At 36.0% G+C, this 57,671-nt stretch carries 50 protein-coding genes, 1 pseudogene and 1 riboswitch (1 of these 52 only partly in view); of the genes and pseudogenes, 31 read left to right on the forward strand and 20 right to left on the reverse strand.

Features of this window, described 5'->3' with window-relative positions:
* Positions 1 to 227, reverse strand: partial view of a RidA family protein gene (locus J3U56_RS08835; protein WP_267367393.1) — the 5' portion only. It extends 160 nt beyond the left edge of the window; the window shows 227 of its 387 coding nt (coding positions 1–227); the start codon lies at positions 225 to 227; the stop codon falls past the left edge of the window.
* 185 nt (positions 228 to 412) lie between these two features.
* Between J3U56_RS08835 and ffh the strand changes: the two genes are divergently transcribed.
* Positions 413 to 1,780 carry a signal recognition particle protein gene (gene ffh, locus J3U56_RS08840; protein ID WP_267348883.1) on the forward strand — a complete coding sequence of 456 codons (1,368 nt, stop codon included), beginning with the start codon at positions 413 to 415 and terminating at the stop codon, positions 1,778 to 1,780.
* Between the two features lie 75 nt (positions 1,781 to 1,855).
* On the opposite strand, the gene J3U56_RS08845 is transcribed toward ffh, so the two are convergent.
* Both J3U56_RS08845 and ispB read right to left on the reverse strand, forming a co-directional pair.
* Entirely contained in the window at positions 1,856 to 2,752 is an 897-nt protein-coding gene (locus J3U56_RS08845; RefSeq protein ID WP_267334148.1) for an EamA family transporter, read from the reverse strand.
* 108 nt (positions 2,753 to 2,860) lie between these two features.
* On the reverse strand, positions 2,861 to 3,847 hold the full coding sequence (gene ispB, locus J3U56_RS08850) for an octaprenyl diphosphate synthase (protein WP_267334147.1): 987 nt from the start codon (positions 3,845 to 3,847) through the stop codon (positions 2,861 to 2,863).
* A 155-nt stretch (positions 3,848 to 4,002) separates the two neighbouring features.
* On the opposite strand from ispB, the gene J3U56_RS08855 reads away from it, so the two are divergent.
* Positions 4,003 to 4,827, forward strand: coding sequence for a TonB family protein (locus J3U56_RS08855; RefSeq protein ID WP_267334146.1), 825 nt, complete (start codon positions 4,003 to 4,005; stop codon positions 4,825 to 4,827).
* Positions 4,828 to 4,915: 88 nt separating this feature from the next.
* On the opposite strand, the gene pepP is transcribed toward J3U56_RS08855, so the two are convergent.
* Both pepP and J3U56_RS08865 read right to left on the reverse strand, forming a co-directional pair.
* Entirely contained in the window at positions 4,916 to 6,241 is a 1,326-nt protein-coding gene (gene pepP / locus J3U56_RS08860; protein ID WP_267367395.1) for a Xaa-Pro aminopeptidase, read from the reverse strand.
* 33 nt (positions 6,242 to 6,274) lie between these two features.
* Positions 6,275 to 6,817 (reverse strand): UPF0149 family protein, encoded by a 543-nt coding sequence (locus tag J3U56_RS08865; RefSeq protein WP_267334144.1) that lies wholly within the window; start codon positions 6,815 to 6,817, stop codon positions 6,275 to 6,277.
* Between the two features lie 122 nt (positions 6,818 to 6,939).
* On the opposite strand from J3U56_RS08865, the gene J3U56_RS08870 reads away from it, so the two are divergent.
* The 4 genes from J3U56_RS08870 (at position 6,940) to crr (ending at position 9,974) form a co-directional block, all read left to right on the forward strand.
* A complete protein-coding gene (locus tag J3U56_RS08870) occupies positions 6,940 to 7,284 on the forward strand; it encodes a hypothetical protein (protein ID WP_267334143.1) in 345 nt (114 codons plus the stop codon).
* A 139-nt stretch (positions 7,285 to 7,423) separates the two neighbouring features.
* Complete coding sequence (gene ptsH / locus J3U56_RS08875; RefSeq protein WP_065634096.1) at positions 7,424 to 7,681, forward strand: phosphocarrier protein Hpr; 258 nt, start codon at positions 7,424 to 7,426, stop codon at positions 7,679 to 7,681.
* Between the two features lie 52 nt (positions 7,682 to 7,733).
* Complete coding sequence (ptsI, locus tag J3U56_RS08880) at positions 7,734 to 9,461, forward strand: phosphoenolpyruvate-protein phosphotransferase PtsI (protein ID WP_267334142.1); 1,728 nt, start codon at positions 7,734 to 7,736, stop codon at positions 9,459 to 9,461.
* A 9-nt stretch (positions 9,462 to 9,470) separates the two neighbouring features.
* A complete protein-coding gene (gene crr / locus J3U56_RS08885; protein ID WP_065634094.1) occupies positions 9,471 to 9,974 on the forward strand; it encodes a PTS glucose transporter subunit IIA in 504 nt (167 codons plus the stop codon).
* A gap of 90 nt (positions 9,975 to 10,064) precedes the next feature.
* Here the strand turns inward: crr and pgi are convergent, their stop codons facing one another.
* From pgi to rne, 7 genes are all read right to left on the reverse strand, one after another.
* Complete coding sequence (gene pgi, locus J3U56_RS08890; protein WP_267334141.1) at positions 10,065 to 11,714, reverse strand: glucose-6-phosphate isomerase; 1,650 nt, start codon at positions 11,712 to 11,714, stop codon at positions 10,065 to 10,067.
* A gap of 704 nt (positions 11,715 to 12,418) precedes the next feature.
* Entirely contained in the window at positions 12,419 to 13,351 is a 933-nt protein-coding gene (gene metA, locus J3U56_RS08895; protein ID WP_267334139.1) for a homoserine O-acetyltransferase MetA, read from the reverse strand.
* Between the two features lie 221 nt (positions 13,352 to 13,572).
* A complete protein-coding gene (locus J3U56_RS08900) occupies positions 13,573 to 14,388 on the reverse strand; it encodes an ATP-binding cassette domain-containing protein (protein WP_267334191.1) in 816 nt (271 codons plus the stop codon).
* Positions 14,389 to 14,407: 19 nt separating this feature from the next.
* A complete protein-coding gene (locus tag J3U56_RS08905; RefSeq protein ID WP_267334138.1) occupies positions 14,408 to 15,397 on the reverse strand; it encodes an oligopeptide/dipeptide ABC transporter ATP-binding protein in 990 nt (329 codons plus the stop codon).
* A gap of 2 nt (positions 15,398 to 15,399) precedes the next feature.
* Positions 15,400 to 16,260, reverse strand: coding sequence for an ABC transporter permease subunit (locus J3U56_RS08910; RefSeq protein ID WP_267334137.1), 861 nt, complete (start codon positions 16,258 to 16,260; stop codon positions 15,400 to 15,402).
* On the reverse strand, positions 16,253 to 17,188 hold the full coding sequence (locus J3U56_RS08915; RefSeq protein WP_267334136.1) for an ABC transporter permease subunit: 936 nt from the start codon (positions 17,186 to 17,188) through the stop codon (positions 16,253 to 16,255). The genes J3U56_RS08910 and J3U56_RS08915 overlap by 8 nt, the downstream gene beginning before the upstream one ends.
* Positions 17,189 to 17,258: 70 nt before the next feature.
* Positions 17,259 to 19,976 (reverse strand): ribonuclease E, encoded by a 2,718-nt coding sequence (gene rne, locus J3U56_RS08920; RefSeq protein ID WP_267344538.1) that lies wholly within the window; start codon positions 19,974 to 19,976, stop codon positions 17,259 to 17,261.
* A 742-nt stretch (positions 19,977 to 20,718) separates the two neighbouring features.
* On the opposite strand from rne, the gene syd reads away from it, so the two are divergent.
* The 7 genes from syd (at position 20,719) to J3U56_RS08955 (ending at position 26,989) form a co-directional block, all read left to right on the forward strand.
* On the forward strand, positions 20,719 to 21,252 hold the full coding sequence (gene syd / locus J3U56_RS08925) for a SecY-interacting protein (RefSeq protein ID WP_267367397.1): 534 nt from the start codon (positions 20,719 to 20,721) through the stop codon (positions 21,250 to 21,252).
* A 129-nt stretch (positions 21,253 to 21,381) separates the two neighbouring features.
* Entirely contained in the window at positions 21,382 to 22,557 is a 1,176-nt protein-coding gene (locus J3U56_RS08930) for an aromatic amino acid transaminase (RefSeq protein ID WP_267344534.1), read from the forward strand.
* 335 nt (positions 22,558 to 22,892) lie between these two features.
* Positions 22,893 to 24,254, forward strand: coding sequence for an adenylosuccinate lyase (gene purB / locus J3U56_RS08935; RefSeq protein WP_267367399.1), 1,362 nt, complete (start codon positions 22,893 to 22,895; stop codon positions 24,252 to 24,254).
* Positions 24,251 to 24,769 (forward strand): GNAT family N-acetyltransferase, encoded by a 519-nt coding sequence (locus tag J3U56_RS08940; RefSeq protein ID WP_267344532.1) that lies wholly within the window; start codon positions 24,251 to 24,253, stop codon positions 24,767 to 24,769. Before purB ends, J3U56_RS08940 begins: the two co-directional genes overlap by 4 nt.
* Positions 24,770 to 24,771: 2 nt before the next feature.
* A complete protein-coding gene (locus J3U56_RS08945; protein WP_267367402.1) occupies positions 24,772 to 25,557 on the forward strand; it encodes an amino acid ABC transporter substrate-binding protein in 786 nt (261 codons plus the stop codon).
* Positions 25,554 to 26,225 carry an amino acid ABC transporter permease gene (locus J3U56_RS08950; protein ID WP_267334129.1) on the forward strand — a complete coding sequence of 224 codons (672 nt, stop codon included), beginning with the start codon at positions 25,554 to 25,556 and terminating at the stop codon, positions 26,223 to 26,225. Before J3U56_RS08945 ends, J3U56_RS08950 begins: the two co-directional genes overlap by 4 nt.
* Before the next feature lie 11 nt (positions 26,226 to 26,236).
* Positions 26,237 to 26,989 carry an amino acid ABC transporter ATP-binding protein gene (locus J3U56_RS08955; protein ID WP_267334128.1) on the forward strand — a complete coding sequence of 251 codons (753 nt, stop codon included), beginning with the start codon at positions 26,237 to 26,239 and terminating at the stop codon, positions 26,987 to 26,989.
* A 53-nt stretch (positions 26,990 to 27,042) separates the two neighbouring features.
* On the opposite strand, the gene J3U56_RS08960 is transcribed toward J3U56_RS08955, so the two are convergent.
* Positions 27,043 to 28,422: an MmgE/PrpD family protein gene (locus tag J3U56_RS08960; protein ID WP_267344531.1), complete on the reverse strand. Its 1,380-nt coding sequence runs from the start codon at positions 28,420 to 28,422 to the stop codon at positions 27,043 to 27,045.
* Between the two features lie 206 nt (positions 28,423 to 28,628).
* Between J3U56_RS08960 and folK the strand changes: the two genes are divergently transcribed.
* The 3 genes from folK to gluQRS all read left to right on the forward strand — a co-directional run bounded on the left by folK (position 28,629) and on the right by gluQRS (position 30,634).
* Positions 28,629 to 29,114, forward strand: coding sequence for a 2-amino-4-hydroxy-6-hydroxymethyldihydropteridine diphosphokinase (gene folK / locus J3U56_RS08965; protein ID WP_267334126.1), 486 nt, complete (start codon positions 28,629 to 28,631; stop codon positions 29,112 to 29,114).
* 135 nt (positions 29,115 to 29,249) lie between these two features.
* Entirely contained in the window at positions 29,250 to 29,705 is a 456-nt protein-coding gene (gene dksA / locus J3U56_RS08970; protein WP_065634076.1) for an RNA polymerase-binding protein DksA, read from the forward strand.
* A gap of 32 nt (positions 29,706 to 29,737) precedes the next feature.
* Positions 29,738 to 30,634: a tRNA glutamyl-Q(34) synthetase GluQRS gene (gene gluQRS / locus J3U56_RS08975; protein WP_267334125.1), complete on the forward strand. Its 897-nt coding sequence runs from the start codon at positions 29,738 to 29,740 to the stop codon at positions 30,632 to 30,634.
* Here gluQRS and moaA read toward each other — a convergent pair.
* Positions 30,614 to 31,588, reverse strand: a complete 975-nt coding sequence (gene moaA / locus J3U56_RS08980; protein ID WP_267334124.1) for a GTP 3',8-cyclase MoaA — start codon at positions 31,586 to 31,588, stop codon at positions 30,614 to 30,616. The two genes, gluQRS and moaA, sit on opposite strands and share 21 nt — an antisense overlap.
* Positions 31,584 to 31,708, reverse strand: a riboswitch (molybdenum cofactor riboswitch). (Overlaps the previous gene by 5 nt.)
* A gap of 473 nt (positions 31,709 to 32,181) precedes the next feature.
* Here moaA and ppnN point away from each other — a divergent pair.
* On the forward strand, positions 32,182 to 33,558 hold the full coding sequence (ppnN, locus tag J3U56_RS08985; RefSeq protein ID WP_065634073.1) for a nucleotide 5'-monophosphate nucleosidase PpnN: 1,377 nt from the start codon (positions 32,182 to 32,184) through the stop codon (positions 33,556 to 33,558).
* Positions 33,559 to 33,768: 210 nt separating this feature from the next.
* Here the strand turns inward: ppnN and radA are convergent, their stop codons facing one another.
* The 3 genes from radA to J3U56_RS09000 all read right to left on the reverse strand — a co-directional run bounded on the left by radA (position 33,769) and on the right by J3U56_RS09000 (position 36,679).
* The gene (radA, locus tag J3U56_RS08990) at positions 33,769 to 35,145 is read right to left on the reverse strand and encodes a DNA repair protein RadA (protein WP_267344523.1); all 1,377 of its coding nucleotides are present in this window, start codon (positions 35,143 to 35,145) and stop codon (positions 33,769 to 33,771) included.
* A gap of 9 nt (positions 35,146 to 35,154) precedes the next feature.
* Positions 35,155 to 36,129 (reverse strand): phosphoserine phosphatase, encoded by a 975-nt coding sequence (serB, locus tag J3U56_RS08995; RefSeq protein WP_267334121.1) that lies wholly within the window; start codon positions 36,127 to 36,129, stop codon positions 35,155 to 35,157.
* 208 nt (positions 36,130 to 36,337) lie between these two features.
* The gene (locus J3U56_RS09000; RefSeq protein WP_065799233.1) at positions 36,338 to 36,679 is read right to left on the reverse strand and encodes a winged helix-turn-helix transcriptional regulator; all 342 of its coding nucleotides are present in this window, start codon (positions 36,677 to 36,679) and stop codon (positions 36,338 to 36,340) included.
* A 123-nt stretch (positions 36,680 to 36,802) separates the two neighbouring features.
* Here J3U56_RS09000 and J3U56_RS09005 point away from each other — a divergent pair, with 123 nt between their 5' ends.
* Both J3U56_RS09005 and J3U56_RS09010 read left to right on the forward strand, forming a co-directional pair.
* The gene (locus J3U56_RS09005; protein ID WP_267334120.1) at positions 36,803 to 37,339 is read left to right on the forward strand and encodes an NAD(P)H-dependent oxidoreductase; all 537 of its coding nucleotides are present in this window, start codon (positions 36,803 to 36,805) and stop codon (positions 37,337 to 37,339) included.
* 483 nt (positions 37,340 to 37,822) lie between these two features.
* Positions 37,823 to 38,032 carry a hypothetical protein gene (locus tag J3U56_RS09010; RefSeq protein WP_267367404.1) on the forward strand — a complete coding sequence of 70 codons (210 nt, stop codon included), beginning with the start codon at positions 37,823 to 37,825 and terminating at the stop codon, positions 38,030 to 38,032.
* Positions 38,033 to 38,144: 112 nt separating this feature from the next.
* Here the strand turns inward: J3U56_RS09010 and rsmB are convergent, their stop codons facing one another.
* Positions 38,145 to 39,434: a 16S rRNA (cytosine(967)-C(5))-methyltransferase RsmB gene (gene rsmB / locus J3U56_RS09015; RefSeq protein WP_267367407.1), complete on the reverse strand. Its 1,290-nt coding sequence runs from the start codon at positions 39,432 to 39,434 to the stop codon at positions 38,145 to 38,147.
* A gap of 37 nt (positions 39,435 to 39,471) precedes the next feature.
* Positions 39,472 to 40,815 carry a Na+/H+ antiporter family protein gene (locus J3U56_RS09020; RefSeq protein ID WP_267334117.1) on the reverse strand — a complete coding sequence of 448 codons (1,344 nt, stop codon included), beginning with the start codon at positions 40,813 to 40,815 and terminating at the stop codon, positions 39,472 to 39,474.
* 607 nt (positions 40,816 to 41,422) lie between these two features.
* Here J3U56_RS09020 and J3U56_RS09025 point away from each other — a divergent pair.
* The 12 genes from J3U56_RS09025 to J3U56_RS09080 all read left to right on the forward strand — a co-directional run bounded on the left by J3U56_RS09025 (position 41,423) and on the right by J3U56_RS09080 (position 56,829).
* Positions 41,423 to 42,295: a shikimate dehydrogenase gene (locus tag J3U56_RS09025; RefSeq protein WP_267334116.1), complete on the forward strand. Its 873-nt coding sequence runs from the start codon at positions 41,423 to 41,425 to the stop codon at positions 42,293 to 42,295.
* A gap of 174 nt (positions 42,296 to 42,469) precedes the next feature.
* Entirely contained in the window at positions 42,470 to 43,234 is a 765-nt protein-coding gene (gene aroD, locus J3U56_RS09030) for a type I 3-dehydroquinate dehydratase (protein ID WP_267367409.1), read from the forward strand.
* A 400-nt stretch (positions 43,235 to 43,634) separates the two neighbouring features.
* Positions 43,635 to 46,064 carry a glycerol-3-phosphate 1-O-acyltransferase PlsB gene (gene plsB / locus J3U56_RS09035; protein ID WP_267367412.1) on the forward strand — a complete coding sequence of 810 codons (2,430 nt, stop codon included), beginning with the start codon at positions 43,635 to 43,637 and terminating at the stop codon, positions 46,062 to 46,064.
* A 291-nt stretch (positions 46,065 to 46,355) separates the two neighbouring features.
* The gene (gene fdnG, locus J3U56_RS09040; RefSeq protein ID WP_267344519.1) at positions 46,356 to 49,424 is read left to right on the forward strand and encodes a formate dehydrogenase-N subunit alpha; all 3,069 of its coding nucleotides are present in this window, start codon (positions 46,356 to 46,358) and stop codon (positions 49,422 to 49,424) included.
* A 14-nt stretch (positions 49,425 to 49,438) separates the two neighbouring features.
* Positions 49,439 to 50,413 carry a formate dehydrogenase subunit beta gene (fdxH, locus tag J3U56_RS09045; RefSeq protein ID WP_323849464.1) on the forward strand — a complete coding sequence of 325 codons (975 nt, stop codon included), beginning with the start codon at positions 49,439 to 49,441 and terminating at the stop codon, positions 50,411 to 50,413.
* A complete protein-coding gene (locus J3U56_RS09050; protein ID WP_267334112.1) occupies positions 50,406 to 51,101 on the forward strand; it encodes a formate dehydrogenase subunit gamma in 696 nt (231 codons plus the stop codon). Before fdxH ends, J3U56_RS09050 begins: the two co-directional genes overlap by 8 nt.
* Positions 51,102 to 51,205: 104 nt before the next feature.
* A complete protein-coding gene (gene fdhE / locus J3U56_RS09055) occupies positions 51,206 to 52,114 on the forward strand; it encodes a formate dehydrogenase accessory protein FdhE (RefSeq protein ID WP_267344517.1) in 909 nt (302 codons plus the stop codon).
* Positions 52,115 to 52,264: 150 nt separating this feature from the next.
* Positions 52,265 to 53,224, forward strand: a complete 960-nt coding sequence (locus tag J3U56_RS09060) for an ABC transporter substrate-binding protein (protein WP_267334110.1) — start codon at positions 52,265 to 52,267, stop codon at positions 53,222 to 53,224.
* 278 nt (positions 53,225 to 53,502) lie between these two features.
* Positions 53,503 to 54,480 (forward strand): ABC transporter substrate-binding protein, encoded by a 978-nt coding sequence (locus J3U56_RS09065; protein ID WP_267334109.1) that lies wholly within the window; start codon positions 53,503 to 53,505, stop codon positions 54,478 to 54,480.
* A gap of 61 nt (positions 54,481 to 54,541) precedes the next feature.
* Positions 54,542 to 55,495, forward strand: a complete 954-nt coding sequence (locus J3U56_RS09070; RefSeq protein ID WP_267367415.1) for an ABC transporter permease — start codon at positions 54,542 to 54,544, stop codon at positions 55,493 to 55,495.
* Complete coding sequence (locus J3U56_RS09075) at positions 55,488 to 56,282, forward strand: ABC transporter ATP-binding protein (protein WP_267334107.1); 795 nt, start codon at positions 55,488 to 55,490, stop codon at positions 56,280 to 56,282. Before J3U56_RS09070 ends, J3U56_RS09075 begins: the two co-directional genes overlap by 8 nt.
* Positions 56,283 to 56,469: 187 nt before the next feature.
* Positions 56,470 to 56,829 (forward strand): hypothetical protein, encoded by a 360-nt coding sequence (locus tag J3U56_RS09080; RefSeq protein ID WP_267367418.1) that lies wholly within the window; start codon positions 56,470 to 56,472, stop codon positions 56,827 to 56,829.
* Between the two features lie 40 nt (positions 56,830 to 56,869).
* Here the strand turns inward: J3U56_RS09080 and J3U56_RS09085 are convergent.
* Positions 56,870 to 57,430 (reverse strand): annotated as a pseudogene (locus tag J3U56_RS09085) (NADAR family protein).
* Between the last annotated feature and the right edge of the window lie 241 nt (positions 57,431 to 57,671).

Consider the following 57,671-nt stretch of genomic DNA (forward strand, 5'->3'; position numbering starts at 1 on the left):
GTTGTCTTGACAATATTATTGATCTGATAACCCGCAACTGTCACAATTGCTTTAACATTAGCTAAACTTTGTTTGGTTTGTTCCTCAATAGACGTTGCCATTTGACCAGTAACAGGATCGAGTGGAATTTGCCCAGATGCAAATAACATATTACCTAAATCAACCCCTTGAACATATGGACCAATTGCAGCAGGCGCTTTATCGGTACTAATCACTTTTTTTACCATGTTTGATTTCCTCCTTTTTCATCTTGTCTGGTTAATCATTCATCTCAATACATTCATTTATATTGTCTATTGCCATTTCAACAGTAACCTAATTTACTGTCAAGTTTGTACTTGATTATGATCGTGGGACTTCTGACAAATTTCTGCTATGATAAACATAATTTTTTTATTTATTGAGAGTTAACATGTTTGAGAATTTAACCGACCGTTTATCACAGACATTTCGCAATATCAGTGGGCGTGGGCGTCTGTCTGAAGATAATATTAAAGAAGCACTACGTGATGTGCGCATGGCATTACTTGAGGCCGATGTTGCTTTGCCTGTTGTTCGTGAGTTTATAAATCAAGTTAAACAAAAAGCTGTCGGCTTAGATGTTAGTAAAAGTCTAACACCAGGCCAAGAGTTTATCAAAATAGTCCAAGATGAACTCACTAGTGCCATGGGTGAAGTCAATAGCTCACTGAATTTGGCAACCCAACCCCCAGCTGTGATTTTAATGGCGGGTTTACAAGGTGCAGGTAAAACGACCAGCGTCGCGAAATTAGCGAAGTTTTTAAAAGAAAAACAGAAAAAGAAAGTACTCGTCGTTTCTGCCGATGTCTATCGTCCTGCTGCGATTAAACAATTAGAAACCTTAGCTAAAGCGATTGATGTTGAATTTTTTCCTTCCGATATTAACGAAAAACCAGTCAATATTGTTAATAAAGCAATTAACCATGCTAAATTACAATTCTTTGATGTGCTGATTGTCGATACCGCAGGCCGTTTACATGTCGATAATGACATGATGGACGAAATCAAAGCACTACATCAAGCAATTAATCCAATTGAAACCCTATTTGTGGTTGATGCGATGACGGGTCAAGATGCCGCTAATACAGCTAAAGCTTTTGATGAGGCTCTGCCGTTAACCGGTGTTATTTTAACCAAAGTCGATGGTGACGCACGTGGCGGTGCTGCGTTATCAATTCGGCATATTACAGGTAAACCAATTAAATTCTTAGGCATGGGTGAAAAAACTGATGCTTTAGAACCATTTTATCCTGACCGTATTGCCTCTCGAATTTTAGGCATGGGCGATGTGATTTCTCTGATTGAAGAGTTACAAAGCAATGTCGATCGAGAAAAAGCAGAAAAAATTGCTAAAAAACTCAAAAAGGGGGACAAATTCGATTTTAACGACTTCCAAGATCAACTCAAGCAGATGCGTAATATGGGTGGAATGGGCGCCATGTTGGCTAAACTACCGGGTGTTGGTCAATTACCAGACCATATCAAAGCTCAAATGGATGACAAAATTACAATTAAAATGGAAGCCATTATTGGATCGATGACACTAAAAGAACGCGCCAATCCTGAAATTATTAAAGGATCGCGTAAACGTCGTATTGCTAATGGTTCGGGTACGCAAGTGCAAGATGTTAACAAACTATTAAAACAGTTTGAAGATATGCAAAAAATGATGAAGAAGATGAAAGGCGGCGGCATGATGAAAATGATGCGCCAAATGAAAGGACTTATGGGCGGGGGAATGGGCTTACCAAGACGCTAATGCGCAATTATTGCAATATATAATTGCGTCTAACCTATTCAATTTTCTAATCTAAACAACACATCGCACCCAATATTAGTTTTGCGATGTGTTTTCTGAGTTAATGACTGGCTTGATCGATTTAATCTTAGCCGGTCGATTCATCGCCAATACGGTTCCTATTGATGAGATAATAATTAACCCAATAGCAAACCATTGATAATGAGTTAATTGCTCATGCAACACTATCAAACCTGAAAATGCTGCAAATACTGGCGATAAACTCATTAGCGTACTAAATGTTTGAGCCGGTAACCTTGGTAGTGCAACCATATCTAAGGCATAAGGTATAGCCGACGCTAATAAAGAAACGACAAAAACTAACGGTAATAAGTCTATCGAAAACATAGCACTGCCACTTTGCCACACACCAATTGGAAATAGTAAAAATGACGCAATAATAGATCCAATTGCAACACTTGATGAACCGTGAATAGCACCTGATTGACGCCCAAAGAGTATATAACATGCCCAACATGCACCGGCGGATAATGCCAACAAAATACCCATCGGATCTAAATCATTGGATGCTTGATGAATCGGTAATAACATCGCTAACCCGACAACCGCAATGGCTAACCAGACAAAATCAGTCAAACGACGGCCAGAAAACATCGCTACCATAATAGGACCGGTTAATTCAATGGCAACAGCAATACCTAACGGAATACGAGCAATAGCATTATAAAAGCTCAAATTCATACAGCCCATTGCAACACCATAGCAAAAAATATATTTGAAAGCTTGTTTGGTTATTGGTTTACGCCAAGGCTTGAAGATAATCGATAACATAACTGATGAAAAAGTCAGTCGCCAAGCGGTCATCCCTTCTGGACCAAGTACAGGGAACAAGTATTTCGCCATAGATGCACTACCTTGAACCGAAATCATCGAAATAAATATTAAAAAAACAGGCCAAGTACGGTTAAACATAAAGTATTACTCTGACAAAATTTGACAATGATTATTCAAATAGTGAATATCAAACAGTTTAAAGAAAACGATGCTGCTCAGCATCAAACACAAACATGCTCAGTCAGCTTAGTTTTCTCTTTTAACAGATAGCAAAGCAAGATCTTGCAGCGCTTTTTTGTAAGGTGAATCAGGTAAAATTGCAATAACATCAAAGGCTTTTTGGGCCTCCTGCTGTGCAGTTTGTAACGTAAATTCGAGAGATCCACAGTCTTGCATAATCTGTAAAATACGATCTAACAAATGTCGCCCATTACCTTGTAAAATAGCTTGACGAATTAATTCAGCATCATCACTGTTGCCAGCATTATGCATAGCATGTAACAACGGTAATGTTGGTTTACCTTCATTAAGATCATCACCTAAATTTTTACCCAATTTTTGATTACTATCAGCACTATAGTCCAATAGGTCATCAATAATTTGAAATGCGGTACCTAAAAATTTACCATACTCTTGCAAGGCTAATTCTTGCTGCTCATTAGCGCCAGCTAATACCGCAGCAGAATGGGAGGTGGCTTCAAATAAACGCGCGGTTTTGCGATAAATAACTTCCAAATATTGCTCTTTAGTAATGTTTGGATCATTACAATTAATTAACTGTTGCACTTCACCTTCAGCAATAACATTTGTTGCCGCTGACATGATAGTCAACACTTTAAACGATTCGGTGCGTACCATCATTTGAAATGATCGCGTATAGATATAATCGCCAACTAATACGCTAGCGGCATTACCAAAAAGTGCATTAGCGGTTGATTTTCCACGTCGTAAATCAGATTCATCAACCACATCGTCATGTAGCAATGTCGCTGTATGAATGAATTCAATAAAAGCAGCAGCAATAATGTGTTTATCGCCCTGATAATTAAGCGCCTTAGCAATTAATAATGCGATAACAGGGCGAATACGTTTGCCGCCGCTGCTAATAATATAATTACCTAATTGATTAATTAAAGCGACATCAGAGCTAAGCTCTGCCTGTATTGCTGCGTTAACTTTTACTAAGTCATCTTTTATAAGATCGAGAATTTGATTCATTGATGGATTATTCATCAGCCTAACCGCTAAAAACAATAGAAATTTATTGACTATTATCTGATAAATCTTTTTGTGCAACAAGTTATTGATATATCATCTTTAAAAAAAAACTACAAATGATAAGCATTTTCATTTAAAATGCCATCCTTAAGTAAAAAATGATAATTGTTATGAAGATTAACTTTGATATTGATATCAATACTGAAAAAGATCCGCAAATTGTTGCTCAGAAAAAGCCGAAAGGTACTTATTTATTTACCTCCCTTTCGGTCGCTTCACACTTATGCTTATTCGCCTTATTATTTAGCTCTGCACTATTTGCCAAAGATATCATTGTTGAAGAAGGAGACAACTCAATCAAAGCTGTGATGGTTGATTTATCACAATTAGCAGCGCCTGAACAATCTTTAGTTGAAGACAAACCTGAAATAAAAGGTGACAATAACAGTGATGTTATCGACAATAAACCTATTGAAGAAACACCAGTAGAACCAGTTGTTGAGCCAGAAGTTATTGAAGAAAAAAAACCAGAGCCAGAACCCGTTAAAATACCGGATAAACCAGTTATCACACCTGAAAAAGAGGTGGTAAAGCCACAACCCAAACCAAAGAAAAAACCACAACCGACACAAAAATCATCACAACAACAAGTTAGACAAGAAGTTGCAAGTGAAAATATGGCTAGCACTTCGGTCGCACCTAAAATATCGGATAATCGCCAATATTCGGCAAGCGCTTCTCCAATTAGTCGAAATCAACCAGAATACCCTAGACGAGCACTCGATATGCGTTTAGAAGGATATGTCATTGCTATGTTTGATGTTAATAGCGAAGGGCGTGTTGAAAATATCAGAATTATTGAAGCGCAACCCAATAATATTTTTAACCGATCGGTAATTAATGCCATGAAGACATGGAAATACAAACCTATTGCTGCACAAAATTTAAAAATCAAAATTGTATTTAATCGGGATAAATCAATTAATTTAGACTAATAATCAAACGCTAGACTATATACAATTCATTAACAATAATTAAACTAAAAGCCATAATCTTTTTAAACAATGATTATGGCACTTTTTATCACTCAATAACCGATGCTTTATTGGCCATCAGCTTTTCAATTTCACTAGGCTCTTTAGGTACAGCAGAAGTGAGCACTTCGTTACCCGATGAAGTAATTAAAATATTATCTTCAATACGAATCCCAATCCCTTTATATTGATCAGGTACATCGGTATTTTGGTTAATATATAATCCTGGTTCAACAGTCAACACCATACCTGGTTTTAAAAGATAAAGGCGATCACTTCCTACATCGTGAACATCAATGCCTAACCAATGCCCTAAACCATGCATATAAAATTCAGTATACGCCTTATCAGCGATCAATTTATCCACATCGCCTTGCATAATACCTAATTTTACCAATCCCTCGACCATAATTTTAATCACGGTCTGATTAACTTGGTTAATTGAGTTTCCGGGTTTTAAGAGCTTAATTGCGGCATATTGTGATGCCAGAACAATATCATAAATTTCACGTTGAGCCTGACTAAATTTACCGTTTATAGGGAATGTTCGCGTAATATCACCCGCATAATGCTGATACTCACATCCCGCATCAATGAGTACCAAATCACCCTCTTTCAATGGTGCACTATTATTTTCATAGTGTAAGATACAGCCATTATTACCGCTTCCAACAATAGTATTATAAGCAGGATATCGGGCACCATGACACGCGAATTCATATAAAATTTCTGCCTCTAAGTGATACTCATACAAGTTTGGCTTACATTTTTGCATAGCCCTTCGGTGAGCTTGAGCACTGATATCACAAGCCTGCCGTAAAATATTTATCTCAAAATCTGATTTAAACATTCGCATTTTATGCACAACAGGCCGCCAATCACTGATTGAAATTGGTTTTAAACCAGTGGATTTACCTTCTTTGATTAAAGCTCGTAATGCTTTTTTAATAATCTTATCCGCGTATTGATACTGCTCATCGGCATAATAAACGATATCTTTTCCCTTCAAGATTTTTGGTAAATTAGCATTAATGCTGTCAAAACAATAAGCCTCATCCACCCAAACTGTGTCTAAAGCAAGCGCTTGCCCTAAACGATAACCGGTCCATGTTTCAGCTAAAGGATCTTTTTTTCGATTAAATAAGACATAACGTGCCTGATTATCATGTTGTTTAATTACTACAAAAACCGCTTCTGGCTCATTAAAACAAGTAAAATACAAAAAATCACTATTTTGCCGATAAGGGTAATGCGTATCGTTACTTCGAACAACTTCTGGCGCTGCAAAGAAAAGTGCCACACTATTGGTTGCCATTTTAGCAAGTAATGTTTCACGACGATTACACAGTTCAGTTTTAATATCTGTATCTATCATTTTAATGATCCTAAAAAGAAATGATTATTCCAATTAATGAATAGTCGGTACAATATCTGATTCATTAAATTCATCGTAGCACAACATTGAGGTGATACGGACATACTCTTTAATTTCTTCAAAAGCAAAACCAAGTTCTTGCTGATCCTCATTTTCATCATAACCAAGCTTGACTATTTGACGTAAATCATAAATCGCTTCGCCAACATCACCTTTTAATCGGTTAATCGTTGGTTGAACTAAACCTATTCCCAGTAAAAAATGATTAACCCAACCAACTAATTCATCGATCTGCGAAAACAGATCATGCTCACTAAGTAATAACTCAAACTCAAAATTTTCATTAGAAAATTGCTGTTTGGTTAAATCATAAAGCTTTTTAATTTGTTGCTCTAATGGTTCTGCAATCGCCTCTCCATTATTTAACATATCCTTGACTAATGGACGCCAACTTTCATCATGATTACCACCCGCTAAAATCCCGGATATAAAACCATGTAATTCAGCAGCATTAATCCCAATGTTACATTCGATTAATTGACGATTTAATTCGTCATAGTTAATAGTATCAGTCATTACCCCACCCTGATCTTGTCACGTCAATAAAATGCACCCTGCACTTTCACTAATAATTAGTATATAATTCATACCTAGTTATAAATAATAAACAGGTTACCAAGCTTTATAAAGGAATTATTTTGAACATTGCAAGTTTATTCATCAAATTTCCCCTGCTATTTATCACGTTTGCTTTAACATTAACAGCCTGTAGTTCATGGTCATCAAACAAAGGTGTTATTATTCTCGATCTACGCGATAAAACCCATACCTATGTAAAAAGCCAAGATTTACCAAACCATTATAAATTAGGAACGAGTGAACAAGAACTGCAACGATTTGAAACATTCTGTGAGCAAGAAATTAAAATTTCAAAGCATGATGGTAGCGAAGAGGCCGTTTTTGAAAACATTAAACATGGTGTTCATGGGCAAGTTGAATTCAAAAAGTGTAGTGATAAGATCACTCGAATTTACCAATATTGATAAAATATGACTAATCTTGAGGTATTACTAAAAATAATATTAACTGTTTCAAAGTTATATTAAATCTTACTGGCGTTTCTGGCAGTTTTTATTTATATTGTTCGCGTAAATGATAATATTTTTGGGAGTAAAAATAACTATGTACAAGCAAGATGTCACAATTACTGCATCGAATGGTCTTCATACCCGTCCTGCTGCACAATTTGTCAAAGAAGCAAAAAACTTTAACTCTGAAATTACAGTTACATCCAATGGTAAGAGCGCAAGTGCTAAAAGTTTATTTAAATTACAAACTTTAGGATTAACACAAGGAACAACAATTACAATTTCTGCTGAAGGCGAAGATGAAAAAGAAGCAGTACATCATCTAGTAAAATTAATTCCAGAATTAGAATAATAACTCCCAATTAGCTATGAACAGTTTTAAAATTGAATAAGGATTAAATGTTATGGTATCAGGTATACTTGTTTCTCCCGGTATCGCTTTTGCAAAAGCGTTATTATTAAAAGAAGAGCCTATTGTTATTAATAATAAACAAATTCTTGATAACAAAATCGATGCAGAAATTGAACGTTTTAAAGAAGCTCGTCAAAAGTCTAGCGAGCAACTTAACGCTATCATGGAACGAGCTAAATCAACATTAGGTGAAGATAAAGCGGCTATCTTTGAAGGTCATATTATGCTTCTTGAAGATGAAGATCTTGAACAAGAAGTTATTTCACGAATCGAAAGTAAACACTCAAGCGCCGATGCGGCAGTACAATCTGTATTTGAAGCACAAGCAAAAGAGCTTGAAAATTTAGACGATGAATATCTAAAAGAACGTGCAGCAGACATTCGTGATATTGGTAAACGATTACTAAAAAATATTTTAGGCATCGAAATTGTCGATTTAAGTGCAATAAGCCAACCTTGTATTTTAGTAGCAACGGATCTTACACCCTCTGAAACCGCTCAATTAAATTTAGAAATGGTGTTAGGCTTCATCACTGATGCAGGTGGACGCACTTCACACACATCAATCATGGCTCGTTCATTAGAAATTCCAGCAATCGTGGGGACATCTAATGCAACACAAGAAATCAAACAAGGTGATTTTGTAATTTTAGATGCCATCAACAATGCAATTTACATCAATCCGGATCATTCAACTCAAGAAAAGCTAAAACAAGTTCAAGCAAAATATCTTGCCGACAAAGAAGAACTCGCTAAATTGAAAGATTTACCAGCTGTTACCCTTGATGGGCATCAAGTGGAAATTTGTGGCAATATTGGTACCGTACGCGATATCGCTGGTGCAGAACGTAATGGTTATGAAGGTGTTGGTCTTTATCGTACTGAATTTTTATTCATGGATCGTGAAAGTTATCCTGATGAAGAAGAACAATTTAAAGCGTATAAAGAAGTAGCACAAGCCACTAATGGTTTATCTGTCATCGTCCGTACTATGGATATTGGTGGTGATAAAGATGTTCCTTATATGCATCTTCCAAAAGAAGAGAATCCATTCCTAGGCTGGCGAGCGATTCGTATTTGCTTAGATAGAAAAGAAATACTTCATGCTCAGTTGCGCGCTATTTTACGTGCATCAGCATTTGGTAAACTTCGCATTATGTTCCCAATGATTATTTCTGTTGAAGAAATTCGTCTATTAAAATCAGAAATCAATATTCTAAAAGAACAATTAAATGCAGAAGGTAAAGCATTCGATAAAAATATCGAAATTGGTGTCATGATTGAAACGCCAGCTGCTGCGGTAATTGCACATCATTTAGCGAAAGAAGTTGATTTCTTTAGTATTGGTACTAATGATCTAACACAATATACATTAGCCGTTGATCGTGGTAATGAGCTTATTTCACACCTTTATAATCCACTTTCACCATCGGTATTAACTTTAATTAAGAAAGTTATCGATGCGTCTCATCAAGAAGGTAAATGGACAGGAATGTGTGGTGAGCTTGCTGGTGATGAAAGAGCCACTATCTTATTACTTGGTATGGGGCTTGATGAATTCAGTATGAGTGCGGTATCTATTCCGAAAATTAAAAAATTAATTCGTAATACTAATTACCAAGAAGCGAAAAAATTTGCAGATACAGCATTAGAAAAAGCAACAGCTAAAGAAATTCTTGATTTAATACAAACTTATACCGCTGAAAAGCAAATTTGTTAGGAGACAACGATGGGACTGTTCGATAAAATAAAGCAATTTGTGTCCGATGATAGTAAAAATAGCATCGAAATTATTGCGCCACTAAGTGGTGAAATTGTCAAAATCGAAGATGTACCTGATGTGGTTTTTGCTGAAAAAATTGTCGGTGATGGTGTTGCAATCAAACCTTCTGGGAATAAAATTGTTGCGCCATTAAGTGGTAAAATTGGCAAAATCTTCGAGACCAATCATGCTTTCGCCATCGAATCAGACGAAGGTATTGAGCTTTTTGTGCATTTTGGTATTGATACAGTAGAACTAAAAGGTGAAGGTTTTACACGTATAGCCGAAGAAGGTCAGCAAGTTAAAGTAGGTGATACAATTATAGAGATTGATTTACCATTACTGGAAAGTAAAGCAAAATCAGTCTTAACACCGGTTGTCATTTCCAACATGGAAACCATTGCCGAACTAACTAAATTATCGGGCACTGTCGAAGCAGGAAAAACACCAATAATGCGAGTTAAGAAGTAATTACTGATCTTGTTAGCTATAAAAAAAACCTTCAGTCCAAAAACTGAAGGTTTTTTATTGATTCAACTATATTGAATCAATAAAATCAGATTAACGCCACTTTTTATACTGATTAATTAAGTTATTGGTTGATTGATCGTGAGAACTTACCGGCTTATCATCAGCCAATTCAGGTAAAATTCGACCCGCTAACTGCTTGCCAAGTTCAACGCCCCATTGATCAAAACTAAATATATTAAGGATAACACCTTGTGTGAAGATTTTATGTTCATACATCGCAACTAATGCACCGAGAGTATAAGGCGTAATTTTTTTCACTAAAATTGAATTAGTCGGTTTGTTACCTTCAAATACTTTAAATGGCACAACGGATTTAACTTCATCTAAACGTTTACCTGCTGCAATAAACTCTTGTTCAACTTGCTGCGCTGTTTTACCAAAAGCCAATGCTTCTGTTTGAGCAAAAAAGTTAGATAACAATTTTGGATGATGGTCCCCAACCGGATTATGGCTGATAGCTGGTGCGATAAAATCACAAGGGATGAGCTTAGTACCTTGATGAATGAGTTGATAAAACGCATGTTGCCCATTGGTTCCTGGTTCACCCCAAATGATTGGACCAGTCGTATACGTTGTTTTATTACCATTACGATCAACACTTTTACCATTTGACTCCATATTTCCTTGTTGAAAATAAGCAGCAAAGCGATGCATATATTGATCATAAGGTAAAATAGCTTCGGTTTCAGCACCACAAAAATTATTGTACCAAAGCCCTATTAACGCGAGTAATGCAGGAATATTTTTATCAATTGGCGCACTTTGGAAATGTTTATCCATAGCATGACCGCCAGCTAAAAATTGTTTGAAATTATCAAATCCAATGGATAAAACAATCGATAACCCGATTGCTGACCACGATGAGTATCGCCCACCGACCCAGTCCCAAAATTCAAACATATTTGCCGTATCAATGCCGAATTTTTCAACTTCTTTGGCGTTAGTTGATAACGCGACAAAATGTAATGCAACCGCTTTATCATCTTTTGCAGCATCAAGTAACCATTTACGTGCAGTTTGCGCGTTGGTCATGGTCTCTTGGGTAGTAAACGTTTTAGATGCAACTAAAAATAAGGTTGTTTCAGGATTTAATCCTTTGAGCGCTTCAACAATATGCGTACCGTCAACATTCGATACAAAATGCATGGTTAAATGATTTTTATAAGGGCGTAAAGCTTCTGTAATCATATGTGGACCAAGATCCGAACCACCAATACCAATATTGACAACATCGGTAATTGCTTTACCGGTATAACCTTTCCACTCACCGCTAATCACTTTTTTACTGAATGACGCCATTTTTGCCAGTACGGCATTAACGTCATCCATGACATTTTTTCCATCGACATAGATCGGGTTATTTTCTACATTACGCAATGCTACATGTAAAACAGCACGGTTTTCAGTACGGTTAATTTTTTCACCACTATACATCGCTTTAATTGCGCTATTTAAATCACATTCTTGCGCCAATTTGTAGAGAATGTCCAATGTCTCTTGTGTCACACGATTTTTTGATAAATCGACCAAAAATTCATCTTCAAATGGAATACTGAGTTTTTCAACACGATTAGGTTCATCTTTTAAGATCTGTGCAATAGTTTTATTATGGTGTTTTTGGTAGCTTGTTTGCAGTGACTTCCAAGCGGAAGTAGTAGTTGGATCAATTGACTTTAACATAATAAATTCCTTAAATAATATAGCATTACTAACCATAATATAACTATGACTAACATGATGCAAGATAAGGATCTTTTATCTTTTATTTTTAAATTAATCACGCTAAAAATTTATCAAAAGCGCTATGTAATGGTCCTTTCAAACAATTTTTTTAATCTTCCTTCTGCAACATTGTCATCTGACTTGGCTTACCAAATATTCAGTTTTTGGGTTGCGAAGTTCGGGAAGTTCTTGTACTGAGTTTGACAGCGTTCTTAATGGGGATCAAATACCACAAAATCGGTGACACCACCGGCTACCTATCATCCCTTTGCCCCATGCGCCGACTTTTTGCAGTATTTTAATAAACTTACTTGCCTTCACTATAGGTATATACAAGATAACAAATTGACTCACGCCCATTAGTCAACGCGCCGGCGATGAAACCTGAGTGAGGTGTATGGAAATTTAGCGTTTTACCAATCGATTTATCATGGATAATTTCTGCATAGACCCGAGGTAAAAAAACGGAAATACCCAATTAATTAGGGTGCTATCCCATAAAAATCAAAGTTGTTTTCTACCCATCTCGTATCCCACCCAATGACAGAAAAATTCAATTTATAAAATAGACATCAAACGACATTACATAGATAGTGAATGATTAACACCAAACCAGTTAATTTATTACTATTTCTTTAAATGAAGACATGATTTATTTTCACTTAATCATCAATAGTTAAATTACGTGTGGTTAAATCATATGGTGTTAATTGATAAACGTAATAGTTCAGCCAATTACTAAATAATAAATAAGCATGGCTACGCCATGTCGCTTTAGGAGCTAACTCAGGATTATTGTCAGGAAAATAGTTATAAGGTATTTGTGGATTAATACCGGCTTTTAAATCACGAAAATATTCATTAGCTAACGTGAAAGAATCATATTCCGGATGGCCAGTCACAAACGCCATACGTTTATCGGCTGTTGCCATTAAATATGGTCCGGTTATCTCAGATTCTGCCAAAATGGTTAAATCAGTGTAATGTTTAATTTTATCAACAGGAAAATCAGCATAACGCGAATGAGGGGCTAAGAAAGTATCGTCAAAACCGCGTGTTAAAATGGCATTAGGCTGAGCGATTTGGTGCTGATAAACCCCAGATAGTTTTTGCGTGCGTGTAAATTTTGGCAAATCATATAAAACATTTAACGCTGCTTGTACCGCCCAACAAACAAATAAGGTGGAAGTCACATGATCTTTCGCCCATTTGATAATTTCAGTCAATTTAGGCCAATAAACAACATCTGAAAATGCAACTTTGCCTAATGGCGCACCGGTAATAATAAGCCCATCAAAATTCTGATCTTTTATATTATCAAAATCACAATAAAAACTATTTAAATGCTCAGCCGGTGTATTTTTTGATTCGCGTTGATCAATACGTAATAGCTGGATATTAACTTGTAAAGATGAGTTGGAAAGTAAGCGTAAAAATTGATTTTCAGTCTCGATTTTTTTAGGCATTAAATTAAGAAAAAGAAGCTTGAGTGGACGAATTTCTTGAGTATTGGCCCGAGATGAAGTCATAACAAATACATTTTCATTACGTAATACATCAACCGCAGGTAATGAGTCAGGAATACAAATTGGCATAACAAAAGCTCCTAAAAACAATGAGTTATTTTTAAACACCTAAAATAGACGTCTAGAAATCCATATAGCTAAATATAGAGTGTTTTATATTATTTGTCGAGATTTTTATTTAATCAATTAGCTAACATAATTCACAAAAAATCATGAGAATAGTTAACCGTTATTATAGGATAGATGAAAGCTTATCGAGCTAAAGATGATATAAGAAAAATCAATACACGTTAAAAAGCTCGGGTATCAGTTCGCCAGCTATCTGCGGTTAACGCTTCACCAAAATAACTATTAATTAATTTTTGGGTAATATCGCTTAACGGCGATGCTAACACTTCTGCTGTGTTACCATACTCAACAACATCCCCATTATGCATAACTAAAATTTCATCACTAATATGCTTCATCATACCAATATCTTGTGTGACATAAACATAAGAAATATTATGCTCGGCTTGTAGTGATAACATTAAGTTAACAATTTGAGAACGCATTGAAATATCTAACGCCGCCAAAGCTTCATCAAGAATAATGACTTTAGGTTTTAATATTAATGCCCTAGCTAATGCGACTCGCTGTTTTTGCCCCGCCGCCATAACCGAAGGATAATAAGCAGCATGCTCAGGTAATAACCCAACTTGTTTTAATACATCACTAATTAATCTTTCACGCTCATAAGCATTATATTTAGTATTATGTTTTAAAGGTATTTCTAACAATTGACCAATGCGTAATCTTGGATCAAACGAACTTTCAACATGTTGAAATATCATGCGAATAAGTTGACAGCGATAATGATAATCGCCATATTCAACCTTATTACCGTCAAGCCAAATATCGCCACTATCTGGTTTTATCATACCAACCAACATTTTAGCCAACGTCGATTTTCCCGATCCATTTTGCCCAATAATGGCTAACGTTTTTCCTTCATTTAACGAAAAAGATACCGGATTAACAGCATTAATTAGCAGCGTACCCAACAAGCCTTTAGGTATTTTAAAACGCTTCGATAAATTACGCACTTTCAGTATTGGATTCATGATCTGTTCCTATTTTATATAACTACTCATCCATATTTAACGGAAAATGACAAGCAACAGAATGATCTTTTATCGAGATAAGGTCAGGTGCTTGAATACATTTTTTTTGAGCATAAGGACATCGTGGACCTAAACGACAACCGATAGGTAAGTGTTCGAGTGATGGAATTACACCCGGAAGTGTATTTAATGGGCTTTTGTGTGGCATAGCTTTACCAAAATCAGGAATAGCATAAATTAAAGCTTGAGTATAAGGATGATAAGGCGATTTAATTAAATCTTCGCTGTCAGCAATTTCAACCGTTTGCCCACAATAAAGGACATTGATCCGGTCGGTCCATCTGGTGACCATCTGTAAATCATGACTAATAAGTAAAATCGTCGTACCAATATTTTGATTCATACTGGCAAGTAATCTAAATATCTGCGCTTCTGTGGTTGCTTCCATAGCATTAGTTGGTTCATCCGCAATTAATAGTTTAGGTTGATTGGCTAACGCAATAGCAATCATGACTTTTTGACACTCACCTTCTGTTAATTCAAACGGGTAAGATTTTAATATCTCTTTATGGTGTTTAATCCCTACTCGGTGCAGTAATTCAACTGCACGATTTTTGCGCCAAAATAGCCGCTGCCACCAATGTCCTTTAAACGTTCGCCTTGGAATTGCATCAACTAATTGCTGGCCAATTTTCATAGACGGATCTAAACAAGATTGTGGTTCTTGAAATATCATCGAAATATGTGCGCTAATGACCTTGCGACGTTGCTTTGTCGTTAGTTTAAGTAAATCAATATCATTAAAATAAAAACGATCGGCTGAAATCTTCCAATTATGATTCGTCACACCCAAAATAGCTTTAGCAATCAGACTTTTACCTGAACCCGATTCACCCACTAATCCACGAATTTCACCTTCTGATAATTTCAAATTAACACGATCTATCGCGCGTAATAGTCCATCTGGGGTGATAAATTCAATGGTTAAATTACGAATATCTAACAAAGCCATAATTAATGTCCTGCTCGACGGCCATATAAACCAAAATTGAATAGATAAACAAACGTAATTGTCGCAGACACCGCTAAACCTGGAGCTAGAAATGCTAAATAATTACTATCAATAATATCTTTCATTTTAAACATCATCATACCTAAATCTGGGCGTGAAAGATCGTTGGCAAAGCCTAAAAAAGTGATAGTCGTTATGGCTAAAATAATTGAACCAAATAGCGAGACAATCTCAGTCAAATATACAGGTAAAATATTAGGTAAAATATAATGATTTAAAATTGAAAATGGCGATAAGCCATCAAGACGATATGCCGTGATATAAGTTTTATTCCATTCATTAATCGCCCGTTGATGAATATTATAAATAAAACGTGGCGTATAGGATAAGCCAACGACAAATAACATATTGGTGATATCATCTTCCCATAATAAGCTAATGACAATCACACCTAATAGTGGTGGAACTACCATACAAAATCGAAAAATAAATATGACAAATGGGCGTATAAACGAAACAAAAAACATAAGGTAATTAATTAAACCACCAATTACTACCACATAAAATACCGCTTTTAGTGTCATTGATATTGTGGAACGATATCCAATAAGCAGATAATCAAAAATATCTTGCCCATTAGCATTGGTACCTAAAATATGATTCAAATCCCCATTTGCCCACCAAGCTGGCGGTAATAATGTTGGATAAATAGGATTTAAATTGGCATGAAAAAACCACTTCGTTGATAACGCCACAAAAGCGATAGCTAATATGCCATAAAATCCGACAATTGAATAAAGATTACTATGCAATCGATTAAAGCATAATTTTATGTTTTTAAATAATTGTGCAACCTTAGACATAGTGTTCCTTATGGCGCAAAGGATAGATAGCAATTGCCGTAATATCGCCTAATAAGGTGAGTAGGCTTATTACAGTACCACAAGCAAGAATCGCAATAGAAATAATAAAATAATTATGGTGATGATAAGCAATCATCACCCATTGCCCTAATCCCACTCGATTGAATAGAATTTCAATCACCATCGTTGAAAATAATAGTGTTGTTGTATTGTAAGTCAATTGTGGAATTGTCGCAGGAATGGAATTAGGTAACAAATGGCGACGTAAAATTTTAAAAGGTGATCGCTCCCGAATAATCGCCATTTTAATATAATTTTGTCGTGAAGTACTTTTAACATTTTGACTGACTAACTGAATCGTCATAATGCTCGGTTGAATGGCTAAAATAATGATAGGCAATAACAAATGATGCAACTGATCAAGCAGAGCGGGTAATTTGACTTTTTTAGATGAAATTAATATATCCAACAAAGAGGTACCAGTAATAGATGGTGATACATTAAAATTCATTGATACCGACCAAGTAGGCGATAACAAGTACATAATAATGATAACCAGCATAACGATTGGGCAAGAATATAGCAATAAACTCACTAAACGAATGGCGGTATTTAACCAGTTAATATTGCTTAAACCCAGAAAGATACCTAAAGGTAATCCAACAAACAAAGCGACCAATAAAGCCAAAATACAAAGTTCAAATGTTGCCAACAGTGTATGAAAAAACGGCACAGTTTCACCTGTTATCAATTTAAACTGCCCTTGAAGCAATTGCTTAAAAAAAGCACTGTAGGCATCAACAAAACTTAGACTATTGAAATTAAACATTGAATTAGGCGCAAAATAGACTAAACAGAAGCTAATCTGAGCCAATACGCAGATAATAAATAAAAACGTCACTATTTTTTTGAAAATATAGATAATCATTGTTTATCTTTATCGCTAGTATAAATAAAACACGGTAGTAGCTATTACCGTGTTTTATTTAGTTGATTGATTAATCAGGTATAACCGGTTTACTTGCTGCGGCATAAGCATGATCTTGCGCACTTAAACCGCCAGCATTACCTTTTCCTTGATATTGATAATCCGCTTCTTGACGTGATTTTATACCCGTTTCCGATATCACATAATCAGGTGCAGGGGCTTTTGTCATCACTGACGAAGAGTAGCCGGTTGAATGCGTAATTGTATTATCCAATTTACTCTCATTGGTATTTTGTTCGATATCATTAAAATCAAACTGCAAATTACCTTCAGGTTGATTCGATACTGACACCGTATCATTAACCACTGCACCATCACTTGCTACTTGATCTTCTTTAATAATAATCGGCAATAATAATGAAGGTATCACTGCCACAGCAGTATTAGGTTCATCCTGAGTCAATTGACTATAATCAATCGATACGCGTCCTAAAGCTAATTCTAATGATGCCGCAGCAAATGGCAACGGCATTGGTGACTGCTTAAGTTCAGTATTTTTAACTCGTCGCTTATTACGTTGACCGTTCATACGTAAATGCCTTGATGTACGTCGTTGGCGTTTAGGTTGTACATCAGCAATAACATTATTATCCGTTGGTTCAGCGGCAATAACTGGCAACAATAAAGTTGGAATAATGACTCTTTCATTTGTTGTTCCGCTTTCAATTTGATGTTGAGTAATTGTCTCAACATTTTTCACGCGAACGCTTTTGGTTAATGTGCGCTGTTGTCGTCTTGGTTTAACCTCTTTTGGCTTACTTGGTGCTGTTTCGTTCGCCACTTTATCTGCTTTCGTTGCATTAACAGTAGTTGCCGAATTTGCATGACTATTTTGTTTACTTCGACGATGATTAGTTTTATTACTCACTTCTTTTACTACAGCTTCAGAAGAAGATGGCGTTGTCACTAACTCATTATTGGCGTTATTGACGGTATTATTTTGACGATTATTACGTTGACGCCTGTTATTTGAACGCTGATTATCGCGTCGTTTGGCCGGTTGAGGTTTGACTTCTGGCTGTGGTTTTTCTTTTTCACCTGCAAATAATTGGCGTATCTTACCGAATAACCCACCGAAAAAGCTTCCTGAATTTTCAGCTTTTTTAGTTTCAACCTTAACTTTTGTAATGGTACTAGCTTCGACTTTAGGACCTGATAAGACCGCTTGTTCAACAACCACTTCCGTTGCCTGATCTTCTTCCTCTTCTTCAAGTTCACGGATCAATTTAGGCAGATTATAACTTAGTACATCAGTCTCTTCGCCACTTCGTTTACGAATCACTTTATAAAGTGGCGTTTCCATCTCTTCATCACCTGCTATGACAATTTTCACATCTGGGTGCATTCTTTCAATATTAGTGATGGCGCGACGTTTTTCATTAAGTAAATAACTGGCAATAGGAACGGGAACAATTACATCAATCTGAACAGTATTATCCTTCATTGCCTCTTCTTGGATTAATCGCAAGATAGAAAGTGATAATGAATTATTATCACGAACCGTACCCGTCCCTTGACAGCGAGGACAAATATGATGCGTGGCTTCTCGTAATGAAGGACTTAAACGTTGACGTGACATTTCAAGTAAACCAAAGCGCGAAATACGAGTGGTTTGAATCCTTGCACGGTCAGTTTTCATCGCTTCTTTTAAACGATTTTCAACTTCGCGTTGGTTACGAATTGGGGTCATATCAATAAAATCGATAACAATTAACCCACCTAAATCGCGCAAACGTAACTGACGGGCGATTTCCTCTGCGGCTTCAAGGTTAGTATTAAACGCGGTTTCTTCAATATCACTACCACGGATTGATTTGGCTGAGTTAATATCTATCGCGGTTAAAGCTTCGGTTGCATCAATAACAATCGAACCTCCAGAAGGTAAGCGAACTTCTCGCTGGAATGCTGATTCAATTTGTCCTTCGATTTGGAAATGATTAAATAACGGCACATCACCATCATAAAGTTTTAATCGGCTAACATATTCTACTCGCCCTAAATCAACAAGCCGTTTTTTAGCAATTTCAAGCACTTTAGGGTTATCAATTAAGATATCGCCCACATCATCACGCAAATAATCACGAAATGCCCGAGTAATAATATCACTTTCTTTATGAATTAGGCTCGGCGCTGGATGATTTTTCGATTCGTTTTGGATCGCTGTCCAATAGTTAACTAATGCATCTAAATCTTGCTGTAACTCTTCTTGGCTTTTACCTACACCAGCAGTTCTAGCAATAACGCCCATACCTTTAGGTTTTTCAATCGCATCAATAATGCGTTTTAAATCGGCTCGCTCTTCACCCTCTATTCGTCGTGAAACCCCACCTGCACGAGGATCGTTTGGCATTAAAACTAAATAACTCCCCGCTAAACTAATGTAAGTGGTAAGCGCTGCACCTTTTTTGCCACGAATTTCTTTTTCGATTTGAATTAAAACTTCTTGGCCTTCTTGTAAATTTTTAATACTTCGACGACCAGTCACATTAGAGGGGAAATAGCTATCAGCAATCTCTTTTAGGGGTAAAAATCCATCACGTTCACCACCATAAGAAACAAAAGCCGCTTCCAAACTTGGATTAATTTTAGTAATTTTGCCTTTATAAATATTGGCCTTTTTTTGCTCATGCCCAAGACTTTCGATATCTAAATCATATAAGCGTTGGCCATCAACAAGAGCAACACGCAGCTCTTCTTGCTGGGTTGCGTTGATTAGCATTCTTTTCATTATTCTACACTCTTAATTAATCTTAATTAATTGTAGGTAGAACCTTACTATTAATAAGTGCTTATTTTCACAATGATCATTAATGGTACTTAACTAAATATTTTGATACGGTATTCATTATTTTAGTTGTGTTATTTTTGTTATTATTTTATGTGAATCCAATATCTGTTACACAATATCTATACAAAATTTTAGGCATCATTAGAATTCAAAAATCTTGCATACTTTTTGAACTATTCCTAAACATATAATTCATCGATATTATTACTTTGGTTAATTTGCAAACCGCAGTGAGGTTATCGACCTTGGCTAACAAACTAAATCTTTATGTGATTGTTTAAAATAAACATATTATTTAATTATAATGATTCTACTTACGCTATTTTATTTTTGATAAATTGTAATGTCTAACGCCATTGCTGCATTACAAGGATAAAAAATCCTGTCTTATTATTAACGTTTCAGCAAAGGATAGCAAGTAAATTAAACTTCAAATTTTATAGATAGTTAGCAAGTTATTTTAATTGCCTTATAAATACTGTTGAGTCAATAGTCAAAAACTAAGCTTATTCCCAATATACTTTATACTAAAACATCATAATAACCTGAAATATTTTTACAGTTTTTTTATTCTGTGATTGATAACACAAAATCGAGAATCAAAGCTCACTCGCTTAGTGCATATCTAAATCGATTGAGTATAATGACTGTCAAACAATGGTTAAAGAGAACACCTTACTTTATGAATAATTGTGAAAAAAATGCATTAGTCGAATTTACTTCACGTTGGATACATCAATTTGATGGCGCGCCGCACAATGACGAACTCCACGCTCTGCCCTCTCCTTGTATCATAAAAACCCAAAATTTATCGGTTTATTGGCAACCTTTTTTATTACAGCCACCGAAAAATCTAATGATTATTGAACAAGTCGTTGGTCTTAAATTACACCCAAGTGCTCATCTTCTTTATGGTAGCCAATATGCTGGCAATATGAGTGCAATCTTTGACAATATTGAATTACTCTTAATACAAGCTTGGAATGATGATGATTTTTCGAATCTGGAACAAAATTTAATTGCGCATCTAACCCAACAAAAAAAATTAAAAAGGATCCCCACTATTTTTATTGCGTCAACCAATGACAGTACCGAAATTATTGCAATAAATAATTTAACAGGGGAAGTCGTCAAAGAGGATTTGATTAGTGGAGAATTGACAACGTTAAGTCAGGATTTAACCGCTTTTTTAAATAAATTAATTGTTACTTGTTAAACAATAATTGTATACCAATAACGCATTAATTATATAGATAATAAACAAAATTAACTATTATCGAAATTGTATCTTACAAAATAATGTGTATATAATGCATTGAAAGTCATTAGATCAGATAGGTGAATTATGTTTGAAAATTTAACAGCAGCTCCCGCCGATCCCATTTTAGGATTAGCAGATCTTTATAATAAAGATGAACGCACTAACAAAATTAATCTTAGCGTTGGTGTTTACAAAGATGAAACAACTAAAACACCTATTTTAGAAAGTGTAAAAAAAGCAGAACACTTTTTATTAACTGATGAAACGACCAAAAGTTATTTACCTATTGATGGTGTCAATGCTTTTAACGTAGCAACTCAAAAACTTCTGTTTGGTCGTGAAAATGAACGTGCAAGAACCGCGCAAGCGCCGGGTGGAACGGGTGCATTACGAATTATGGCCGACTTTTTAGCACGCCGAACTAAAGTAAAACGAGTTTGGGTCAGTAATCCATCTTGGCCAAATCATCGCAGTGTATTCCAAACAGCAGGGCTTGAAGTGCGTGAATATCATTACTATGACCCACAAAACCATGAACTTAATTTTGATGCAATGATGAGTGATTTAAGTCTAGTTGCAGCTGGTGAAGCTGTGCTATTTCATGGTTGTTGCCATAATCCGACAGGCATTGATCCGACCACAGAACAATGGCAAGCCATTGCCGATTTAGCCTTAAAAAATGGTTGGTTACCGCTTTTTGATCTGGCTTATCAAGGTTTTGGTCAAGGCATTGAAGAAGATGTTTACGGATTAAAGTTGTTTGTCGAAAGTCAACCAGAACTACTGATTGCTAGTTCTTATTCAAAAAACTTTGGCCTGTATAACGAACGCGTTGGCGCATTTACCTTAATTGCTGCCGATAGTGAAATTGCCGATCGCGCTTTTAGCCAAGTTAAAACCATTATTCGAGCAAATTACTCAAATCCACCTGCGCATGGTGCAAAAATCGTTTCTTATATTTTAAACAATGATGAATTAAAAGAAGAATGGATAGATGAATTAACCAATATGCGACAACGTATTCACCGTATGCGTCAATTATTTGTCAAAACCTTACAAGAAAAAGGCGCTAACCAAGATTTTAGTTTCATCGCTAAACAAAATGGTATGTTCTCATTTAGCGGTTTAAGTGAAGAACAAGTACTAAAATTGCGTAACGATTATGGCATTTATATTGTCAATTCAGGACGAATTAACGTTGCAGGCATGACGTTAGATAACATGTCAAGACTGTGTGAATCAATTGTAGAGGTTTTATAAAATCTATTTTGATATAAAATTGGGGTGAATTAATTCAATCTTTCATAAGATAAAATTAGTATCACCTACCGATTTTTTAGCAACTGCACCATATTACTGAAAATATAGCGGCTTGATAGCACTATTTTCTGACCTTTTAAGGCATTGTATAACATCCATCCATAATTATCGTGCCATTATTCACAATATTGCTTCTTAAAATATCTTCTCCACTACAACACATAACACGATATTCCTTTTAGTTATAACAATAGACAAACTGATTATTAGACGATGATCGAATTATTATGAATAATTATTAAACAGAGTAGAGAATAATTATTGAGGGTGATTTAGTGGCATCACACGTTATAGATTTTTTGATTTTAGGTAATAATTTTGGCACGAGTGAAATGCGCGCCATTTGGTCAGAACAACATCGTTTAGAAAAACAAGTACAAGTTGAAGTCGCCCTGGCGCAAGCACAAGGTGAACTGGGTGTGATACCTCGCGAGGTTGCTGATGCAATTATTGAAAAAGCCGATGCTTCTCAACTATCTATTGAACAAATAGCCGATGAAGCCGCTAAAGCCAAACACTCCTTAATGTCAACTATCAATGCACTGCAAAAACAAGTCGGCGAAGCAGGTCAATTTATTCATTATGGCGCAACGACCCAAGATATTGTTGATACGGCGACAGTTTTACAACTAAAACAATCATTTGCAATAATTGAGCGTGATACCAAACTGATCGCGAATGAACTCAAACGGTTAGCCAAACAATATCAATATTTACCGATGGTTGGGCGTACTCATGGTATGCAAGCACTTCCAACAACGTTTGGCTTTAAGCTTGCAGTTTGGTTAGATGAGTTTGTTCGCCACTTACAACGGTTAAATGAAATTAAACAACGAGTACTGGTCGGTAATATCAGTGGCGCAATTTGTACCTATGCATCAATGGGTGAGCTAGGGCCGAAAATTGAACAGCAGGCATTAACCTTACTCGGTCTTAATACTCCGAATATTGGCTGGCAAGCCGCGCGTGATCGGTTTTCAGAATACGCATCAGTCATCGCCTTAATCAGCGGCACACTCGGTAAAATTGGTAATGAATTTTATAATTTAATGCGTACTGAAATTAATGAGGTAGAAGAGCCTTTTTCAGACGGAAAAATTGGCTCAACGACCATGCCACATAAACGCAATCCAGCAGCACTAGAAGGTCTTGCCAGCTTAACGGCGCCATTATTAAAAAGTGTGGCGCTAATTCATGAATCGATGAAAGTTGAACATGAACGTGACGCCATGAGCTGGCGAGCTGAGTGGATCGCCATGCCTGAAATTAACCTTTATATTTCTGCACAATTACAAACAGCATTAGCTGTTTTGAAAGGTTTAAAAGTCAATGCCGAACAAATGCTCACCAATTTGTCATTACAAAATGGCTTATTACTGTCAGAGAAGGTCATGTTTGAAATCGGTAAACGGTTAGGTAAACAGACAGCACATCATTTAGTTTATCAAAATGCAATGAAGGCTTTTGAACAGCATCGCCCCTTTAAAGCGGTATTATTAGAAGATCCCAACTTGAACCAAGAATTTACCGATACTGAGCTTGAAAACTGGTTAAATCCAATTAATTACTTAGGATCAGCATCCGAAAAAGTCCAGCAAGTGATTGATTATGCGGATAAAAGCGGAGTGTTAATATGATTTTTCGCTTGATGACTTATGATGATATTCCTGCTTATCAAACGTTATTACACAATGCCTATCAGGCAGTCAGTCAATTAGGCATTCATTTTGCCGCTGCGACTGTTGACCGATTTACCATTGCCAATCACATTGAATCGAATGCGGTGTATGTTACTGAAAAAGATAGCGAATTAGTATCAACGTTGAGTATTCGCTTTCCTTGGGGTAATAATCCTGGACCTTATGGCTTACCCCATTTAGGCTGGTTTGCAACCAATCCCCAATATAAAGGTCAAGGCTATGGCAATGCATTATGGGACTGGGTAGAAAATCAAATTTTAATCAATCAATTAAAATTACCTGCGGTTACATTAGGTACTGCACAAAATCATCCTTGGTTAGCACAAATTTATATCAATAAAGGTTATCGTCCGATTGGTCAAGCTGACTTAACACCAGATCACACTACACTTTATTTTGAAAAAATACTTAATCATAAAAATTATACTCAATGGAAATCAAGGAGTAATTAACGATGAGAACAATAAAAACGATAGTATCGGCCGTATTATTTGCAAGCTTGACGTTACTAGTTGGTTGTGATGATAAAGCGACCAATCAAGCAACAGAACAAAAGGTCATTAAAGTTGGCTCGACAGGACAAAGCTATCCAAATGGCTTCAAACAAGACGGCAAGTTAATTGGTTTTGATGTGGAAGTGACACAAGCGATTGCTAACGAGTTAGGCTATCAAGTTGAATGGGTCATTGCTGAATTCGGTGGCTTAATGGGGCAGTTCGATTCAGGGCGATTAGATACCATTGCCAATGCTGTTGCAATAACGCCGGCCCGTCAAGCCAAATACGATTTTTCCAATGCTTACAGCTTTTATGGTAGCCAAATAGTTACACATAAAGATAATCAAACCATTAATACTCTTTCTGATTTTAAGGGTAAAACTATTGCTGGCGTGCTGGGTTCAAATCACATTAACAATTTGAAAAAAGTATTCCCAAATAATGAAGTCACAATTAAAACTTACGAAACAAGAGACGGCGCAATGTATGACACTGAATATCAGCGTGTTGACGGTTATGTAAATTCTAAACCAATTTTACTTGCTGAAATTAAACGAAAAAATTTACCGTTTAAATTAGTCGGTGAACCAATAACTATCGAACAAGTAGCGTTCCCATTTAGTAAAGATGAAAAAGGTAAAGCACTACGTGAAAAATTCAATCAAGCTTTAGAAAAATTACGTGCAAATGGTACATTGAAAAATCTATCAATTAAATATTTTGGCGAAGATATTACCTCATGAATTTTAACATAGACTATTTTTTAGGTGTGTTCCCGCAGATTTTACCTTATTTGCCAGTAACACTCTTTATTTCTATCGTATCGATTATTTTCGCCATTGTTTTAGGACTCGCTATCGCACTAGTAAGAAACAATAACATTGTTATTGTCGATTCGATTTTTTCGCTGTTTATTTCGCTATTTCGAGGGATCCCTTCAGTTGTTTTACTATTTATTATCTATTATGGCTTACCCCAAATTTTTCCTGCATTAAAACAGATGGGCGCAACTACAGCGGCCATTATCTGCTTTAGCCTAAAATATTCAGCGTATTTAGCCGAAATTTTTCGGGCAGGATTAACATCAGTCGATATTGGTCAAAAAGAGGCAGGACTTACATCAGGTTTGAGTATCTTTCAAGTTTATCGAGGCATAATATTGCCACAAGCTATGGTCAACGCTCTGCCAAATACTGGTAATATGTTTATCTCTTTACTTAAAGATTCATCCGTGGCTTTTTTTGTTGGTGTGCAAGAATTACTTGCCGCAGGGAAGATGTTAACGGCAAACTCTTTTCTTTATTTTGAAACCTACTTAGCGGTGGGGATTGTCTATTGGCTAACTGTTGTTGCTTATTCTTGGATACAAAAACAGTTAGAACGTAAACTCACCAAGCCCTATCATCGTTAAGGAGCAAAGGAATGATTTCTGTATCTCATTTATCTAAACGGTTTGCTGATAATGAAGTGCTAAAAGATATTAACTTGCAGGTAAAACAAGGCGAAGTTGTCGCTATTATTGGTCCTTCTGGTTCAGGAAAATCAACATTATTACGTTGTTTAAATTTACTTGAAAAACCCAATACAGGTACAATTCGTATCGGTGAGGTTGTTCTTAATTGTAATCAGTACAGCCATAAAGATGAAAGCAATTTACGTAAACAATCTTCCATGGTATTTCAACACTATAATTTATTTAAAAATAAAACAGCGTTAGAAAATATTACCTACCCACTTAGGGTGGGTAAAAAAATGAATAAAAATCAGGCTAAAGAGCTTGGCATATCACTATTAACCCATGTAGGCATGCTCGAATATGCAAATCAGTACCCAAGTACTTTATCCGGAGGTCAACAACAGCGGGTTGCCATTGCTCGAGCATTAGCGGTGAGGCCCAAAGTACTATTATTTGATGAACCTACATCAGCGCTCGATCCTGAGCGGGTACACGAAGTATTACAAGTCATGTTACAACTTGCTAAAGAAAACATTACCATGATCATTGTCACGCACGAAATGGAATTCGCCAAATATGTCGCTGATCGTATCATTTTTATGGCAAATGGTATCATTATAGAAGAAGGTGTAGCTAAATCTGTTATCGATAATCCACAACATGCCCTCACGCAACGCTTTTTGCGTCAATTAAGCGACGATATTAATTTCGAAATTTAGTGAATACCTTGTTCATTGAATAAAAGTCAGAAATCATTCTATCGCTTAAAGGGTTAAAGCGTTAACCAATGTCGTTTAACAAATTGGTCAACGCTTAGTCCTGTAGCCAATTGATAGATATCTTTCACTAAATTATCGGCTTTTTGTTCGTTCCCTACTGCTTTTTTTAATTTTAACTGCATCTCAAGCTTGGTATAGGGATTGTTTGGGGAACCTTTAGGGCTATCAATCCGCTGACAAATTGTATTTCCAGAATTAAAATGAATCTCTACCACAACATAGCGTCCAGTATAAGCGCCTGGTTGTGCGGTAACATCTATCTGACAGCTATCTTGAGTTTGATAGGTACGTTGCATTTTTTGCATCAATTTATGGATATTCTTTGGTATAGGATTTGAGGAAAATTGTTCAAAATCAAGTGGGATCCCCAATAGCGTTAACGCTAAAATATATTCAGCAGAAAATCGCCCCTGTTCCGCTAGGGTTGGTGATGAATAAATTAGCGCGGCATCACTGTTCGGTGGTGCAAAGAAAATTGTGATATGAGATATATCATGACAATTAAATTGTGGATGCTGAAACAGTAATTGTCCCGCATCAGCTATATATGCAGCTGCAGAACAGTAAGAATAAGTCTTAAACCATAATCCAGGGTTAGCGATCTTCCAACTTTTGCCCCATTGATTTAATCTAAAATTACCATTACCTTGCCCATAAACCGCTAGAAACCCTAATTTGTCATCGAGAAAATCTTTATCAGCCGATATCCCAATACTTAACCATGAAATAGACTGGATCGCCTGTTGAGCCGCTAATCCTGCATGTAAAAATTTAATCGGTGTGCCCATGAGTAAGCGCATTCCTGACGCTTGAGTTACTGCTAACGCTAATGCTTGAGATATAAAAGGCATATCATACAAATAACAAATTGCTGCCGTTGCTGCCATTGCCCCGAGCGTAATAGTTGTATGCCAACCTTTTTCATAATGCTGTGGATTGACGCTTTTACCTAATAAAGCCATGACTTCAACACCAATAATATACGCGGTTAAAAACCGGTGTCCATTCAGATCAATCGCGTTTCGGTTGTCTAATCGAATACTGGCAAACAGTGCCGATAAAATAACAGCCGAAGGATGTCCTCGCACATCAGCATGCACATCATCATAATCTAAGCAGTGCGCTTGATAGCCATTAAATAAGGCAGCCTGGCGTGCTGTTGCCAATTTTTTTTGCCCAACCAGCCAAGATCGGGCATGCCCACCTTCATCCTCTATCCACGCTAAGAGCTTTTGTGCATCACTATCATCATGCGCTTGTAAACTACATGCAAAATAATCAATCACACCATTAATCGCACACTCAATTGTGTGAGGATCAGTAATTAGCGGTGTATTTTTTATTAAACAACTTAACTGTTTGCCTAAATTCATTCGCTGCTCATTAAAACGGTTTGATTTACTTACTCATTAAAATAACCGATAACCAGTAATAAATTAAAGATTATAAAATTATATTTTTATAACTAAAAATCATTAGATTATACAGTTGCATTGATATAGGCTTTCTTGAGTAAAATTTTATATGTTAAACTAAATCACCTTTGAGTTATCCATATCAGAAACTAGCAAGTTTTATTATGTCAATTTGTTATATTGCCTTAGGAAGTAATTTACAAGATCCCCTTGCGCAAGCAAAACAGGCTATTACAGCTTTAAAACAATTACCCAAGACTCATGTTGTCGATGTTTCACCTTTTTACCGGAGTAAACCGCTAGGTCCTCAGGATCAAAATGATTATCTTAATGCCGTAATTAAGCTATCAACGTCCTTATCACCCATTGAATTGTTGGATCAATTACAATCGATTGAACAATCACAAGGGCGCGTTCGCAAAGAAAATCGTTGGGGAGCAAGAACGTTAGATCTTGATATTTTGTTATATGATGAGTTAATCATGAACACTGAACGATTAACCATTCCACATTACCATATGAAAAAAAGAGAATTTGTTCTTTATCCCTTATTTGATATCGCTCCAGACTTAGTCTTACCTGATAACGATAACTTGTATGACTTAGTCAAGAAATGCCCCGAAAATGGATTAAAAAAGTGGGATAATTGATTATTTCGATTAATAACATAGAGTTGTCACATTTTATTTCGATTTAAGCAAAAAAAAATTAAAAAAAATTTGCCAACGGCTAATTTATTGCTATAGTTTACCGCTTGCAAATAATCTGTACTTAAGGGGATTGCTGTGAAAAAGGAACAAAAAGTAAATACATCTTCTCTAAGCCTGCTTTCAATTGCGGGACTTGAGCCTTATAAAGAGGCCAAAGACGAGGAGTATATGAATCCTAAGCAATTGAAGCATTTCAAACTCATCTTAGAAGCGTGGCTTGCTCAATTACAAGGTGAAATGGGAAAAACTGTTTCACACATGCAAGATGAAGCTGCAAATTTTCCAGATCCAGCTGACCGAGCAACTCAAGAAGAAGAATTTAGCCTGGAATTACGTGCTCGTGATAGAGAACGAAAACTGATCAAGAAAATTGAGAAAACATTAAAGAAAATCGAAACCGATGATTTTGGTTATTGTGAGTCTTGTGGCGTAGAAATTGGCATTCGTCGCTTAGAGGCAAGACCTACGGCTGATTTATGCATCGATTGTAAAACACTTGCTGAACTTCGCGAAAAACAGATGGGTATGTAAACCTATTTGTTAAAACTCACTATTTAACAACTATGTCTAAGCGCTATATTGGTCGCTTTGCACCGTCACCATCCGGACCTTTACATTTTGGTTCGTTGGTGACCGCCTTAGGTAGCTATTTACAAGCAAAATCAAAGCATGGTAAGTGGCTCGTTCGAATTGAAGATATCGATCCGCCAAGAGAAGTAAAAGGTGCATCATCCTTAATATTAAAAACGTTAGACGCACTCAACTTATATTGGGATGACCACGTCCTTTATCAGTCCGCATGCAGTGAACGCTACCGAGCTGCATTAAACCAGTTACTACAAAACCAACAAGCCTACTATTGTAATTGCACAAGACAACGAATACAGTTATTGCCTAACGGATTTTATGATGGTTTTTGCCGCCAACAACACTTAACGCTAAAGGATGATCAACCATATGCGATACGTTTAAAGCAAAATCACCCTATTTTTGAGTTCACGGATAAAATTCTAGGTTTACAAAAAATTGCAGCAATAAATGCGAATGAAGATTTTATTATTCATCGCAAAGATGGTTTATTTGCTTATAATTTAGTAGTGGTACTCGATGACCATCAACAAGGCATCACCGAAATTGTCCGCGGCGCAGATTTATTGCCCGTTACTGGTAAACAAATATCACTTTATCAGCTTTTTGGTTTTAACGTTCCCAGCTACTGCCACCTGCCTTTAGTGCTGGATAATAATGGCAATAAATTATCTAAACAAAATCACGCTAAAGCCATTGAACTTAGCAATACTCAATCAATCACTGCGCAAGCATTACAATTTTTAGGTCAACCTTTACCGCTTGATTGGCAAGATGCAACTCAGCAACAGCTACTTGATTGGGCAATCAGCCATTGGAATCTCGCATTAATACCGAAACAAAATAAGCCATTATCCACCAATGTAGGATAAATTCGGCGTAATACCAACTTTATGTTGGTGCAATAGATGTTTTTCAGGTTTTATCATTAGTGAGGCTAAAATTCGTGCTTTTAATTGTGCTTTTTGTTCAGAACTAGCCAGCAAATCACGCAAATCTACTGCGGCATCACCAAATAAACAATAATGCAGTTTACCGATTGAAGAGACCCTTAAGCGATTACAACTTTTACAAAAATCTTTTGAATAAGGCATAATCAAACCAATTTTACCCAAGTATTGAGGATGAAAATAAACTTTAGCTGGACCAGATAAAGCTTGTTTAGGCTGTAACTGCCAACCTTGTTCAATGAGCTGTAATTCAATGGAGTGACCCGCTAAATGATAACGATTAAAAAGGTCTTGGCTTTCACCGGTTTCCATAAGTTCAATAAAACGTAACTCTATCGGACGCTGTTTTATCCAAGCTAAATAATCGCTCAATTTATCATTCATATTTTTCATTAATACAGTATTAATTTTAACTTTTTTAATACCTACTTCTAATGATTTTTCCACCCCTTGCAATAGTTCTTTAAGTTTATCTTGGCCTGTAATTAATTTAAATAAATGGGGTGAAAAACTATCAATACTAATATTAATCGAACTCAGTCCAGCTTGATGCCAATGATGAACATTTTTTAATAAACGTGAACCATTAGTTGTCACAGCCACATCGCGAACACTAGGATAAGAAGCGATCATTGATAAAATATCGATAAAATCTCGACGTAAGGTCGGCTCTCCACCGGTTAAACGAATTTTATGCACACCAAGTTCAGTAAAGGTCGATACAATATTATCGATCTCATTGAGCGTTAAGAAGTGATGATCTTTATTCGGGCGATAACCATTGGGTAAACAGTATTGACACTGAAAATTACACAGTTCGGTAATCGACAAGCGTAGATACTGAAATCGACGCTGATAATTATCCATTAATTGCATATATAACAAACACCTTATCCAAATCGGGAAGCATAGCCATTTCTGCGCTATACCGCGGCTAAGTTACCATATGAAACTAAAAATTCACTTAGGTAAAATAGCTTCAGAGTTTGTTTTAGTCTAGCATAGACTCGATTTTTTGACTATGAACAATTAATCAATATCAACATAATAAATAACAATTTAGGACTTAAATTATTGATTCAAGTTTGTCATTGCCATTTTAGGTATTGATAACTGTAATGTAATTTGGAATAGATGGAGCATGGCGATAAAGATAAACCCACCGCATATCATCTTTATGAAGTTTTAGATAGTGCTTAACTAATTTATCAATTTCTCAATTTACTGACAGTGCCTTTAAGTAAACAAAAATCTTTTTTCATAATTGTCACATTTCCTTATGACTTAATCTATGTAATTGATAATTTAATCATCATATTATAAAAATCTAATTTAGATCAATATTACTTATACCTTTTAGGATATATCAATTTATTAGAATATTACATTATTCTTAACTTTACTTATTAAAAGTTCTGGTTGAATATATAATGATTTTTTGTCGATAAAACCGTCAAATGGAGGTGGTAATGATTACCCATATTAGCCCGTTAGGATCAATGGATTTGCTTGCGCAAGCTGAAGTTGATATGTTAAAAAAATCTGCTAATAGTGAGCTTTATCAATTATTTAGAAATTGTTCTTTAGCGACCCTTAATGCGGGTAGTAAAACCGATAGTACCAAAGAGTTATTAGATAGATTTAAATCGTTCGAAATTAATGTAATTAGTAAAGAACGCGGGGTGAAATTAGAGTTGATTGATGCGCCCGAAAGTGCTTTTGTCGATAAACGAATGATTCGCTCTATTCAAGCCAATCTTTTTGCTGTACTGCGCGATATTCTCTTTTTAAATAGCCAAATCAGTGCCGTTAAACAATTAGTGTCTAATGTTAAATTGGATAGAGATCACTCATTTTACATCACCAATCTGGTTTTCTCTATTTTACGTAATGCTAACGCATTACATGTCGGCGAAGAGCCCAATTTGGTTGTTTGTTGGGGGGGCCATTCAATTAACGAAAGTGAATATTACTATGCCAGACAAGTAGGAATGCAACTTGGCTTGCGTGAACTTAATATTTGCACTGGCTGTGGACCTGGCATTATGGAAGCGCCAATGAAAGGGGCTGCTGTTGGCCATGCTCAACAACGTTATAAAGATAGCCGTTTTATCGGCCTAACCGAACCATCAATTATCGCGGCAGAACCACCAAATGCGTTAGTTAACGAACTCATTATTATGCCAGATATCGAAAAACGACTCGAAGCCTTTGTACGTATTGCCCATGGTATTATTATTTTTCCAGGTGGGCCTGGCACTGCCGAAGAATTGCTTTATATTTTAGGTATTATGCTCAATCCAGAGAATAAACATCAAGCACTCCCTCTTATTTTAACCGGTCCCAAAGAGTGCGAAGACTACTTTGCTGCGATTGATAGTTTTATTCGCAATACCTTAGGTGATGAAGCAACTAAACTTTATCAAATTGTCATTGATTCGCCAGAACAAGTTGCTCGTATAATGAAAGAAGGGGTAAAACAAGTGAAAGCTTCGCGTTTAGCTACTGGCGATGCTTACGGCTTTAACTGGCTATTAAAAATAGATGAATCGCTACAACACCCATTTGAGCCAATACACGAAAACATGGCCTCGCTCAATTTACATAAAGATCAGCCAGTTGAATTATTAGCTGCTGATTTGCGCCGAGCGTTTTCTGGTATTGTTGCAGGTAATGTAAAAGAGTTTGGTATGAAACAGATTGCCGAGCATGGTCCCTATAAATTGCAAGGCGATAAAGAGATCATGACACAACTTGATAATTTACTGCGTAGTTTTGTTAAACAAGACCGCATGAAGTTACCTGGTGGTACTGCATATAAACCTTGTTACGAAATCTGTTATTAACTGAGCCAATAAAATAAAAAAACATAATTTGTAGGTCACTTTAACATTTAAAAAGAGTAATCATCACATCTAGGGATTAGTTGTTAGTGTTAAAGTGACTGATAAATTAGTTCAATAATGACTTTATTTGTAATCAACAAATCTACCAACAACTCTGGATTGTTATCTAATTAAGATGTCGGTAGACCGTTATTTTAATTATCCAAAAGGTCAAAAATCATTTAAAATATCTAACGCTTCTGAGACTTTTTTGACGCCAAAAACTTGCATATTTTCAGGCTTCTTTTTAGGCATATTGGCAAAAGGTACAATCGCTTTTTTAAAACCATGTTTTGCAGCTTCAGCAATTCGTTCTTGTCCACTCGGTACTGGGCGTATTTCGCCGCCTAAGCCAATCTCGCCAAAAATCACCACATCTTGTGGTAATGGGCGATTACGAAAACTCGATACCAATGCAGCAATTAATGCTAAATCGGCGCTAGTTTCGGTGACTTTTACCCCGCCAACAACGTTAACAAAAATATCCTGATCAGCCATTTGTAACCCACCATGACGATGTAAAACAGCAAGTAATAGTGCTAATCGGTTTTGCTCTAGCCCTACAGTAACTCGTCTTGGATTACCATACATTGAGTGATCAACAAGGGCTTGAATTTCAACCAATAAAGGTCTTGTTCCTTCCCATAGCACCATAACAGAGCTACCGGGTAACATTTCATCACCGCGACTTAAAAAGATTGCTGATGGGTTACTCACCTCTTTTAGGCCTTGTTCTGTCATGGCAAATACACCTAACTCGTTGACCGCACCAAAACGATTTTTATGACTACGTAGTGTTCTAAAGCGAGAATCGGCATCACCATCTAATAAAACTGAGCAGTCGATACAGTGTTCAAGCACTTTTGGTCCAGCTAGTGATCCATCTTTAGTCACATGACCAACCATAATAATGGCAATACCTTTAGTTTTGGCAAAACGAGTTAAATAAGCAGCGGTTTCACGCACTTGGGCGACGCTACCGGGTGAAGATTGAATATCAGCAAGATGCATAACTTGAATAGAGTCAATAACCATTAATTTAGGTTGTGACTGTTCTGCCAGTAAACAAATTTGTTCAATGCTGGTTTCGGACAGCATATTGATGTTATCGGTGGGTAATCCTAATCGATGTGCACGCATAGCAACTTGTTGCAATGATTCTTCACCAGTTACATACAGCGTGTTCATTAGCGTAGAAAGCTTGCTCATGGTTTGCAGTAATAACGTACTTTTGCCTGCTCCGGGATTACCACCAATTAAAATAGCACTGCCAGGAACAACTCCACCACCAAGTACGCGGTCAAATTCAGAAAATCCAGTTGAAAATCTTGGTAGCGCTTCCAAACTAATTTCAGATAATTTTTGGATTTTAGTTTGTCCTGCACCACCGGCATAACCGGATAATCGATCATTACGTGATGAAGTACTGGCTAATCTAACTTCCGTAATAGTATTCCATGCATGACAAGCGCTACATTGACCTTGCCAACGAGGATAGTCAGCACCACAATCATTACAGACATAAGCACGCTTTACTGTTTTTGCCAAACTCTTCTCCTAACCTTCACTTAATAAACTGGTTGATAAAATACACCACAATCCGGTTAAATCCGCATAATTAATGCTAATCCGTGCTTTTTCCACCACTTTGGGTTTACCATGATAAGCTACACCAAGACCCGCTATACGAAGCATCATTAAATCATTAGCACCATCACCTATAGCAACAGTTTGCTCTATTGGAATATCTAGTGATGTCGCTAAATGCTGTAAGGTTCTGGCTTTGTATTTTGCATCAACAATCGGCCCGATAACCTTACCGGTTAATTTACCGTTTTTAATTTCTAACTCATTGGCATAAGCATCAACTAACTTTAACTTTTGTTTTAGATGATCAGCAAAATAGGTAAAGCCGCCTGAAGCGATTGCAACATGCCAATTTTTTTTATGTAATTCTCTCACTAAATAAGATAAGCCTGGCGTAAGAGGTAACGTGTCTTTCACCTGTTGCAAAATAGTTTGCTGGGCACCTTTAAGTGTTGCTACTCTTTTACGTAAACTTGTAGCAAAGTCAAGTTCGCCACGCATGGCTTGTTCCGTCACAGCAGCCACTTGTTCACCAACCCCCTGTAATTTAGCCAGCTCATCAATGCATTCAATACCAATTGCGGTCGAATCCATATCCATAACAAGTAGTCCCGGTGAATGTAATGATGGCAAATTATCAATGGGCGCAACATCAATATTTAAAGCCAATGAAATGGACTTAGCCTTTTTAGGCATAACTCCCGCAATTCTAACGATCTGATATGTTTTAATTTTCCACGATGACACAATTACCATGGGCATAGCAAGTTGGTTTTGGAATTTTGATAAAACAGTTTTATTTAATTTTTTGCCATAAATAATCCAACCTGTTTTACCCGCATTATAGTCAAGGGGTACCACTTCGCATCCATTCAAAGATAGCGGTAAACCTTGCCAAGATTGAATATTTTCAGGTAAATCATTGTAGGTAAGTGTGTAAGCCATATCAGAAAATCTTTATAACGTGAAACGAAGCCAGAATTTATCATATCTAAAAAAGATTGTCCAAATGGGTAAGGTGTTTTATATTCAGTATCTAAACATAAATTGAATTCGTCAAAGTGTCTTTGACTTTTTAATTTTGATAATTGTATTTGGTTGAATTTCAATTTATCAAAACCATTTTAATACTTACCCATATCATTATAGGATGTCATAGCGTTAATGCCCACAAGCAAAGTTGTTCTAATGCAGGACGTATCCGTTCACCCTGTGGGGTCAATCTATATAACACTTTTAATGGCGGTTTATCCCCAAAAACAGTGCGAGTAATTAAGCCATCCTCTTCAAGCTTTTTAAGTTGAAGACTTAATGTCATATCGGTAATTTCTGGGATGATGGTTTTTAATTCACTAAAGCGTTTTTCGCCAGAAAGTAAATAATGAAGTATCACCCCTTTCCATTTTCCACCAACTAAATCCATCGCTAAACTGATAGGGCAATAATACGTTTTATTGTTATACGTTTTTACAGTGCTTTGCTTGTCTAATTCCATTTAACTACCTAACGCTTTAAGTTTATAACTATCTAATTTGATAGATATTGCCATAAACCTATTAAGGCATAAACTAATAATAGTCACTCATATTTTTATAGTATAAATCCAAAAGGAATCATCATGGCATTAATTATTTTAGGTCATCCCAATATTGAACAATCTATTGCAAACAAAACCATTATAGAATCATTGCAAAAACAGATTACGGATTTAGAAATTCGTAATATTCACCAACTTTATCCAGATTACAAAATCAATGTACAAGAGGAACAAGCCGCTTTACTGAGGCATGATCTTATCGTTCTACAATACCCTATGTATTGGTTTAACATGCCAGCAATACTTAAAATATGGTTTGATCAGGTATTAACCTACCAATTTGCTTATGGCTCACAAGGCGATAAATTAAAAGGTAAAAAGTTATTACCAAGTTTAACAATTGGGCAAGCTGAGCAAAATTTTCAAGAATATAGCGCCGATTTAATCAAAAATTTACTTGAATCGGTTAAGGTTTCAGCACGCTACACACAAATGGAATATCTTCCACCGGCATTACTCTATGGTGTTTCTCCAATTATGAAAGGTGAAAGTGAAATAAAAGCAAATGCCTTAGAACATTCAAAACAGTTAGCTCAAAGAATAAAAAAATACAGCTAATCGGTAAAGGATGATATGTATTAATAATATATATCATCCTATTTGATGCGTTAATCAGTTTGATTTAATTAATACTACAAAAACTATCAATCTCAGTTTGATTAATAAAAATAGTTTAACCTTGCCTTGTTATTTAGCTCAAAATTCTTTTACTCAGGTATTTTTACTAAAAAAATCCCAATAGAAATAACGATCACAATTTGCTATATCTATAAGTAAAAAATCCTTTTTAAAAATAGAAAAAACAATCATCTACCATCACCTTGCTAAACGGTTAACATCTGTTAAAATTAACGTTTAGTACAATTAACACTTTGATCTCGTCGTTATTATTAAATGGTGAGTTGAGTTTAATTGTTTTAAATGATGCAAAATTTACATACGAATAATATCAATATGATAACATCAAACCAACCTAGAAAACGCTTACCTTCGATTCTCGTATTCATAGTGATCTATCTTATCTGTCAAGCAGTGGTTTTTTTGTCAAAACCAATATTTCGTTTGCTAGAAAAGCTTGCTTACGTGATTGATGATTTTCTTAATTATACGGGTATTGCTTTAGCTGACGGTGAATTTGATCCCGCTGGGTTGTGGGTAATTTTGGGTGTGCCATTTTTGTGTACGATTGTAATTTTTTATCTTCTCAAAAAATTAACCAATAAGATAAAGCCTTTCTCGTCAATAAAATAGGAAATAAATCACTATGCTCAGTTGAGCATAATAAGTCATAAAAAGCTTTATTTCTTATCATAAACTCTAAAGACCCTATCTATGAGCAAAAAACAGCGCTCACCTTTAAGCGTTAAATTTTCTGCAATACCGCGTAGAAGAAGCCGTCACCGCCATGCTCACTTGGTAGTAGTTGTTTAATTTCACCTTGTAATTGGGCATCACGATATTCATTAAGAAAACGCGTGATCTGTGCACTGTTTTCATCTGGTAAGATTGAACAAGTAGCATAGACTAAGGTTCCCCCTATTTTCAAATAGGGCCAAATTTGAGTTAAAATAGCGTACTGTAACGCAACTAATTGAGCAATATCGCTATCACGACGTAACCACTTGATATCAGGATGTCGCCGAATCACCCCTGTTGCCGAACAAGGTGCATCAAGCAAAATGCGATCAAAAATTCGTCCTTTACACCATTTTTCAGGGGTTAAACCATCACCTACTTTGACTTCGGCGTGCTGTTTTAAACGTTGCAAATTTTGTTCAATACGTTTTGCTCGATTAGCATCAACATCAACAGCCAATAGGTGGGCTTGTGGCGCTATTTCTAAAATATGCGTAGTTTTACCGCCTGGTGCTGCGCACATATCTAATATCTGTTCACCATTTTGAGGTGCCAATAAGTAAGCGGCATATTGGGCAGATAAATCCTGTACCGTTACCGCACCGTCTTCAAAAGAAGGTAATTTGTTCACGTTAACCGGTGTAATTATCTGTAATGCACTTGGCATTGATGGATAAACTTGTGATTCAATGTTTATGTCAGCTAATCGTTGCTGGTAATCAGCTACACAATAGCGATTTTGATTAACACGCAACCACATAGGTGGTTTTTGATTATTAGCAGCAATAATTGCTTGCCATTTATCTGGATAAGCTTGCTTAAGGCGATTAACTAACCAACTTGGGTGTAATGTTCGGCTTGTTTGCTCTTTGCTGCTTTGACTAAAAGTTTGTTGTAACGAGGCTTGTTGGCGTAAAAATTCACGTAATACACCATTAATCAAACCCTTTAGTGACGATTTTTTTAAAACATTAACCGCATTGACCGTTTCACCAACTGCGGCATGTTCAGGAATACGGGTATAAAGAATCTGGTAAATCCCGACGAATAATAGATAATGCAAAACGCTATTTTTGCCAGTCATGACTTTAGCCATGAGATGATGAATATAAAAATTGAGCTCAGGTAATACTCGCATTACCCCAAAACAAATCTCTTGAACTAAACTACGATCTTTATCAGCTATTTTATCATGTTCAGCAGTTAACGCTGTATTGAGTGATTGCCCACCTTCCAATACATTAAAAATGACCTGTGCACAAACTGCACGAATGTTAGGGTATAATTTTTTATTCATACAAGAGAATAACCTTGCTCAATTAGAGAGCGACTTATTATAAAATTAATGAACCCACCCAACCCGCAATAAATAAGGGGATATTAAAATGGGTGAAAGTTGGAATAACACTATCACGAATATGGTCGTGCTGCCCGTCACTATTAAGCCCAGCTGAGGTTGCTAAGATAGTATCAGATGGAGGAGAACCAGCATCGCCAATAGCGCCTGATGCACCAATTAAACAGACTGTTGCAATCGGTGAAAAACCAAGTTGAACACAAAGTGGTACATAGATAGCAGCAATAATTGGCACAGTTGAGAATGAAGAGCCTATACCTAATGTAATCACTAATCCGACTAACATCATCATAAATGAGGCTATCACTTTGTTGCCAGCAAATAAAGCTGCACTATTAATAACTAAAGGCTCAATTTCGTGAGTTTGTTTTAAAACTTCGGCAAAACCTTGTGCAGAAATCATCACAAAACCAATCATTGCCATCATTTTTATACCATCAGTAAAAACACCGTCGGCTTCGCCCCATTTAATTGTGCCTGATACAATAAAACAAATAAAACCAATTAAGGCGCCTAGAATCATTGAGCCAGTATAAAGTTGGATACTAAACGATAGCACTATTGCTAAAAGTGAAACAAAAAGTGAACGCTTATTCAGATTATTTAACGCGGATAAATTGGTCTCTTGGCGAATAATTTTATATTCACGAGGTTTTCGGTAACTGACAAAAATCGCCCATAATAAACCGATAAACATACCTAGAGCAGGTATTGCCATAGCATGCATGACGTTGACATGGCTCACATCCATACCTGATGAGATAATATTTTTTAATAAAATCTGATTTAAAAAGATGTTGCCAAAACCTACGGGTAAAAACATATAAGGTGTGATAAGACCAAATGTCATAATACAAGCAATCATTCGTCTATCTAATTGCAAACGTGACATAACATATAAAAGCGGTGGAATTAAAAGTGGTATAAAGGCAATATGAATAGGAATAACATTTTGTGAGGAAATACTCACTAATGCAATAATAATGATTAATAACCATTTAATTCGGGTTTTCGCGCTGCTTGATGTCAGCTGCTCAATAGCTTTATCGGCCAATAACTCTGGTAAGCCTGATTTTGATATTGCAACCGCAAAGGCACCAAGCATGGCATAAGATAGGGCAATATTAGCACCATTACTAATACCGGTATTAAAGGCATCAATGGTTTCTTTTAATGATAAATGACTAAATAGCCCACCTATAAATGCCCCAATAATTAAACTAATTACGACATGAACACGGCAGAGCGATAAAATTAACATGCAAACTACCGCGACAACAACTGCATTTATGGACGAAAACAAATCAAGCACTATATTCATAAAAAGATTTTCGGTTAATCAGGAAAGCTTAGCATTTTAGGTGATCGATACTGAAAGTGCAATTGATAGTGTACACTCACTAATTAGCAGATTTAACAGTAGCAATGTAGATTTTTGCTTAGTTTTAACGATTTATGATAGGCTTAACTTAAAAAGGCTAGCTTAATTAATCAACGATTTTTTTCAATTTGGTTAATTTAACTCTTTGATTTTAAGCATCAGTTATCAAACTTATACAATTATTGATAACATTCGACACGTTACAGAATCGACTATAAATAATTGTTGAGATTCGACAATAATGGCTAAGCGATAAAATAATCGGTATAAGCTCAGCGCAATAATTTCATAAAATTTATCATTTATATAAATTAACTTTTCAATATAAAGTACAATACATTAAATTGGTTATTAGCGCACAATAAGATACCGATTATTCAATGTGTTATAGAATAACTTTCTTATCATTGTCACTCAATCCAGTTATAATGGTGTTCAATGCAGTTTTAATTGTACAAGATAAAAACCTAGGTAATAGAATTGATTACTTACTCTATTTAAAAATTAAGTTCTGCGATCTACAAAAGTTTGTTATGGAGTGTTGCTAATGAGAAGTAATATAGACGGTCATTTTTTACTGATTGGTTTAATGGCATATCCTATTCGTCACAGCTTATCCCCTCAAATGCAAAATACCATTTATTCTAAATTGGATATTCCTTATGTCTATTTAGCTTTTGAAGTCGATCAAGAAAAGCTAGCCGATGCTATAAAAGGGCTTCGTGCACTAGGATTACGTGGTAGCGCTGTATCTATGCCAAATAAACAATTGGTTTGTAACTATTTGGATAAGTTGACTCCTGCTGTTGAAATGAGTGGCGCTTGTAATACTATTTCTAATGATAATGGTGTATTGACCGGTTATAACACAGATGGTATTGGTTATATGCGCATGCTCAAAGAAGCTGGGGTTGATGTTATTGGCAAAAAAATGACAATACTTGGAGCAGGTGGTGCAGCAACAGCAATTGTGGTTCAAGCAGCGCTCGACGGAGTAAATGAGATTGCTATCTTCAATCAAAAAGATGATTGCTATGCTAAAATTGAAACTGTTGCTAAAAAATTGAATGAAAACACCAAGTGTAAAGTTCAGGTTTTTGATCTTGCCAATGAAACGCAATTACGTAAAGCAATAGCTGATAGTGCCGTACTATGTAATGCGACTGGGGTTGGCATGAAACCACTAGAAGGACAGAGTTTAATAACCGACCCTACTCTACTAAGGCCTGAGCTTGTCGTCACTGATTGTATTTATAGCCCTCGCAAAACCAAATTATTAGAAATTGCTGAAAAACAAGGTTGTAAAACCTTAAATGGTATTGGCATGATGTTATGGCAGGGTGCTGCTCAAATAAAAATTTGGACGGGTGAAGATGCCCCCATTGAGTATGTAAAAGAGAAAATGGGATTTAATGATTAATAGATAGCAAGATTTTTTTTGGATTGAATTACTAGCTAATTATAACGATTTAAATGACTAAAAAAAGATAGTATCAATTTATTGAGCTTCAAATTGCTATCTGACTTAATATCAAAGAAAAGCGATACATTATTACTTTCTATTAATAAAAATTTATTGCTAATAGGATATGACATGAAAACAATTACTATAAAAAATATAGAGATAGGTAAAGGTGCCCCTAAAATCATTGTGCCACTAGTTGGTAAAACTGAAGAAGAACTGCTTGAAGAAATTACCTATCTACAAGATATCGATTTTGATGTTTTAGAATGGCGTGCCGATCATTATTGTCACGTTGATAATCCCGACTCGGTAAAGGCCATGGCAAAAAAAATGGCTGATTTATTACCAAATAAACCGATTTTATTTACCTTTCGAACTGCAAATGAAGGGGGGGTAAAACCTTGGCCGTTAAGCGCTTATGTTGAGTTAAATAAAACGATGGCATCAAGCGGTTTAGTTGATTTAATTGACGTTGAGGTGTTTATTGGTGATAGCTATGTTAAAGAAATTATCGATGTTGCCCATAAAAATAATGTCTTTGTTGTGGCTTCAAATCACGATTTTGAAAAAACACCGACTAAAAGCGGTATTATTTATCGATTACGTAAAATGCAAGATTTAGGTGCAGATATCCCTAAAATTGCGGTTATGCCCAAAAAGACTGAAGATGTATTAACACTTCTTGCCGCCACCACCGAAATGAATGAAATGTATGCCACTAAACCAATTATCACTATGTCAATGGCTGGTCTTGGCGCAATTAGTCGAATAGCTGGCACAATATTTGGTTCAGCAATGACATTTGGTGCGGCTAAAAATGCATCAGCCCCCGGACAGCTTGATGTTAAACAATTGCGTTATATCTTAGATGTGTTATATCGCTGTAAACAATAGCTCCATTATGCAATAAAATGTAAGATTCATTCCTATGAATAGCAGACACTTAGACTACCTAGCTTCATAAAGATAGGGGCAAATTTTACATTGTTTTTAATAAGTAATAACAAAAAATCAATTTATTCGTAGTGTCATGATTAATAAATATTTATAATACTGGATAATATCGTTATAACTTATCTTTTAAGTTATTAAAATAATACGGTCTAAAGATTGTGCAAATTAACTAACGATAAAATGCTAACAAGTATATACTCAATACATTGCTCTTTTCTGGTGTTAAAGATGCATTATTTAGCTTTACCAACAACATACTTATTTTAAGTTTGGTTGGTAAGTTAAAAATTAAAGAGATTAAAGTATATCAATAACACAAAAGTATGAGGTTTATTTTTTTATGTTCTCTTGGTGGACAAAAGCTTATTTTTTTCTTATCCAGATCCTAGTGAAACTTTTTGTCAAAAGTAAACCGATTCCAACAGATCCAATTACAGAACTAGGTTTAGATACGCACCGACCTGTTTTATATGTACTACCGTATAATTCACAAATCGACTTAATGGTAGTTCGCTCCCTATGCTTACAATATAAGCTACCCGACCCTTTAGATAGTATAGAGGTTAATGGTAAAACTGTACCAGCCTACATTTATATCGACAAAGGTCCTGGTATTTTTGCATCCAATCGCCAACAAAATAAAACCATCGAAATTTTAAAAGATTATATTTCGGCTCATCAACAAAATCCTAATCTTGATATACAAATGTTGCCCGTTTCGGTTATGTTTGGGCGCCGACCAGACAAAGAAGGCAAAAAAATGCCTTCACTACAAGTATTAGGTGCAACCTATAAATTGTTTAAGATTATCGTTTCTGGGCGTGATTGTTATACTCGTTTTTCTAAAACAGTTTCACTTAAGACTATTGAATTTGATGAAAAACAGGATATTTCTGTTTTAGCACATAAGCTAGCTCGGGTAGCACGTATTCATTTTGCAAAACTACGAATGGCATCAGTTGGTCCCAAATTACCCGTTCGGCAACAGATGCTAAATAAGTTACTAAATAGTCCAAGACTGGCCGATGCGATACAAGAAGAAGCAAAAAGTAAAAATATTAGCTTAGATAAAGCTAAAAAAAATGCATTAGCCAATTTAAACGAAATTGCCGCTAATTTCTCTTATCGTATGCTCAGAGTAACAGACTTTGTTCTTACTTGGGCCTGGCATAAACTTTACCAAGGACTGAAAGTCACCAATGCAGATCCTGTGCGTGAACTGGCACAAAATGGGCATGAGATTGTTTATGCGCCTTGTCATCGTAGTCATATGGATTATTTATTACTCTCCTACGTACTTTACCGACAAGGATTAGTCCCGCCTCACATAGCAGCGGGTATAAACCTGAATTTCTGGCCTGCAGGTCCAATATTTAGACGACTTGGCGCTTTTTTTATTCGTCGCTCATTTAGAGGAAATAAGTTATATACAGCAGTGTTTAGAGAATACTTAGCCGAACTGTTTATCCGTGGTTACGCTGTTGAATATTTTATTGAAGGTGGACGCTCACGTACAGGTAGATTACTTGATCCTAAAACAGGCATGTTAATGATGACAGTACAAACATTGTTACGTGGTGATGCAAGACCAATTACGGTTGTACCTGTGTATATAGGTTATGAACATGTTTTAGAAGTCGCAACTTACGCCAATGAACTACGCGGCGCACAAAAAGAAAAAGAAAGCTTATGGCATACACTTAAAGCTTTCTTAAAATTGAAAAAGTTAGGTTTTGGCTATGTCAACTTTGGTCACCCTATTTTGCTTAATCAATTTTTAAACCAACAGATACCTGAGTGGCGTGACGCAATCGAGCCAACAGGCACAGTTCGCCCTAACTGGTTAACGCCTACAACCAATTTACTCGCCAAGCAAATTATGGAACGGATTAATGCGTCAGCAGCAATTAATGCGATGAATTTATGTTGTTCAATACTATTGGCCGCAGATCAACGAGCGTTAACTAAAGTCAGACTACTTGAACACATCGACTATCTTCTAAAATTGTTAAAGAAAATCCCTTATTCCGATTTGATAACCATTCCCGATCAAACGCCAGAAGAGCTGTTTGAACACGCTAAAGAAATGGGAAAATTTGTGATTACAACAGATGAAGTGGGTGAAATGGTTGGCTTAACAACAGAGCAAGCCGTGCTAATGACGTATTATCGTAATAACATCCAGCATTTGCTAATCATCCCAGCGTTAGTTGCCAGAATTTTAATAAAGCATAATCGGATTTCTTCAGAAGAAGTGATTAATCAAATCAAATTATTATTCCCGTTAATCAAATCAGAGCTATTTCTTTATCATAATGATGAACAACTTACTCAATATGTGAATAAAATCATTGAAACTTACGCTGAGTTAAATTTAATTAGTTATTCACCTGATAAATTAACCTTAAATTATTTAAAAATGTCAGCATTACAATTACTTGCTTCATCCTCAAAAGATACTTTGCAGCGCTATATGATTGCGTTTTCTTTGTTACAAAAAGATCCGTCTATTAGTCGTGCTACTTTAGAAAAAGAAGGGCGGCTTATTGCCGAAAGATTATCGGTTTTACATGGTATTAATGCCCCAGAATTTTTTGATAAAGGCGTATTTGCTACATTAGTCAGCTCACTACGTGAACAAGGTTATTTAGATGATCAAGGTGGTGCTAATTTAGCTAAAATTGCCACTATGCATGAAACGCTTAAACCTTTGATTACGGCAAGAGTGATGCAAACTATAGACGAGATAAATCCTTTAGTAGCTCAATAAAATAGTCAATAAGTTTCAGAAAATCAATGATTACGATTAAGTAAAAATAAAGATTTATATCGAATACTTTTCTGAAGCTTATTTCAAAAAATAATTTTTTTATATCTTTTTTACTAAGCTTAAAACCTTTATTTTTGTCTTTTTTGACCTATGTCAAACTTTGTCAGTTCATTTCCGTTTTTTCCTTTATTTCTATTAAATAAACGATTATTATTAGTATAAATAGGGATGTTTATAGCCTCAAACATAATAAATCAAATAATGTAATGTCAGCTTTTTTAAGGAGTTCATATGCTATTGAACCGTAGACAGTTCTTTAAGATCTGTGCTGGTGGTATGGCAGGAACAACGGTAGCTACACTCGGATTAGCGCCAACTGTAGCACTCGCACAAACTCGCCAATATAAATTAATCAAATCAAAAGAAACGCGTAATAATTGTACCTACTGTTCGGTTGGATGTGGAATGTTACTCTACAGCCGTGGAGATGGCGCCAAAAATGCCGAATCGTCTATTTTTCATATCGAAGGCGATCCTGATCATCCTGTTAGTCGTGGTTCACTGTGCCCAAAAGGTGCCGGTGTCCTTGATTATATTAAAAGTGAGCAACGGGTTAAATATCCGGAATATCGCGCACCGGGCTCAGATAAATGGCAACGTATTAGTTGGGATGAAGCCATTGATCGCATTGCGCGTTTGATGAAAGCTGACCGAGATAAAAATTTTATCGAAAAAAATGAGAAAGGTACAACGGTTAATCGCTGGACAACTACCGGTTGGCTTGTCACATCGGCAGCAAGCAATGAAACGGGTTGGTTAGCTTTTAAAGTGGCGCGTGCGTTAGGCATGTTAAGCCTTGAAACCCAAGCAAGGGTTTGTCATGGTCCTTCTGTATCAAGCCTAGCGGCCACTTTTGGACGCGGCGCAATGACAAATAACTGGAATGATATCAAAAACGCAAATGTCGTTATTGTCATGGGGGGAAATGCAGCTGAAGCCCATCCAGTTGGATTTAAATGGGCTATTGAAGCCAAAATTACTAACGGAGCAGAACTGATCGCCATCGATCCGCGTTTTCATCGAACGGCTTCTGTTGCTGACCATTATGTCCCAATTCGTTCAGGAACAGATATCACATTTTTACTGGGTGTGATTAATTATTTAATTACCCATAACGAAGTCAACTTTGAATATTTGGTAACCCACAGTAATGCAAGTTTACTCGTACGCGATGATTTCAATTTTGATACCAATACCGGTTTATTTAGTGGTTATGATTCATCTAACCGCCAATACGATCAAACAACATGGGCCTATCAAAAAGATGAAAATGGTTATGCCCTCAGGGATAAAACACTGAGTCATCCTCGTTGTGTTTGGAACCTATTAAAACAACATGTTAGTCGTTATACACCTGAAATGGTCAATAAAGTAACCGGCAGTCCTATTGACAATTTTTTACATGTTTGCCGATCTTTAGCCAGTACTAAAACTAATGATAGAGCTGCGACGTTCTTATATGCTTTAGGGTGGACTCAGCATACTTATGGTTCACAAATTATCCGCACTGCAGCTATGATACAACTTATTTTAGGTAATATTGGTGTAATGGGCGGCGGAATTAACGCCTTACGTGGTCACTCCAATATTCAAGGTTTAACTGATGTCGGTTTATTATCTAACCGTTTACCTGCTTATCTTGATTTACCAAAAGAATCACAAATCACGCTCGCACAATATTTAGAAGAAAAAACACCCAAACCGCTTGGTCCGAGCGAAGTTAACTTTTGGGGCAATTATCCAAAATTCTTTGTCAGTTTTATGAAGTCAATGTACGGCGATAAATCAACAAAAGAGAACGATTGGGGTTTTGATTGGTTGCCTAAGTGGGACAAAACGTATGATGTTTTAAGATTTAGTAAGATGATGCGTGATAAACAAGCTAATGGCTTTATTTGTCAAGGGTTTAATCCACTTGCAGCGCTACCTGATAAAAACAGTATTCGTGAAGGTTTATCCAATCTAAAATTTTTGGTAAGCATTGATCCAATGCCAACAGAGACAGCCGAATTTTGGAAAAACCACGGTGAATCTAATGATGTCGATCCAAGTAAAATCCAAACAGAAGTTTTTAGATTACCATCAAACTGCTTTGCAGAAGAAAATGGCACCATTGTAAACTCTTCTCGATGGTTACAATGGCATTGGGCAGCGGCAAGACCACCTTATGAAGCAATATATGATCCAGAAATTATTGCACGTATCTTCTTAAGAATAAAAGAGCTATATGCCGAAGAAGGTGGTGCGTACCATGAAGCTATCGATAATTTAACTTGGGATTATCAAGACCCTGAAGGTCCAGCTGCCGAAGAGTTATCCAAGGAGTGTAATGGTCGAGCATTAGCAGATTTAACCGATGCTAATGGCAATGTCATACTTAAAAAAGGCCAGTTATTAAGCGGTTTTTCCCAATTAAAAGCCGACGGAACTACGTCTTCAGGTATTTGGATCTTTTGTGGTTCCTGGACAGAACAAGGTAACCAAATGGCAAGACGCGATCCTAGCGATCCATCAGGTAAAGGCGTTCATGCTGGTTGGGCTTGGGCGTGGCCAATGAATCGACGAGTCTTGTATAACCGCGCATCAGCAGATGAAAATGGTAAACCTTACGATCCTAAACGCGTTTTAGTCAAATGGAATGGCTCAAGTTGGGTAGGAAATGATGTACCTGACTTTACCGCAACCTTATCACCAAGCACTGGTGCGGGTGCTTTTATCATGAATAATGATGGTTTAGGTGGACTATTTTGCTTAAATCGACTAGTTGATGGACCATTCCCTGAACATTATGAACCATTTGAAACACCTATTACGACCAATCCTCTGCACCCAAGTCAAATTAGTAGTCCTGTGGCTCGTGCATTTAAAGAGGATTTAGCGCGATTAGGTAATGCTGAACAATTTCCTTATGTGGGTACGACTTATAGTATTACCGAACATTTTCATTTTTGGACTCAGCATGCAAGACTAGCATCAATTACTCAACCTGAACAATTTATAGAGCTGAGTGAAAATCTAGCCAATAAAAAAGGTATTAAACTTGGCGATACCGTAAAAGTCACTTCATACCGAGGCTATATTAAGGCTAAAGCGGTTGTGACTAAGCGCCTTCCAACATTGACTGTTGATGGTAAAGAAATCGAAACCATTGGAATTCCGATCGTTTGGGGATTCACAGGTCAGACTAAGAAAGGATTTTTAGTGAATGAATTAACGCCACATTTAGGTGACGCTAATTCACAAACTCCAGAATATAAATCATTCTTAGTCAATATCGAGAAAGTTACCACTGCGGCATAAAAGGAGGGAAAATTATGTCATTACAAACTCAAGATATTATTCGCCGCTCTGCAACAAATGCATTAACTCCGGCTCCACGAGCTCGAGATTATCAACAAGAAGTGGCTAAATTAATTGATGTAACTACGTGTATTGGTTGCAAAGCATGTCAAGTCGCTTGTAGCGAATGGAATGATTTGCGAGCCGAAATTGGTCATACTGTCGGCGTATATGATAATCCAGCAGATTTAGAACCTAAAGCATGGACGGTAATGCGCTATTCAGAAGTTGAAGTCAATGGTAAATTTGAATGGCTTATTCGTAAAGATGGTTGTATGCACTGTGCCGATCCTGGTTGTTTAAAAGCTTGCCCATCTGAAGGTGCAATCATACAGTATGCGAATGGAATTGTTGATTTTCAATCAGAGCATTGTATTGGTTGTGGTTACTGTGTGGCGGGTTGTCCATTTAATATTCCTCGGGTCAGTAAAGAAGATAATCATTCTTACAAATGCACTTTATGTGTCGATCGCGTAGCGGTTGGTCAAGAACCCGCTTGTGTTAAAACCTGCCCAACTGGCGCTATCCATTTTGGTACAAAGCAAGATATGATTCGCCATGCAGAACATCGAATCGAAGATTTGAAAAAACGCGGTTTTGAACACGCAGGTCTTTATGATCCTCAAGGTGTAGGGGGAACTCATGTTATGTACGTCTTACATCATGCTGATCAACCTGAGCTATACCATGGTTTACCAAAAGATCCACATATTAGCGAAGTTGTTAAATTCTGGAAAGGTGCATGGAAGCCACTTTCAGCTGCTGCGTTTGTTGCAACATTTGGAGGTTTATTGTTCCATTATATGGGTGTTGGCGCAATTGAAGTGGATGAAGAAGACATTGAACATGAAAAACAGGCTGATGCACAAGCCCGAAAACGACTAGGTTTGCCAGCTTTTTCACGAAAAAATACAGCAAATTCATCACAACAGGAGAGCCATCATGAATAAGAAAGGCATGATACTTAGAACACCACTTATTGTTCGCTTCTGTCACTGGTGTATGGTATGTCTGTTTATTTTAACTGCACTATCTGGACTGTCATTATTTTTTCCTTCAATAAAATTATTTGGATTAGTGCTTGGTACCCCGCAATTAGTTAGGGCATTACACCCAATTATTGGCTGTATTGTGTTTGTCCTTTTAATGTTTATGTTTGTAAAACTGGCTCACCATAATATTCCTAATAAGAACGATCTTATCTGGATAAAAAACTTCAAAAAAGTGATTATGGGTAAAGAAGAAGGTATTCCTATTGGCAAATATAATGTGGGTCAAAAGTTTCTATTTTGGTGCATTATGAGTTTAATTTTTGTGTTATTTGTGACAGGAATGATCATGTGGCGCCGATATGTTTCTGATTACTTTCCAATACCAATTGTTCGTTTAGCTATCTTTTTCCACTCTTTTGCGGCAATTTGTTTAATCTTACTTGCTATTGGTCATGCTTATATGGCAATTTGGGTTAAAGGTTCGATTAAAGGAATGATAACAGGCTACGTTTCACGTGCTTGGGCACGAAAAAATCATTCATCTTGGTATGAAGCAGAAATGTCAAAAATATACCAAGAAGAACTTAAAACAAGTACCGAAGCTAAAGAAGCTCAATCGACTAAAATAGAACAAAAGCCCGCTTAATAAAACTTTGTAGATTAAACGCCTAATCTCCGCTGATACTGATCAGCGGAATAAGCTAATTTGGCATTAAGATTTAGATAAAATAATAATTATGGTCATTAATAATGAGTATTAAAATCATCCCTCAGCAGCAACTTGAACAACAAACTATAAACTCTGTTATTAGGCAAATTCCATTATTATTTTATCCCTCACCTAAAACACTGTATATTCGTCGTGCAAAACGACTAAAAGAGTTAGCCGCAAAAAGCACATTCAGTGATTATCTTAACTTTTGTGCAGCAATAGCTGAGCAACAAGCTAATTTAGTTAAACACAATCCAATTAATATTGAGATTGTAAACATCAAAAACAGTGAATATCCGCCATTAAGTTTAGCCAATCTTCCTTTATCGACCTTTTGGCAAGATTATCTAAATCAGTTATTCACGCTAATGACTAACACAACCGAACAAGTTACTTCAGTTATACACCAGCTGAAACAAAATAGTACACAACAATTACAAGAAAAAGCACTTCATTTACTCAATGGTGAGTTTGAATGTGTAGCAGGGAATGAAGCAGTATTTATCTGGTCTGCTTTATCGGTTTATTACTGCCAACTTGCCAGCCAAGTTAAAGGTAAAGCGATAGCAGAAAGCACAGATAAAAATTGGCTATGTCCAGTCTGTAATAGTATGCCTGTTGCCAGTATTATCCAATTAGGTAGTAATAATGGTTTACGATATTTACATTGCAGTTTATGTGAAAGCGAATGGTATGTACCTAGAATAAAATGTACTAGCTGTGACAATATGAAAGATATTCAATACTTTTCATTAGATAATGAATTAGCTGCAACAAAAACGGAGTGTTGTGATGCTTGTCACAGTTACTTAAAAATTTTAGATCAAGATAAAGATCCTCACATTGAAATCGTTGCTGACGATATTGCTTCCTTAATATTAGATATTAAAACTGAAGAAGAAGGATATGCCAAAAGTGGGATAAACCCATTTATATTTGCCCAATAAAAAACCAAGTGTAAAAGCGTTATTCATTAAAGTTATCTAAGCTAGATTTCTAATATAACTTACATTTTTGAGGATTTTATAAATACAACTTAACTTTTTTTATTAATAAGGCTAGAATGACACTATTGTACTAGTTGATGAGTGTATTTTATGAAGCGCTTTATTTTATTGATAATATTGTTTTTGCTTACGCCTTTTTTTAGTTTTGCCGATTCGATAAAAAATGTAGCTATTACCGCGATAGTTGAACATCCCTCATTAGATCAAATTCGTGATGGTGTAAAAGATGAGTTAACTAATAGTGGCTTTAAATTAAATGAGAATTTAACTGTGCAATATAAAAGTGCACAGGGTAGCAGTGCAACAGCAGCTCAAATAGCACGGCAATTTGTCGCGGCAAAACCTGATGTGATTGTTGCTATTGCCACACCTAGTGCTCAAGCAACTGCGGCAGCGACTAAACAAATCCCAATCGTTTTTGCTGGCATTACCGATCCGATTGCAGCTAAATTAGTTAAAAATTGGCAGCCTACAGGTACCAATATTACCGGTGTTTCTGATTACCAAGAAATTGGACCACAAATTGATTTTATGAAGAAGATCGTTCCTAACATGAAGTCAGTTGGTTATATTTATAGCCCAAGTGAAATTAACTCAACTGTTGTATTAAAAAATCTTCAAACACAGCTAGCCGCACAAAATATGATACTTTTTGCAGTTCCCGCACAGCGAACAGCAGATATTTCAACAGCCGCAAATACGTTAAAAGGTAAAGTTGATTTAATCTATACAACTACCGATAACAATGTCGTTTCAGCCTATGAGTCGTTAGTTAAATTTGCGAATGAAAATAAAATTCCACTTTTAGCATCATTTCCTGATGCCATAGAGCGAGGAGCCGTCGCCGCTTATGGTATGAGTTATTACGATGTTGGTCGACAATCGGGAAAACTTGTGGTTAGAATATTAAAGGGCGAAAAACCAGGTAACATTGCTCCCGAAATAGGGCAAGCATTACAGTTAGTGATTAACCTTGATGCGGCTAAAAAACAAGGCATTACGTTACCAACCGACGTTATCCAATCTGCTTATAAAGTTATTGGGCAATAGCTAATTCCTACAATAAATTTCTTCACAATATTGCTCACTATAGTGAGCAATAATCATGCAAAAACTCATTGATATTCAATATAGAATGTAACATATATAATTAATCATCATCTATAGATAATAACTAAGATTAGAGAAAATAATTAAGTTTTGCACTTAACTTGTAATGAAATATTTACACTCATAACTATTTTTCAGTGTAGATATTTATTCAGTTTTGCTTTATAGTAACTGAATATTCAGTTTGGTTGTAAAAAAAATATTACAGGAGTACTCATATGCGTAATTCTATTATAAAAATTTGTATGCTACTCGGTTTATCGGCAGTCGCTTTTTTATCTTCGGCAGAGCCACAAAATGAACAAAAATACGTTGCTATCACTGCAATTGTTGAACACCCAGCATTAGACAATGTTCGTAAAGGGGTTGAAGATGAATTAAAAGAGAGTGGTTATATTGCAGGTAAAAACTTGAAATTACAATTTGCCAGCGCACAAGGTAGTAGTGCTAATGCTGCCCAAATTGCTAAACAGTTTGCTGCAAGTAAACCCGATGCTATTGTCGCAATTGCCACACCTAGCTCGCAAGCGTTAGTTGCAACAACGAAAACGATTCCGATTGTTTTCACAGCAGTTACCGATCCTGTCGCTGCAAAATTAACGCCAAGTTGGGAAGCGTCAAAAACAAATGTCACAGGTGTATCTGACGCGCTATCATTAGATTCTCAAATAGAAATGATGTTAAAGATTAAACCTGATGCAAAAAATATTGGTTACGTTTATAGCCCAAGTGAAGTGAACTCAACAATTGTTCTTAAAGCATTGCAAGTGGCTTTAGATAAACGCGGAATGAAAATTATTGCCGCCCCAGCCCAGCGGACTTCTGATATCTCAACTGCAGCTAGAAGCTTAAAGGGTAAAGTTGATATGATTTATACAACAACCGATAATAATGTTGTTTCCGCTTATGAAGCTTTAGCCAAAGTTGCTAATGAAAGTAAAATTCCTTTATTGGCATCCGATCCCGATTCTGCTGAGCGAGGCGCGATTGCCGCTTTGGGTATGAGTTATTACGATCTAGGTCGACAAGCTGGTAAAATTGTCATTCGTATACTCAATGGAGAAAAACCAGGTGATATTCCACCTCAAATTGGTAATGTTACCCAATTAACAATTAATAAAAAAGCTGCAGAACGCCAAGGCGTGACATTATCTGAAGATGTATTAAAATCTGCAGCAAAAGTTGTCGAAAAATAATTTTTTACTCTTTCAACACCTAACCGCCGACTTTGGCGGTTACTTTTAATGGATCGTTTTCATGTCTTTTGAATTTTTATTAGGCTCAATTGGAATTGGACTTATTTATGCACTGGTTAGTTTAGGTGTATTTATCTCATTCCGTTTACTTGATTTTCCTGATCTTACTGCCGATGCCAGTTTTCCACTTGGCGGTGCTGTTTGTGGATTATGTATCTATATCGGTATCGATCCTTGGATAGCTACGTTATTAGGTATGTTTGCTGGTTGTATTGCAGGTGCATTGACAGGCATACTGTATGTCAAACTCAATATATTACAATTACTTTCTAGTATTATTGTAATGATTGGACTTTACTCGATCAATTTACGAATTTTAGGTATTGGACCTTATATCATGGGTGAAACACCTAAAATGGCTGGTTCGCCTAACCTCTCTTTATTGGATGCTAGAACAATATTTTCGCCTTTCATTACCGAAGATTACAGTAATCAATATATCGTCCAACCATTAATGGTATTAGGATTTGTCATTGTGTTGTGGATAATACTAAATTTATTTTTAAACACACAGATGGGGTTAGCATTACGAGCAACCGGAACAAATCAAAGAATGGCCAAATCTCAAGGTATTCCGACAGGAGAGATAACTATTTTAGGCATGGCTATATCAAATGGTCTAATTGCACTTGGTGGATCGTTGTTTGTGCAAACTCAAGGGGGGTCTGATATCACCATTGGTGTGGGAACAATTGTTATTGGACTTGCTTCTATTATCATTGGTGAAAGTATATTTCCAACTAAACGCATTTGGGCTGTAATGCTTGCGGTTATTTTTGGTTCTATTTTGTATCGATTATTTATTGCCTTTGCCCTAAGTAACGAATTTTTACAAAATATAGGTGTAGGTACAGAAGATTTAAATCTTATTACTGCAATATTAGTTGTGCTTGCTTTGGTTCTACCTAAACAGCTAAAAAAGCATTCAAAGAAAAGAGGAAGTAAACATGATTAAAGTTGGAGAATTGCAATTAACTTTTAATCAGGGTACGCCGATTGAAAATCATGTATTACGCGGATTAAATCTTAATATTAGTGAGGGAGAATTTGTTACTATTATAGGAAGTAATGGTGCGGGAAAAAGCTCACTACTTAATGTAATTAGTGGCGATTTATTTGTTGACTCAGGTAGTATTATTATAAATGGACAAGATGTTACGCGTTGGCCAGCATGGAAAAGAGCGGGTATGGTTGCTAGAGTATTTCAAGATCCGATGGTAGGGACTTGTGAGAATTTAACTATCGAAGAAAATCTCGCTATTGCCTACAACCGTGGACATCGTTTTACCCTATCACCAGCGCTAAACCGTAAACTACGTATCTTATTTAAAGACAAATTAGCTACTTTAAATTTAGGGCTTGAAAATCGATTATCCGATATGATGGGTTTGCTATCTGGTGGACAGCGACAGGCAGTGAGTTTATTAATGTCAACATTACAACCTTCAAAAGTATTATTACTTGATGAACATACTGCTGCACTCGATCCTAAAACAGCACAATTTGTTTTAGAACTAACTAATGATATTGTTTCTAAAAACCGTTTAACAACAATAATGGTAACACATTCAATGAAACAAGCTTTAGAATATGGTAATAGAACAGTGATGCTTCATCAAGGGCAGGTGGTACTTGATGTCTCAGGAGAACAACGCGATAAACTAACCGTTACTGATTTATTAGATATGTTTGAAAAAACACGAGGCGAAAAAGTCACTGACGATGCCCTACTTTTAGGTTAATAATTATGATAAGCAATATTTTTAATTAAAATATTGCTTTCTTTACTCAAAAGAATCCTTCTATACGCGTTTAGTATCTTATTTTTTCCTATCACATTTTCTCCAAACATCGTATAGTATGAACACAAATTACTTGTTTATATTCATCAATAATAAGTAAAAACAGCTATTTTATTAAGGAGAAAATATGAAAAAAACACTATTATCTTTAGCACTTATCACATTAACCTCAACTGCTTTTGCCAACGAACCAGTCAAATCAGTAGAAAATGCAGCAGCTGACGTAAATCAAAATACAAAAACATTCCACGGTAAAAACCACTTACCATTAAATCACCAAAAACCGTTGTTGGATATTACAATTACTAGCAATAATCCAGAAGAAACCATCAAAAAAATTACAACATTCTTTCCAGAAGAGAAAGGAAAACAATATAGTGTGCATGTTTCTATTAGTGAGTTGCCTGAATTGAATGATAATACTCAAAAACCACAAACAGAAAAAACACCTGAAACTAACACCCCAGAAAATAATGCACAAAATTAATGATTATTGAATTAAAAAGCCCAATATTAATTGGGCCTTTTTATCTGTGTTTAAAACACGTTGATAATTTTTCACGGACTATCATTAGCGCAAACCCTAATAAATTTTTGCCACACCACGTTAATGGATTATCAATATTTGGGGCATCTTGGGATAAACCGATTCCCCATATGTTATCAACTGGACTCGCTTCAACTAAAATACGTTGTTGAGTAGCTAGTAAAAAATTAGCTAATTGTTGATTTTGCGAAAATTTGGCTAAGTTACCTTTAATAACGATAGATAAACACTGCTCTTCCCATATTTAAGGTATAAATCCTGTTATTTGACGGCCAAGCGCCTTAGCCAAACCAGGATTATTTGCATTTAGGATATCTTGTAACATCTTTTGATCGTTAAATAATCTCGCTTTTTCTGCCATCATATAATGCTCAGCCGTTGCATAATCAATACCGTCAATGTTGAAATGGCTTGGATACCATTGACTAAAACAGGACTTGGTAATAATGGATGCGGGTTCCTTCTGTTTATGGCTCCAAAAATATAGATATTTGAAACGCTCTCCATTGCTATAACGTTGACATAATTGGTAAATATCCATAGTGCGTTCCTTTGTTCTAGATTAACATATTATAATAATTATGTTTTATAGTAACAATTAAACACATGAATTAGCTTGCTAATATTACCGCTTATAAATATTGAGTGAATCATAACCGCATAGAAAATAAAGCATAAATTAACATTAAATAAATCAAGAAGTATAACTCGATAATAAATACCTAGATTAATTGAGATATGACTAAACAAGTTGAATAAAAAATGAAAATTAAAATAGATAA

The organism is Gilliamella sp. B2824 (assembly GCF_026536245.1).
Taxonomy (GTDB): Bacteria; Pseudomonadota; Gammaproteobacteria; order Enterobacterales; family Orbaceae; genus Gilliamella.

Coding starts and splice junctions, on each gene's coding strand:
- ffh (WP_267348883.1), top strand. CDS start 413: ATGTTTGAGAATTTAACCGACCGTTTATCACAGACATTTCGCAATATC.
- J3U56_RS08845 (WP_267334148.1), bottom strand. CDS start 2,752: ATGTTTAACCGTACTTGGCCTGTTTTTTTAATATTTATTTCGATGATT.
- ispB (WP_267334147.1), bottom strand. CDS start 3,847: ATGAATAATCCATCAATGAATCAAATTCTCGATCTTATAAAAGATGAC.
- J3U56_RS08855 (WP_267334146.1), top strand. CDS start 4,003: ATGAAGATTAACTTTGATATTGATATCAATACTGAAAAAGATCCGCAA.
- pepP (WP_267367395.1), bottom strand. CDS start 6,241: ATGATAGATACAGATATTAAAACTGAACTGTGTAATCGTCGTGAAACA.
- J3U56_RS08865 (WP_267334144.1), bottom strand. CDS start 6,817: ATGACTGATACTATTAACTATGACGAATTAAATCGTCAATTAATCGAA.
- ptsH (WP_065634096.1), top strand. CDS start 7,424: ATGTACAAGCAAGATGTCACAATTACTGCATCGAATGGTCTTCATACC.
- ptsI (WP_267334142.1), top strand. CDS start 7,734: ATGGTATCAGGTATACTTGTTTCTCCCGGTATCGCTTTTGCAAAAGCG.
- crr (WP_065634094.1), top strand. CDS start 9,471: ATGGGACTGTTCGATAAAATAAAGCAATTTGTGTCCGATGATAGTAAA.
- pgi (WP_267334141.1), bottom strand. CDS start 11,714: ATGTTAAAGTCAATTGATCCAACTACTACTTCCGCTTGGAAGTCACTG.
- metA (WP_267334139.1), bottom strand. CDS start 13,351: ATGCCAATTTGTATTCCTGACTCATTACCTGCGGTTGATGTATTACGT.
- J3U56_RS08905 (WP_267334138.1), bottom strand. CDS start 15,397: ATGGCTTTGTTAGATATTCGTAATTTAACCATTGAATTTATCACCCCA.
- J3U56_RS08910 (WP_267334137.1), bottom strand. CDS start 16,260: ATGTCTAAGGTTGCACAATTATTTAAAAACATAAAATTATGCTTTAAT.
- J3U56_RS08915 (WP_267334136.1), bottom strand. CDS start 17,188: ATGATTATCTATATTTTCAAAAAAATAGTGACGTTTTTATTTATTATC.
- rne (WP_267344538.1), bottom strand. CDS start 19,976: ATGAAAAGAATGCTAATCAACGCAACCCAGCAAGAAGAGCTGCGTGTT.
- syd (WP_267367397.1), top strand. CDS start 20,719: ATGAATAATTGTGAAAAAAATGCATTAGTCGAATTTACTTCACGTTGG.
- J3U56_RS08930 (WP_267344534.1), top strand. CDS start 21,382: ATGTTTGAAAATTTAACAGCAGCTCCCGCCGATCCCATTTTAGGATTA.
- J3U56_RS08940 (WP_267344532.1), top strand. CDS start 24,251: ATGATTTTTCGCTTGATGACTTATGATGATATTCCTGCTTATCAAACG.
- J3U56_RS08945 (WP_267367402.1), top strand. CDS start 24,772: ATGAGAACAATAAAAACGATAGTATCGGCCGTATTATTTGCAAGCTTG.
- J3U56_RS08950 (WP_267334129.1), top strand. CDS start 25,554: ATGAATTTTAACATAGACTATTTTTTAGGTGTGTTCCCGCAGATTTTA.
- J3U56_RS08955 (WP_267334128.1), top strand. CDS start 26,237: ATGATTTCTGTATCTCATTTATCTAAACGGTTTGCTGATAATGAAGTG.
- J3U56_RS08960 (WP_267344531.1), bottom strand. CDS start 28,422: ATGAATTTAGGCAAACAGTTAAGTTGTTTAATAAAAAATACACCGCTA.
- folK (WP_267334126.1), top strand. CDS start 28,629: ATGTCAATTTGTTATATTGCCTTAGGAAGTAATTTACAAGATCCCCTT.
- gluQRS (WP_267334125.1), top strand. CDS start 29,738: ATGTCTAAGCGCTATATTGGTCGCTTTGCACCGTCACCATCCGGACCT.
- moaA (WP_267334124.1), bottom strand. CDS start 31,588: ATGCAATTAATGGATAATTATCAGCGTCGATTTCAGTATCTACGCTTG.
- ppnN (WP_065634073.1), top strand. CDS start 32,182: ATGATTACCCATATTAGCCCGTTAGGATCAATGGATTTGCTTGCGCAA.
- serB (WP_267334121.1), bottom strand. CDS start 36,129: ATGGCTTACACACTTACCTACAATGATTTACCTGAAAATATTCAATCT.
- J3U56_RS09000 (WP_065799233.1), bottom strand. CDS start 36,679: ATGGAATTAGACAAGCAAAGCACTGTAAAAACGTATAACAATAAAACG.
- J3U56_RS09005 (WP_267334120.1), top strand. CDS start 36,803: ATGGCATTAATTATTTTAGGTCATCCCAATATTGAACAATCTATTGCA.
- rsmB (WP_267367407.1), bottom strand. CDS start 39,434: ATGAATAAAAAATTATACCCTAACATTCGTGCAGTTTGTGCACAGGTC.
- J3U56_RS09020 (WP_267334117.1), bottom strand. CDS start 40,815: ATGAATATAGTGCTTGATTTGTTTTCGTCCATAAATGCAGTTGTTGTC.
- J3U56_RS09025 (WP_267334116.1), top strand. CDS start 41,423: ATGAGAAGTAATATAGACGGTCATTTTTTACTGATTGGTTTAATGGCA.
- aroD (WP_267367409.1), top strand. CDS start 42,470: ATGAAAACAATTACTATAAAAAATATAGAGATAGGTAAAGGTGCCCCT.
- plsB (WP_267367412.1), top strand. CDS start 43,635: ATGTTCTCTTGGTGGACAAAAGCTTATTTTTTTCTTATCCAGATCCTA.
- fdnG (WP_267344519.1), top strand. CDS start 46,356: ATGCTATTGAACCGTAGACAGTTCTTTAAGATCTGTGCTGGTGGTATG.
- fdxH (WP_323849464.1), top strand. CDS start 49,439: ATGTCATTACAAACTCAAGATATTATTCGCCGCTCTGCAACAAATGCA.
- J3U56_RS09050 (WP_267334112.1), top strand. CDS start 50,406: ATGAATAAGAAAGGCATGATACTTAGAACACCACTTATTGTTCGCTTC.
- fdhE (WP_267344517.1), top strand. CDS start 51,206: ATGAGTATTAAAATCATCCCTCAGCAGCAACTTGAACAACAAACTATA.
- J3U56_RS09060 (WP_267334110.1), top strand. CDS start 52,265: ATGAAGCGCTTTATTTTATTGATAATATTGTTTTTGCTTACGCCTTTT.
- J3U56_RS09065 (WP_267334109.1), top strand. CDS start 53,503: ATGCGTAATTCTATTATAAAAATTTGTATGCTACTCGGTTTATCGGCA.
- J3U56_RS09070 (WP_267367415.1), top strand. CDS start 54,542: ATGTCTTTTGAATTTTTATTAGGCTCAATTGGAATTGGACTTATTTAT.
- J3U56_RS09075 (WP_267334107.1), top strand. CDS start 55,488: ATGATTAAAGTTGGAGAATTGCAATTAACTTTTAATCAGGGTACGCCG.
- J3U56_RS09080 (WP_267367418.1), top strand. CDS start 56,470: ATGAAAAAAACACTATTATCTTTAGCACTTATCACATTAACCTCAACT.